General features: G+C 72.1%; 53 protein-coding genes and 5 tRNA genes (1 of these 58 cut by a window edge). 18 read left to right on the forward strand and 40 right to left on the reverse strand.

Annotation, left to right across the window (positions count from 1 at the left end):
- Positions 1–105: 105 nt before the first annotated feature.
- Positions 106–387: an acylphosphatase gene (locus AC07FV_RS29625; protein WP_053137648.1), complete on the reverse strand. Its 282-nt coding sequence runs from the start codon at positions 385–387 to the stop codon at positions 106–108.
- 207 nt (positions 388–594) lie between these two features.
- Here AC07FV_RS29625 and AC07FV_RS29630 point away from each other — a divergent pair, with 207 nt between their 5' ends.
- Positions 595–1,785, forward strand: a complete 1,191-nt coding sequence (locus tag AC07FV_RS29630; RefSeq protein WP_479090484.1) for a CAP domain-containing protein — start codon at positions 595–597, stop codon at positions 1,783–1,785.
- A 46-nt stretch (positions 1,786–1,831) separates the two neighbouring features.
- Here AC07FV_RS29630 and AC07FV_RS29635 read toward each other — a convergent pair whose 3' ends face one another.
- The gene (locus AC07FV_RS29635) at positions 1,832–2,278 is read right to left on the reverse strand and encodes a DUF7144 family membrane protein (protein WP_479090486.1); all 447 of its coding nucleotides are present in this window, start codon (positions 2,276–2,278) and stop codon (positions 1,832–1,834) included.
- Between the two features lie 179 nt (positions 2,279–2,457).
- On the opposite strand from AC07FV_RS29635, the gene AC07FV_RS29640 reads away from it, so the two are divergent.
- The gene (locus AC07FV_RS29640; protein ID WP_479090488.1) at positions 2,458–2,862 is read left to right on the forward strand and encodes a winged helix-turn-helix transcriptional regulator; all 405 of its coding nucleotides are present in this window, start codon (positions 2,458–2,460) and stop codon (positions 2,860–2,862) included.
- Here AC07FV_RS29640 and mutM read toward each other — a convergent pair.
- The 9 genes from mutM to AC07FV_RS29685 all read right to left on the reverse strand — a co-directional run bounded on the left by mutM (position 2,852) and on the right by AC07FV_RS29685 (position 12,262).
- Positions 2,852–3,712, reverse strand: a complete 861-nt coding sequence (gene mutM / locus AC07FV_RS29645; RefSeq protein ID WP_479090490.1) for a bifunctional DNA-formamidopyrimidine glycosylase/DNA-(apurinic or apyrimidinic site) lyase — start codon at positions 3,710–3,712, stop codon at positions 2,852–2,854. The two genes, AC07FV_RS29640 and mutM, sit on opposite strands and share 11 nt — an antisense overlap.
- A 97-nt stretch (positions 3,713–3,809) precedes the next feature.
- The gene (gene rnc / locus AC07FV_RS29650) at positions 3,810–4,658 is read right to left on the reverse strand and encodes a ribonuclease III (RefSeq protein WP_479090492.1); all 849 of its coding nucleotides are present in this window, start codon (positions 4,656–4,658) and stop codon (positions 3,810–3,812) included.
- A 7-nt stretch (positions 4,659–4,665) separates the two neighbouring features.
- Positions 4,666–4,839, reverse strand: a complete 174-nt coding sequence (rpmF, locus tag AC07FV_RS29655) for a 50S ribosomal protein L32 (RefSeq protein ID WP_003951102.1) — start codon at positions 4,837–4,839, stop codon at positions 4,666–4,668.
- Between the two features lie 2 nt (positions 4,840–4,841).
- Positions 4,842–5,495 (reverse strand): YceD family protein, encoded by a 654-nt coding sequence (locus tag AC07FV_RS29660; RefSeq protein ID WP_479090494.1) that lies wholly within the window; start codon positions 5,493–5,495, stop codon positions 4,842–4,844.
- Between the two features lie 144 nt (positions 5,496–5,639).
- Entirely contained in the window at positions 5,640–6,794 is a 1,155-nt protein-coding gene (locus AC07FV_RS29665; protein ID WP_479090495.1) for an ATP synthase F0 subunit B, read from the reverse strand.
- A 143-nt stretch (positions 6,795–6,937) separates the two neighbouring features.
- Positions 6,938–7,417 carry a pantetheine-phosphate adenylyltransferase gene (coaD, locus tag AC07FV_RS29670; RefSeq protein WP_356610547.1) on the reverse strand — a complete coding sequence of 160 codons (480 nt, stop codon included), beginning with the start codon at positions 7,415–7,417 and terminating at the stop codon, positions 6,938–6,940.
- A gap of 23 nt (positions 7,418–7,440) precedes the next feature.
- The gene (gene rsmD / locus AC07FV_RS29675; protein WP_479090497.1) at positions 7,441–8,028 is read right to left on the reverse strand and encodes a 16S rRNA (guanine(966)-N(2))-methyltransferase RsmD; all 588 of its coding nucleotides are present in this window, start codon (positions 8,026–8,028) and stop codon (positions 7,441–7,443) included.
- Between the two features lie 175 nt (positions 8,029–8,203).
- Positions 8,204–10,420 (reverse strand): ATP-dependent DNA helicase RecG, encoded by a 2,217-nt coding sequence (gene recG / locus AC07FV_RS29680; protein WP_479090498.1) that lies wholly within the window; start codon positions 10,418–10,420, stop codon positions 8,204–8,206.
- 60 nt (positions 10,421–10,480) lie between these two features.
- Complete coding sequence (locus AC07FV_RS29685) at positions 10,481–12,262, reverse strand: DAK2 domain-containing protein (protein ID WP_479090499.1); 1,782 nt, start codon at positions 12,260–12,262, stop codon at positions 10,481–10,483.
- 266 nt (positions 12,263–12,528) lie between these two features.
- On the opposite strand from AC07FV_RS29685, the gene rpmB reads away from it, so the two are divergent.
- Positions 12,529–12,714 (forward strand): 50S ribosomal protein L28, encoded by a 186-nt coding sequence (gene rpmB / locus AC07FV_RS29690; protein ID WP_003993230.1) that lies wholly within the window; start codon positions 12,529–12,531, stop codon positions 12,712–12,714.
- Positions 12,715–12,899: 185 nt separating this feature from the next.
- Here the strand turns inward: rpmB and thiD are convergent, their stop codons facing one another.
- Together thiD and AC07FV_RS29700 are read right to left on the reverse strand one after the other, a co-directional pair.
- A complete protein-coding gene (thiD, locus tag AC07FV_RS29695) occupies positions 12,900–13,703 on the reverse strand; it encodes a bifunctional hydroxymethylpyrimidine kinase/phosphomethylpyrimidine kinase (protein ID WP_479090501.1) in 804 nt (267 codons plus the stop codon).
- A complete protein-coding gene (locus AC07FV_RS29700) occupies positions 13,700–14,668 on the reverse strand; it encodes a thiamine-phosphate kinase (RefSeq protein WP_053137607.1) in 969 nt (322 codons plus the stop codon). Before AC07FV_RS29700 ends, thiD begins: the two co-directional genes overlap by 4 nt.
- Before the next feature lie 227 nt (positions 14,669–14,895).
- On the opposite strand from AC07FV_RS29700, the gene AC07FV_RS29705 reads away from it, so the two are divergent.
- Positions 14,896–15,129 (forward strand): Lrp/AsnC family transcriptional regulator, encoded by a 234-nt coding sequence (locus AC07FV_RS29705; RefSeq protein ID WP_053137604.1) that lies wholly within the window; start codon positions 14,896–14,898, stop codon positions 15,127–15,129.
- A gap of 242 nt (positions 15,130–15,371) precedes the next feature.
- Here AC07FV_RS29705 and AC07FV_RS29710 read toward each other — a convergent pair whose 3' ends face one another.
- The 3 genes from AC07FV_RS29710 to AC07FV_RS29720 all read right to left on the reverse strand — a co-directional run bounded on the left by AC07FV_RS29710 (position 15,372) and on the right by AC07FV_RS29720 (position 18,534).
- A complete protein-coding gene (locus tag AC07FV_RS29710) occupies positions 15,372–16,541 on the reverse strand; it encodes a D-alanine--D-alanine ligase family protein (protein WP_479090502.1) in 1,170 nt (389 codons plus the stop codon).
- Between the two features lie 155 nt (positions 16,542–16,696).
- On the reverse strand, positions 16,697–17,707 hold the full coding sequence (locus AC07FV_RS29715) for an NAD(P)H-dependent glycerol-3-phosphate dehydrogenase (protein WP_479090504.1): 1,011 nt from the start codon (positions 17,705–17,707) through the stop codon (positions 16,697–16,699).
- Positions 17,704–18,534: a lysophospholipid acyltransferase family protein gene (locus tag AC07FV_RS29720; RefSeq protein WP_479090506.1), complete on the reverse strand. Its 831-nt coding sequence runs from the start codon at positions 18,532–18,534 to the stop codon at positions 17,704–17,706. The genes AC07FV_RS29715 and AC07FV_RS29720 overlap by 4 nt, the downstream gene beginning before the upstream one ends.
- A 143-nt stretch (positions 18,535–18,677) precedes the next feature.
- Between AC07FV_RS29720 and cofC the strand changes: the two genes are divergently transcribed.
- Complete coding sequence (gene cofC / locus AC07FV_RS29725; protein ID WP_479090508.1) at positions 18,678–19,316, forward strand: 2-phospho-L-lactate guanylyltransferase; 639 nt, start codon at positions 18,678–18,680, stop codon at positions 19,314–19,316.
- Positions 19,317–19,325: 9 nt separating this feature from the next.
- Positions 19,326–19,529, forward strand: a complete 204-nt coding sequence (locus AC07FV_RS29730; RefSeq protein WP_053137586.1) for a hypothetical protein — start codon at positions 19,326–19,328, stop codon at positions 19,527–19,529.
- 157 nt (positions 19,530–19,686) lie between these two features.
- Here AC07FV_RS29730 and AC07FV_RS29735 read toward each other — a convergent pair whose 3' ends face one another.
- From AC07FV_RS29735 to leuC, 4 genes are all read right to left on the reverse strand, one after another.
- Positions 19,687–20,346 carry an HU family DNA-binding protein gene (locus tag AC07FV_RS29735; protein WP_383645826.1) on the reverse strand — a complete coding sequence of 220 codons (660 nt, stop codon included), beginning with the start codon at positions 20,344–20,346 and terminating at the stop codon, positions 19,687–19,689.
- A gap of 137 nt (positions 20,347–20,483) precedes the next feature.
- A complete protein-coding gene (locus AC07FV_RS29740; protein ID WP_479090510.1) occupies positions 20,484–20,714 on the reverse strand; it encodes an SCO5555 family protein in 231 nt (76 codons plus the stop codon).
- Between the two features lie 275 nt (positions 20,715–20,989).
- A complete protein-coding gene (gene leuD, locus AC07FV_RS29745; protein WP_479090511.1) occupies positions 20,990–21,583 on the reverse strand; it encodes a 3-isopropylmalate dehydratase small subunit in 594 nt (197 codons plus the stop codon).
- A gap of 5 nt (positions 21,584–21,588) precedes the next feature.
- On the reverse strand, positions 21,589–23,019 hold the full coding sequence (leuC, locus tag AC07FV_RS29750; RefSeq protein ID WP_479090513.1) for a 3-isopropylmalate dehydratase large subunit: 1,431 nt from the start codon (positions 23,017–23,019) through the stop codon (positions 21,589–21,591).
- 195 nt (positions 23,020–23,214) lie between these two features.
- On the opposite strand from leuC, the gene ndgR reads away from it, so the two are divergent.
- On the forward strand, positions 23,215–23,931 hold the full coding sequence (gene ndgR, locus AC07FV_RS29755; protein ID WP_053137572.1) for an IclR family transcriptional regulator NdgR: 717 nt from the start codon (positions 23,215–23,217) through the stop codon (positions 23,929–23,931).
- A 161-nt stretch (positions 23,932–24,092) separates the two neighbouring features.
- Here the strand turns inward: ndgR and AC07FV_RS29760 are convergent.
- From AC07FV_RS29760 to AC07FV_RS29800, 9 genes are all read right to left on the reverse strand, one after another.
- Positions 24,093–24,165, reverse strand: a tRNA-Glu gene (locus tag AC07FV_RS29760).
- A 43-nt stretch (positions 24,166–24,208) separates the two neighbouring features.
- Positions 24,209–24,280: transfer RNA gene (locus tag AC07FV_RS29765), tRNA-Gln, on the reverse strand.
- 20 nt (positions 24,281–24,300) lie between these two features.
- A tRNA-Glu gene (locus tag AC07FV_RS29770) sits at positions 24,301–24,373 on the reverse strand.
- A 62-nt stretch (positions 24,374–24,435) separates the two neighbouring features.
- Positions 24,436–24,508, reverse strand: a tRNA-Glu gene (locus AC07FV_RS29775).
- A gap of 39 nt (positions 24,509–24,547) precedes the next feature.
- A tRNA-Gln gene (locus AC07FV_RS29780) sits at positions 24,548–24,619 on the reverse strand.
- 91 nt (positions 24,620–24,710) lie between these two features.
- Positions 24,711–25,445, reverse strand: a complete 735-nt coding sequence (locus tag AC07FV_RS29785) for an HAD family hydrolase (protein ID WP_479090515.1) — start codon at positions 25,443–25,445, stop codon at positions 24,711–24,713.
- Positions 25,446–25,543: 98 nt separating this feature from the next.
- Positions 25,544–27,028, reverse strand: a complete 1,485-nt coding sequence (gltX, locus tag AC07FV_RS29790; protein WP_479090516.1) for a glutamate--tRNA ligase — start codon at positions 27,026–27,028, stop codon at positions 25,544–25,546.
- Complete coding sequence (locus tag AC07FV_RS29795) at positions 27,021–27,806, reverse strand: fumarylacetoacetate hydrolase family protein (protein WP_479090518.1); 786 nt, start codon at positions 27,804–27,806, stop codon at positions 27,021–27,023. Before AC07FV_RS29795 ends, gltX begins: the two co-directional genes overlap by 8 nt.
- A 168-nt stretch (positions 27,807–27,974) precedes the next feature.
- On the reverse strand, positions 27,975–28,163 hold the full coding sequence (locus tag AC07FV_RS29800) for a hypothetical protein (RefSeq protein WP_391971926.1): 189 nt from the start codon (positions 28,161–28,163) through the stop codon (positions 27,975–27,977).
- 603 nt (positions 28,164–28,766) lie between these two features.
- On the opposite strand from AC07FV_RS29800, the gene AC07FV_RS29805 reads away from it, so the two are divergent.
- The 8 genes from AC07FV_RS29805 to AC07FV_RS29840 all read left to right on the forward strand — a co-directional run bounded on the left by AC07FV_RS29805 (position 28,767) and on the right by AC07FV_RS29840 (position 39,546).
- The gene (locus AC07FV_RS29805; RefSeq protein ID WP_479090519.1) at positions 28,767–32,729 is read left to right on the forward strand and encodes a sensor histidine kinase; all 3,963 of its coding nucleotides are present in this window, start codon (positions 28,767–28,769) and stop codon (positions 32,727–32,729) included.
- 9 nt (positions 32,730–32,738) lie between these two features.
- Positions 32,739–33,152 carry a roadblock/LC7 domain-containing protein gene (locus tag AC07FV_RS29810; RefSeq protein ID WP_003973453.1) on the forward strand — a complete coding sequence of 138 codons (414 nt, stop codon included), beginning with the start codon at positions 32,739–32,741 and terminating at the stop codon, positions 33,150–33,152.
- 111 nt (positions 33,153–33,263) lie between these two features.
- Positions 33,264–33,662 carry a DUF742 domain-containing protein gene (locus AC07FV_RS29815; protein WP_003973454.1) on the forward strand — a complete coding sequence of 133 codons (399 nt, stop codon included), beginning with the start codon at positions 33,264–33,266 and terminating at the stop codon, positions 33,660–33,662.
- Entirely contained in the window at positions 33,643–34,218 is a 576-nt protein-coding gene (locus AC07FV_RS29820; RefSeq protein ID WP_003973455.1) for a GTP-binding protein, read from the forward strand. Before AC07FV_RS29815 ends, AC07FV_RS29820 begins: the two co-directional genes overlap by 20 nt.
- Positions 34,219–34,620: 402 nt before the next feature.
- On the forward strand, positions 34,621–37,893 hold the full coding sequence (locus tag AC07FV_RS29825) for a nitrate- and nitrite sensing domain-containing protein (RefSeq protein WP_479090521.1): 3,273 nt from the start codon (positions 34,621–34,623) through the stop codon (positions 37,891–37,893).
- Positions 37,894–37,903: 10 nt separating this feature from the next.
- Positions 37,904–38,317 (forward strand): roadblock/LC7 domain-containing protein, encoded by a 414-nt coding sequence (locus tag AC07FV_RS29830; protein ID WP_004983065.1) that lies wholly within the window; start codon positions 37,904–37,906, stop codon positions 38,315–38,317.
- 94 nt (positions 38,318–38,411) lie between these two features.
- Entirely contained in the window at positions 38,412–38,984 is a 573-nt protein-coding gene (locus AC07FV_RS29835) for a DUF742 domain-containing protein (RefSeq protein ID WP_121749353.1), read from the forward strand.
- Complete coding sequence (locus AC07FV_RS29840; RefSeq protein WP_009314218.1) at positions 38,965–39,546, forward strand: GTP-binding protein; 582 nt, start codon at positions 38,965–38,967, stop codon at positions 39,544–39,546. Before AC07FV_RS29835 ends, AC07FV_RS29840 begins: the two co-directional genes overlap by 20 nt.
- A 181-nt stretch (positions 39,547–39,727) precedes the next feature.
- Here AC07FV_RS29840 and AC07FV_RS29845 read toward each other — a convergent pair whose 3' ends face one another.
- The 3 genes from AC07FV_RS29845 to AC07FV_RS29855 form a co-directional block, all read right to left on the reverse strand.
- Positions 39,728–39,925 (reverse strand): acyl-CoA carboxylase epsilon subunit, encoded by a 198-nt coding sequence (locus AC07FV_RS29845; RefSeq protein ID WP_479090522.1) that lies wholly within the window; start codon positions 39,923–39,925, stop codon positions 39,728–39,730.
- Between the two features lie 17 nt (positions 39,926–39,942).
- A complete protein-coding gene (locus AC07FV_RS29850; RefSeq protein WP_479090523.1) occupies positions 39,943–41,550 on the reverse strand; it encodes an acyl-CoA carboxylase subunit beta in 1,608 nt (535 codons plus the stop codon).
- A 154-nt stretch (positions 41,551–41,704) separates the two neighbouring features.
- Entirely contained in the window at positions 41,705–44,074 is a 2,370-nt protein-coding gene (locus AC07FV_RS29855; RefSeq protein WP_479090653.1) for a polysaccharide lyase 8 family protein, read from the reverse strand.
- A gap of 180 nt (positions 44,075–44,254) precedes the next feature.
- Here AC07FV_RS29855 and AC07FV_RS29860 point away from each other — a divergent pair, with 180 nt between their 5' ends.
- Positions 44,255–44,812: a YceI family protein gene (locus tag AC07FV_RS29860; RefSeq protein WP_479090525.1), complete on the forward strand. Its 558-nt coding sequence runs from the start codon at positions 44,255–44,257 to the stop codon at positions 44,810–44,812.
- On the opposite strand, the gene AC07FV_RS29865 is transcribed toward AC07FV_RS29860, so the two are convergent.
- Together AC07FV_RS29865 and AC07FV_RS29870 are read right to left on the reverse strand one after the other, a co-directional pair.
- Positions 44,799–45,350, reverse strand: coding sequence for a cysteine hydrolase family protein (locus AC07FV_RS29865; RefSeq protein WP_479090527.1), 552 nt, complete (start codon positions 45,348–45,350; stop codon positions 44,799–44,801). The genes AC07FV_RS29860 and AC07FV_RS29865 overlap by 14 nt on opposite strands.
- A gap of 4 nt (positions 45,351–45,354) precedes the next feature.
- Positions 45,355–46,011 carry a TetR/AcrR family transcriptional regulator gene (locus tag AC07FV_RS29870; RefSeq protein WP_479090529.1) on the reverse strand — a complete coding sequence of 219 codons (657 nt, stop codon included), beginning with the start codon at positions 46,009–46,011 and terminating at the stop codon, positions 45,355–45,357.
- 77 nt (positions 46,012–46,088) lie between these two features.
- Between AC07FV_RS29870 and AC07FV_RS29875 the strand changes: the two genes are divergently transcribed.
- Together AC07FV_RS29875 and AC07FV_RS29880 are read left to right on the forward strand one after the other, a co-directional pair.
- Positions 46,089–47,084, forward strand: coding sequence for a DMT family transporter (locus tag AC07FV_RS29875; protein WP_479090655.1), 996 nt, complete (start codon positions 46,089–46,091; stop codon positions 47,082–47,084).
- Between the two features lie 185 nt (positions 47,085–47,269).
- Positions 47,270–48,439, forward strand: coding sequence for a Cmx/CmrA family chloramphenicol efflux MFS transporter (locus AC07FV_RS29880; RefSeq protein ID WP_479090530.1), 1,170 nt, complete (start codon positions 47,270–47,272; stop codon positions 48,437–48,439).
- 33 nt (positions 48,440–48,472) lie between these two features.
- On the opposite strand, the gene AC07FV_RS29885 is transcribed toward AC07FV_RS29880, so the two are convergent.
- The 6 genes from AC07FV_RS29885 to ureA all read right to left on the reverse strand — a co-directional run.
- Positions 48,473–49,741: a hypothetical protein gene (locus AC07FV_RS29885; RefSeq protein ID WP_479090531.1), complete on the reverse strand. Its 1,269-nt coding sequence runs from the start codon at positions 49,739–49,741 to the stop codon at positions 48,473–48,475.
- Positions 49,742–49,802: 61 nt separating this feature from the next.
- Complete coding sequence (cimA, locus tag AC07FV_RS29890; RefSeq protein ID WP_479090533.1) at positions 49,803–51,407, reverse strand: citramalate synthase; 1,605 nt, start codon at positions 51,405–51,407, stop codon at positions 49,803–49,805.
- Positions 51,408–51,735: 328 nt separating this feature from the next.
- On the reverse strand, positions 51,736–52,344 hold the full coding sequence (locus tag AC07FV_RS29895) for a TetR/AcrR family transcriptional regulator (RefSeq protein ID WP_479090534.1): 609 nt from the start codon (positions 52,342–52,344) through the stop codon (positions 51,736–51,738).
- Between the two features lie 12 nt (positions 52,345–52,356).
- Entirely contained in the window at positions 52,357–53,376 is a 1,020-nt protein-coding gene (locus AC07FV_RS29900; RefSeq protein ID WP_479090535.1) for an agmatine deiminase family protein, read from the reverse strand.
- Between the two features lie 15 nt (positions 53,377–53,391).
- Positions 53,392–55,107: an urease subunit alpha gene (locus tag AC07FV_RS29905; RefSeq protein ID WP_479090536.1), complete on the reverse strand. Its 1,716-nt coding sequence runs from the start codon at positions 55,105–55,107 to the stop codon at positions 53,392–53,394.
- Positions 55,104–55,714 carry the 3' portion of an urease subunit gamma gene (gene ureA / locus AC07FV_RS29910; protein ID WP_479090538.1) on the reverse strand. 97 nt of this gene lie beyond the right edge of the window, so the window shows 611 of its 708 coding nt (coding positions 98–708); its start codon lies off the right edge, out of view — the gene reads right to left on this strand; it ends in the stop codon at positions 55,104–55,106. Before ureA ends, AC07FV_RS29905 begins: the two co-directional genes overlap by 4 nt.

Below are 55,714 nucleotides of genomic sequence, written 5' to 3' on the forward strand. Positions count from 1 at the left end.
CTGCCATGAGACGCCGTTCTTGGCAACCACCTGCTCCTTTTCGCCTCGGGCACCCCTGAAGAGCAGCCGCCGGGAGACGCTCCGAGGTCCGCACGCGCCACCGCGTCAGCGGATGGCGAAGCCCTCGTAGCCGCCGCGGGGTGTGTCCCAGATCTCGGTGACGCCGTCCACGCGCCCGGGCGTGTCGTCGCCGCGGAGCCAGTCGAGCAGGCCCTCACACCGCTCACGCGGACCCTCCGCCACGACCTGGACGCGCCCGTCGGCCAGATTGAGAGCAAAACCACTCATCCCGCCGAGTTCCAACGCCCTGGCCCGGGTGAACCAGCGGAAACCCACGCCCTGGACCTGTCCGCGCACCCACGCGACCAGTCGTACATCCTCGCTCATGGGGGCAAGCTAACCAGTCAATGTCGCGCTGGACACTTCACCCCCTTGCGCCATGCGGTACCGTCCCCACCCAATGAATCGCACCTGAAACTCACTCGAACGTGTGAGTTGCGTGTTGATCGTGCGGACACGTCGGCCGCGAGGAGTCGACCGCGAGCGACGTCCGGCGCGAGACACGTCCAGCGCGAGGACGAGGAAGGCCAGAACATGGGACGCCACCGACGCTCCGCCGCCGGCCGCGCCGCCACGGGCCGTGCCGCGGAGGACCACCGCACGGACGGCATCACGGGGAGGGCCGGCACCGAGCCGGCCCCGGGCGACCGCCCCACGATGGGGATCGCGCCCTACCTGAACCCGGAGGCGTACGCCGAGGTCCGGGCGCGCAGTGACGCCTACCTGTACGCGTCCGGGGGCCCGGACGGCGACGGAGGCGACGGCTCCCCGCAGGCCGGCCGCACCGTCCCCTTCCCGAGCGACGGCTTCGCCCCCGACGAGGGACCGCAGCGCGCGGGGAACCACCGCCGCCGCAAGAGGAAGGGCGTCACCCCGGTCCGCACGGGCCTGCTCGGCGTCTCCGCCGCGGTCGCCCTCGGCACGGTGGCGGTGGCCACCGGCGCGGTTCCCGGCCTCGACAACTACCGGATCGGCGGCGGGACGAGCAGCGACGGCGGGGGCCGGGTGGAAGCCCAGGACGCGCCGACCAACACCCCGTCCGGGCAGGGCGGCACCTCCGGCAGCGCCGAGGCGGGCCGGGGCGGGGACGCCGCGAGCCGGGGCACCGACCGCTCCTCGGCGCCCGCCTCCTCGCCCTCGGGCTCGGCGTCCCCCTCCGCGCCGTCCGGGTCCTCGTCCTCGCCGTCCTCCCCCTCCGCGTCGGCGACCGAGCCCGCCGCTCCGACCGCCCCACCGTCGAAGACGGAGAGGCAGCGGTCCACGCCGGACACCGGGGCGAAGCCCACGCCGTCGCGCCCGGCGGGGGTGAAGCCGGCGCGGCCCAGCACGCCGGCCACCGCGTCGGACGAGGCCGTCGCCCAGGCCCAGGTGCTCAAGCTCGTCAACGACGAGCGGGCCAAGGTGGGCTGCTCCCCGGTGGCCGCGAACAGCGCGCTGCGCGAACTGGCCGAGGACTTCAGCGCGGCCATGGCCGCCGAGGGCTTCTTCGACCACACCGACCCCAGCGGAGCGACCCCCTGGGACCGCGCCGAGGCGGCCGGGATAACCGACCTCGGCGGCGAGAACATAGCCCGCGGCCAGGCCGACGCCCAGGCCGTGATGGACGCCTGGATGGACAGCCCCGGCCACAAGGCCAACATCCTCAACTGCGACTTCCGCACCCTGGGCGTCGGAGTCCACTTCGGCTCCGGCGGCCCGTGGTGGACGCAGAACTTCGGCTACTGAGACAACCGCGGGTCGGACGTCCGGGGCCGGGCGGCTTCCGGGCCCGTCATGCCCGTCGTTCGCCGTGGGCCTCCCTGTGCATGCCCGTGCACAGGGCCCAGACGACGAAGAGGTTGACGGCGACCAGGGTCAGGGCCCAGAGCGGGTAGTACGGGACCCAGAGGAAGTTGGCGATCGCGCCGAGTCCCGCGACGAACACGCCGAAGAAGCGGGCCCACAGCGCGCCCCCGAGCACGGCGCACCCGGCGACGACGAGGACGATGCCGAGGATCAGGTGCACCCAGCCCCAGCCCGCGAGACTGAACTCGAACACGTAGTGGCGCGTCGCGACGAACAGGTCGTCCTCCGCGACGGCGGCGATGCCTTCGAAGATCGCCATCGCGCCACCGAAGATCATCAATGCTGCCGCGAGGACGGTCGTGCCCGACACGGGGGCGTGCCCCGGCCGTGGGCCGGCTCCGGCCGTTCGGGGTGGGGCGGCGTCACGGGACATGGCGGACTCCTCGGGTGGCGGGGCGGTCCGGCCGGCTGAACGCTCGCAGCGGGCGGCCTCTCCCAGCGTGGCACGACCGCACCCCACCGGCATTCCGAGCGGCGACCGTGCGTCGGGGCACCCTGTCCCCGCTCAGCGCAACCTGCGGCACAGCGCTGCGCTCACGTACGCTTTGTCGTATGTCGACCACGCAGGAGCGCACGGAGGAGCAGGATCTGCCGTTCGACGTGTTCTCCAGGGCCTGTCCCTCGCGCGGCACCCTGGAGCACGTCACGGGGCGCTGGGGCGCGTTGACGCTCGGCGCCCTGTTCGAGGGCACCCTGCGTTTCAACGAGTTGCGGCGCCGCGTCGACGGCGTCAGCGAGAAGATGCTGGCCCAGACGCTGCACGCCCTGGAGCGCGACGGCCTGGTGCACCGCGAGGCCCAGCCGACCAACCCGCCCCGCGTGGACTACGAGCTGACGGACCTGGGGCGTGCGGTGGCCGAGCGGCTGATCGCGCTCATCCAGTGCCTGGAGGGGCGGATGGACGAGGTGCTGGCCTCGCGGGAGCGGTACGACGCCCGGCGAGCCCCTACAGGATGATCCTCGGCGGGCGCTGGCACTTCGGGCAGAAGTAGCTGGAGCGGTTCATCCACGGCCGGCGGCGCATCGGTGTCGCGCAGCGGCGGCACGGCAGCCCCTCCCGGCCGTACGCGTCGAGCGACCGGTCGAAGTAGCCGGACTCGCCGTTCACGTTGACGTAGAGGCTGTCGAAGCTGGTGCCGCCGACGGCGAGCGCCGCGTTCATCACGTCCCGCACGTGGCCGAGGAGTTCGGTGGTGCGGGGGCGGGTGAAGGTCGCCGTGGGGCGTTCGTAGTGCAGGCGGGAGCGCCACAGGGCCTCGTCCGCGTAGATGTTGCCGACGCCGCTGATCAGCGACTGGTCGAGCAGAGCCCGTTTGATGGTGGTCCGCTTGCGGCGCAGCGCCAGGTGGAAGGCCTCGTCGTCGAAGAGCGGGTCGAGGGGGTCGCGGGCGATGTGCGCGATGACGTCGGGCAGTCCGTCGGGCGTGGTGTCGTGCAGGGAGAGGCCGCCGAAGGTGCGCTGGTCGACGAAGCGGAGTTCGGTGCCGAGGGTGTCGGTGAAGCGGACGCGGACGCGCAGGTGCTTCTCGGCGGGGGTCTCGTGCGGCTGGACCAGCAACTGGCCGCTCATCCCGAGGTGTGCGAGGACCGCCTGACCGGTGTCCTCCAAGGGCAGCCACAGGTACTTGCCGCGGCGGCTCGGCGTGCCGATGCGGTGGCCCTCCAGGCGGTGGGCGAAGTCGGCGGGGCCGGCGATGTGCCGGCGTACCGCGCGCGGGTGCAGTACCTCGGCGTCGGCGACGGTGCGGTGGGCGATCCAGCGCTCCAGGCCGCGCCGTACGACCTCGACCTCGGGCAACTCGGGCATGGCATCCCCTCGGACGGTCCGGCGGACGAGCCGAACGCCCGCCCCGGGTGAGGGGCGGGCGTTCGGGACGTGCCGTGCGACAGGTGGAACTGACGGGTCAGGCGGAGGCGGACGGGGCGTCTGCGCTGGGCAGGTCCGTCGCTTCGGCGACCGACTGGGCCGCCGTCGCCTTGGCGCGCTCGTCCGCAGCGGCCCGGATGGCCCGCCATGCGGATTCCGCGGCCTGCTGCTCCGCCTCCTTCTTGCTGCGGCCGGTGCCGGTGCCGTACGAGACGCCTCCGACGCGGGCGGCAGCAGTGAAGGTCTTCTCGTGGTCCGGGCCGGTCTCCGTGACCAGGTACTCGGGGACACCGAGCCCTTCGGTCGCGGTGAGTTCCTGGAGGCTGGTCTTCCAGTCCAGGCCGGCGCCGAGGTTCGAGGACTTCTCGATCAGCGGGTCGAACAGGCGGTGCACCAGTTCGGAGGCCGCGTCGAGGCCCTGATCGAGATAGACCGCGCCGATCACGGCTTCGAGGGTGTCGGCGAGGATCGATGCCTTGTCCCGGCCGCCCGTGCCCTCTTCACCCCGGCCGAGCCGGATGAAGGAGCCCAGGTCGAGCCCGCGGCCCACCTCCGCCAGCGCACGCGAGTTGACCACCGCGGCCCGCAACTTGGCCAGCTGGCCTTCGGGCAGGTCGGGGTGGGTGCGGTACAGCGTGTCCGTGACGACGAGACCGAGGACGGAGTCACCGAGGAACTCCAGCCGCTCGTTCGTCGGCAGACCGCCGTTCTCGTACGCGTAGGAACGGTGGGTCAGCGCACGCACCAGAAGGGCGGACTCGAGCTGGTAGCCGAGCCGCCCTTCCAGAAGCGTGTGGGACGAGGCCTGGGTGTCCGCCTTCTTCTTGGCGGGTGGGTCCGCCTTGGCGTCTTCCGCCTTCTTGGGGACTGACACAGTGCCTCTCACCAGCCGCTCAGACCTCGAGGACCTGGCGCTTGTTGTAAGTGCCGCAAGACGGGCACGCGATGTGCTGCTGCTTGGGCTCGTGGCAGCGCTCGCACGCAACCAGGGTGGGGACCGCAGCCTTCCACTGCGACCGGCGGTGGCGCGTGTTGCTGCGCGACATCTTCCGCTTCGGAACAGCCACGGCTACTTCTCCTGCTTCTCGGCGGCGTCCGCGGAATCCGACCCGTCGCCGCTCATCTCGTCCTTCTCGCCGTCTTCGAGTGAACCGGCGAGTCCCTGCAATGCCGCCCAACGGATGTCGACGGCGTCATGGTGGTGGTCCGGGTCGTCCGACAGGCGTACTCCGCACTCGGAGCACAGACCCTGGCAGTCTTCCTGGCACACCGGCTGCATCGGCAGTGCGAGCACCACCGCGTCACGCAGCACGGGTTCGAGGCCGATCAGTCCGTCCTCGATGAAGAGCCGGTCCTCGTCGTCCTCGGCGTCGTCGCCCGGTTCCGCCGCAGGGCGGCCCCGGTCGTCGGCGTCAGGGTACGAGAACAGCTCCTGGAAGTCCGCTTCGAGCTGCTGCTCCAGCGGCTCCAGACACCTTACGCACTCCCCCTCGGCCTTGGCACGGGCGGTGCCTGTGACGAGCACCCCTTCCATGACCGACTCGAGCCGGAGATCGAGTTCCACCGGAGCGCCTTCCGGCACTCCGATGACTCCCTGGAGGCCGAGGTCCCGGGGAGCGTCGACCGTGCGGGTCAGGCGCTGCAGCGCACCGGGCCGCCGTCCCAGCTCGTGCGTGTCGAACACGAGGGGGTCGCGGTGGTCGAGGCGCGCGTTCAGAACCATTCCTGCTTTCGGTCTTTCCTTGCTGGGGGGTGTCGCCCTGAGGTGTTCCCGGGCAGCGTCGATCGCGGACGTACACGCGACCGAAGAGCCAGGATACTGGACCATGCGCTGTCGGCCCAATCCGGACCCCCGCGGCCGACGGCCCTAGAGACCGCGTCCTTGCTCGTAGGCCCGCAGCTGCTCGGCGCTGATCATGCTGGTGTCGAAGAGGCTGGTCTCGTCGAGGGCCTGCGGCTGAGCCTGCGGGGGCTGCTGCGGCTGCTGCGGCTGCGGGGGCTGCGCGTAGCCCTGCTGTCCGTCGTACGCCTGCTGGTGGGCGTCGTAACCCTGGAAGGGGTCGGCTCCCGCCGCGGCGTAGCCGGAGGCGGGGGCATAGGCGTCGGTCTGCTGCTGGTAGCCGTACGGGTCCTGCTGGCCGCCGTAGGCCTGCTGGTAGTCCGCGTACGGGTCGGGCTGCTGCTGCGCGTAACCGTACGCGGGCTGCTGCGCCGGCATCTCCGGCACGGCCTGGGCCGGCACCTGGGCCGCCGCCTGCTGCTGCTCGCCGTACTCGCGCTGCCGGGGCTGCTCGGCGGGGGCGTCCGAGAGGGCCGCGAGGCCGGCGAGGTAGTCGGCGTCGCTGGAGTGCTGGACGGTGGTGGCGTCGTCGGCGAGGGCCCCGAGGTCGTCGCTCGCGATCCGGCCGTGCAGTTTCTGGCGGCCGCGGCCGACGGCGTCCAGGGTCTTGGCCAGCACCGCCTCGAAGGCGCCGAGCTTGGTGTCCACGTAGGTGTCGGCGTCGCGGCGCAGGGTCTCCGGGTCGTGGCTGCGCTCGGGGGCGTCCTCGTCCTCGTAGCCGTTCTCGTCGAGGCCGGGTCCGGTGCCGAGCAGCTTCTCGCGGCCCCGGCCGACGGAGCCGAGGGTCTTGGTGAGGACGACCTCGAAGTTGGCGAGCTTGGAGTCGACGTAGTCGTCGGCCTCGGCGCGGACCTCCTCGGCCTCCTGGCGGGCCTCGGTGAGGATCCGGTCGGCCTCGGCCTGGGAGCGGCGGGCGACCTCGGTGTCGGAGATCAGCGAACCGCGCTCGGCGTGCGCGCTCTCGATGATCCGGTCGGCCTCCTGGCGGGCCTGGGCGACCATGTGCTCGCGGTCGCCGATCAGCTCCTGGGCCTGGGCGAGGGAGCCGGGCAGCTCGGCGCGCAGGTCCTCCAGCAGGGAGAGCAGTTCGGCGCGGTTGACCACGCACGAGGCCGACATGGGCATGGCGCGGGCGCCGGAGACCATCGCGGTGATCTCGTCGAGCTTCTTCTGCACGTCCACCGTGTGCTCGCCACTCTCTACAGCTGTGTTGGAGACGGACGGGACGACTGTACGACCCTGGGGTGTCCGGGGGACACCGGGTGACGGGTTGTCAGCCCCCGGGGTCCCGCGAGAGGTGCGCCCGGGTTCCGTGCGGGGCTCTGTCAGTCCTTCTTCAGGCGCTCGGTGAGGACGTCGAGGACCAGCGGCGGGACCAGGTGGGAGACGTCGCCGCCCCAGGTGGCGACCTCCTTGACCAGGGAGGACGACAGGAAGCTGTAGGTGGGGTTGGTCGGTATGAAGAGGGTCTCCACGCCCGAGAGGCCGTTGTTCATCTGGGCCATCTGCAACTCGTAGTCGAAGTCGCTGACCGCGCGCAGGCCCTTGACGATGGCGGGGATCTCGCGCTGCTTGCAGAAGTCGACGAGGAGGCCGTGGAAGGACTCCACGCGCACGTTCCCGTACTCGGCGGTGACCTGGCGGATGAGGTCGATCCGCTCCTCGATCTCGAACAGGCCCTTCTTGGCCTGGTTGATCATCACCGCGACGTAGACCTCGTCGTAGAGGCTGGAGGCACGGGCGATGATGTCGAGATGTCCGTTGGTGATCGGGTCGAACGACCCGGGACAGACGGCGCGGCGCACTTGAGTTCCCTCGCTCTCCGGTGTCATCGTGCGTCTTCGCACGTAGAGGCGGCGCGACCGTACCAAAACGTTCCCTCGCCGTAGCGACGGGCCCGGATCGCTTCGAAGCCGTCCGGCCACCGGAAATCGCCGCCCCTGGTGCTGCGCTCCACGGTGACGAGCGCGTCCCCGGTGAGCCACCCCTCGGTACGGAGTGTGAGGAGGATCTCCCGAAGATCGTCGTCGGAGACGGCGTACGGCGGGTCCAGGAAGACGATGTCGTACGGCTCGGCGGGGGCCGGGGTGCGGATGATCTGCTCCGCTCTGCCCGCCCTGACCTCGGCGCCGGGCAGGCCGATCGCCTGCACGTTCTCCCGGACGGTGCGGGCGGCGCGGGCGTCGGCCTCGACGAGCAGGACGTGCCCCGCGCCCCGGGAGAGCGCCTCCAGGCCGACGGCGCCGGACCCGGCGTACAGGTCGATGACCCGCTCGCCGTCCAGCGGGCCGCCGAGCAGGGACTGCCAGGTGGAGAAGAGGCCCTCGCGCGCGCGGTCGGAGGTGGGCCGGGTGCCGGTCCCCGGCGGGACGGCCAGGCGACGTCCGCCGGCCGTGCCGGCGATCACGCGGGTCATCTTGGGTCCTTGGTCGTGGGGTGGGTGTTCCCGGGTGGGGGTTCCTGGGTGGGGATTCCTGGTGTGTTCCGTTCAGTCTGGCAGGCGAGGGGGGTGGGTGGCTCGTGCTGCGCGGCGGGCAGGGGTCCGCCGCGGCCGGTCGTGGGGTGCCCGCGCCCTCTCGGGGCGGGTGCCGTCAGCCCTTTTCCAGGTACTGCTCCCGCTCCTCGTCCAGCAGGGCGTCCAGAGCCGTCCGGAGGGCGGGCAGGCCGGTCAGCTCCGGGTCGGCGGCCACCACCGCCGCCGCCTCCTCCCTCGCCTCGGCGATGATCTCCTCGTCCTCGATGACGGCGAGGACCCGCAGCGAGGTGCGGGCGCCGGACTGGGCCTGGCCGAGGACGTCGCCCTCGCGGCGCTGTTCGAGGTCGATGCGGGAGAGCTCGAAGCCGTCGAGGGTGCCGGCAACGGCGGCCAGGCGCTGGCGTGCCGGGCTCGCCTCGGGCATCTCGGTGACCAGCAGACACAGCCCGGGGGCCGAGCCCCGGCCGACGCGGCCGCGCAACTGGTGCAGCTGGGAGACGCCGAAGCGGTCGGCGTCCATGATCACCATCGCGGTGGCGTTGGGGACGTTGACGCCGACCTCGATCACGGTGGTGGCGACCAGGACGTCGGTCTCCCCGGCGCTGAAGCGGCGCATGACCGCGTCCTTGTCGTCGGGCTGCATGCGGCCGTGCAGGACCTCGACGCGCAGGCCCTGGAGCGGTCCCTTCGCCAGGTGCTCGGCGACGTCGAGGACGGCCAGCGGGGGCCGCTTCTCCGCGTCGCCGTCGGCGGGCCGCTCGGAGCCCTTCTTCGGCGCCTCGTCCTCGTCTCCGATACGGGGGCAGACGACGTACCCCTGGTGGCCGCCCGAGACCTCCTCGCGGACGCGTTCCCAGGCGCGGGCCAGGAAGTGCGGCTTGTCGGCGGCCGGGACGACGTGGCTGGCGATCGGCGAGCGTCCGGCCGGGAGCTGGTCCAGGACGGAGGTCTCCAGGTCGCCGAAGACCGTCATCGCGACGGTGCGCGGGATCGGCGTGGCGGTCATGACGAGCAGGTGCGGGGGCTGCTTGCCCTTGCCGCGCAGGGCGTCGCGCTGCTCCACCCCGAAGCGGTGCTGCTCGTCGACGACGACCAGCCCCAGGTCGTGGAACTGCACCTTGTCCTCGATCAGCGCGTGCGTGCCGATGACGATGCCGGCCTCGCCGGTGGCCAGGTCGAGCAGGGCGTGGCGGCGGGCGGCGGCGCCCATCGAGCCGGTGAGCAGCACCACCTTGGTGGCGTGCTCCGCGCCGCCGAGCATGCCTCCCTCGGCCAGCTCGCCCATCATCTCGACGACCGACCGGTGGTGCTGCTGGGCGAGCACCTCGGTGGGCGCCAGCATCACGGCCTGTCCGCCCGCGTCGACGACGGCGAGCATGGCGCGCAGGGCCACCATCGTCTTCCCGGAGCCGACCTCTCCCTGGAGCAGCCGGTGCATCGGGTGGTCGGTGGCCAGGTCGTCGAAGATCTCCCGGGAGACCTTCTGCTGGCCGTCGGTCAGGGTGAAGGGGAGGCGGTCGTCGAAGGCGGTGAGCAGGCCGTCCGGACGGGGTCTGCGGGGGACGGCGGGGAGCTGGGTCTCGGCGTGGCGGCGGCGGGCGAGGGCGACCTGGAGGACGAAGGCCTCGTCCCACTTCAGGCGGGCGCGGGCGTCGTCGATGTCCGCCTTGGTGTGCGGGCGGTGGATCTTCAGGAGCGCCTCGGGGAGGGAGACCAGCGCCCGGCCCTCGCGCAGGGAGTCGGGGAGGGGGTCGAGGGCCTCCTGCGCGCTGGGCAGCACCGTCTGGACCGCCTTGCCGATCTTCCAGGACTCCAGCTTGGCGGTGGCCGGGTAGAGGGGGATGAGGGCGCCCGCCCAGGACTCGACGCTCTCGGCCGGGTCGTCGTCGTCACCGCCGCGCAGCAACTCGTATGCCGGGTGGGCCAGTTGGAGTTTGCGGTTGAAGACGGAGACCTTGCCCGCGAACATCGCCCGGGTGCCCGGCAGGAGCTCCTTGTGCGGCTTGTGCACGCCGTTGCCGAAGAAGACCAACTGGAGGCGGCCGTGGCCGTCCGTGATGGTCACTTCCAGGCGCTGTCCCTTGCCTCGCGGGGCCTTCGACGAGGCGAAGGTGTGCAGGCGGGCGTCGGCGACCTGGGCGACGACCGTGACGTGCTCGTCCATCGGCAGGTCGGCGAGGTGGGTGAGCTGGCCGCGCTCCTCGTATCTGCGGGGGTAGTGGTGGAGGAGGTCGCCGACGGTGTGCAGGCCGAGGTGCTCGGCCATCACCTTCGCGGTGGCGGGGCCGAGCACCTTCTTCAGGGGTTCTCGCAGTGCGGGCACGAGATCCATTGCACACCACGCCACTGACAATGACCTCGCACCTCCCCGCGAACGCCGGGGACGGGCGTGCTACTCCACGCCGATGAGCAGCGGCGCGCCCTGCCGGCCGCCCCGGTAGACCACGGTGTCGACGGCGAGGTACGCCTCGCGGACGCGGGCCTCCAGGTGGGCGGCGACGGTCTCGGGGGCCTCGTCGCCGAGGACGAGGGTGACCAGCTCGCCGCCGGCCGCGAGCATGCGGTCCAGGACGGTCGCGGCGACCGCCGTGACGTCCGCGCCGATCACGGCCACGTCGCCGTCGACGAGGCCGAGCACGTCACCGGCCTGGCAGATGCCGGCCGTGGTCCAGGACTGCCGTTCGGCGACGGCGACCTCGGCGTAGCGGGTGGCGCCGGCCGCCGAGGTCATCGCCACCACGTCCTCGTCGAAGCGTCGCCCGGGCTCGTGCACGGCGAGCGCGGCGATGCCCTGGACGGCGGAGCGGGTCGGGATCAGGGCCACCCGGACGCCCTCGGTGCGGGCCTGTTCGGCCGCCGCGGCGGCGGTGTGGCGCAGCTCGACGTCGTTGGGGAGCAGCACGACCTCGCGCGCGTGCGCCCGCCGTACGGCCTGGACCAGCTCCCCGCTGGCGGGCGGCTCCCCCGGGCGCGCGAGCACGGTGGTCGCGCCGGCCTCGGCGTACAGCCCGGCGAGCCCCTCCCCCGGCACGACGGCCACCACCGCGCGCTGGGTGCGCTCCTGCGGCGGACGCCCGCCCCCGGTGGTGTGCACGTCCCCGAGCCCGAAGTGGGTGATCCGGATGCGGTACGGCCGCCCGGCCTCCACGCCCGCCTCCACGGCGGCGCCCGCGTCGTCGACGTGCACGTGGACGTTCCACAGGCCGTCGCCGCCGACGACGACGAGGGAGTCCCCGAGGGCGTCGAGCCGCTGCCGCAGCCGCGCCACGGCCGCGTCCTCCGCCTCCAGCAGGTAGATCACCTCGAAGGCGGGCCCGTCCCCGGCGTCCTCCTCGGCGGCGCACTCGCCCCCGGTCGTTCCCGCGGTGTGCTCGCTCGCGGGCGCTTCCCCGGCGCGCCCGACCGCGGGGGCCCCGGCGTCGTGCGTCACGCGCGCGAGCGGGGCGACGGCCGCTCCGGGCTCGGGAGTGCGGCGCGGGGCGACGGCCGCCCTGGGCTCGGGAGCGCTGCCCGTGAACGTCTCCACCAGGGCCGCGAGGAGCGTCACGAGGCCGCGCCCGCCGGCGTCGACGACTCCGGCCCGCCGCAGGACGGGCAGCCGGCCCGGGGTCTCGGCGAGCGCCCGGCCGGCGCCCTCGTAGGCGGCGCGGGCCACCTCCGCGCAGTCGCCCTTCGCCCCGTCGGCCGCGTCGGCGGCGGCCGAGGCGACGGTCAGGACGGTGCCCTCGACCGGGTGGGCCACGGCCTGCCGGGCGGATTCGGCCGCGTGCCGCAGGGCCAGGCGCAGGCCCTGGCCGTCGGTGTGAGCGGCCTCACCCCGGGCGGTGAGCACCTGGGCCATGCCGCGCAGCAGCTGCGCGAGGATCGTCCCGGAGTTGCCCCGGGCGCCGATGAGCGCGCCGTGCGCCATCGCACCCACGGTCTCCGGCAACGAGGGCCCGTCGCCCGCCTCCCGCGCCCCGGCGTCCACCGCGTGCGCGGCGAAGACCGCCTCCACGGCGGCCACGGCCGACTCCAGGGTCAGGTACAGGTTGGTGCCGGTGTCCCCGTCGGCGACCGGGTAGACGTTGATCGCGTCGATCTCCTCGCGCGCCCGCCCGAGTGCCTCCAGCGAGAGACCGCACCAGGTGCGTACCGCCAGAGCGTCGAAGAACCTCTGCGGCACCTGCGCCACCTGCGCCTCCCTGAGCTGCTGGACGTGGTCGGCAGCGTAGACCTTCGCGGGGGTCCGGCCGGTGGAGGGCCGGGACCGGCCCCTGAGCTGCCGTGGTAGTTTCGTTGTACGGGAGCAGCCGTTGTATGCTGCTCCGGTTGCCCGATCCCGATCGGGCCATCCCCCTGGCACCGCCACTCAGCTCCCGGATCGTTCGCGACTCCGAGTTCTTGTTCCCGGCATGCCGGGATCAACCGTAAGTGCATCTGAAGTCTTTGGAGTGACCCGTGGCTGCCAACTGCGACGTCTGTGGCAAGGGGCCGGGCTTCGGCAACAACATCTCGCACTCGCACCGCCGTACGTCCCGTCGCTGGAACCCGAACATCCAGCGTGTGCGTACCGTGGTCGGCGGGACGCCGAAGCGCGTGAACGCTTGCACCTCGTGCATCAAGGCCGGCAAGGTCTCGCGCTGACGCGTCTCAGCTGAGCGCGCGGCCACTGCCTGGTCCGCTGCACAAAGCCGGTCCACCTCGTGTGGGCCGGCTTTTTGCCGTCCCCGCACGGGCCGGGACCTGCCGGAGCGGCTGAGCCGCGGGCCCGTGGCGGTCGACCGGCGGCGGCCTCCCCGGTCGGGTCGTGGAGGAGGCCGCCCGGGGCGTCAGGCCGAGGAGGCGTCCCGCCCGAGTGCCCACCCGTGGTCGACCGGTCCGATGCCGCCGCCGAGTGCGAAGCCCGCTCCGATGGCCCCGGTGACGTAGGTCTTCGCCGCCTCGACCGCCTCCGGTACCGGCTGCCCCTTGGCCAGCCCGCAGGCGACGGCCGACGCGAGGGTGCAGCCGGTGCCGTGCGTGTGCCGGTTGTCCAGGCGCGAGGCGCGCAGCCAGTACTCCTCGGAACCGTCGGTGAGCAGGTCCACGGCGTCCCCGCGCAGGTGGCCGCCCTTGATCAGCACCCAGCGCGGCCCGTACTCCAGGACGGCCGCCGCGGCCCGGCGCAGGTCGGTGTCCGACTCGACGCGCACGCCGGTGAGTTGGGCGACCTCGTCGAGGTTGGGCGTGGCGACGGTGGCGACCGGCAGCAGCTTGGTGCGTACGGAGTCCAGGGCGGAGGCGGCGAGCAGCGCGTCCCCGTGCTTGGAGACGCCGACCGGGTCGACGACCGCCGGGGCGTCCGTGCCGCCGATCAATTCGGCGACCGTCTCGACCAGTTCCGCGGAGGAGAGCATGCCGGTCTTGACCGCCTGGACGCCGATGTCGTCCACGACGCTGCGGTACTGGGCCCGCACGGCCGCCACGGACAGCTCCCAGGCGCCCTGCACACCGAGCGAGTTCTGCGCGGTCACCGCGGTGAGCACGCTCATGCCGTGGGTGCCGAGGGCGAGCATCGTCTTGAGGTCGGCCTGGATGCCGGCGCCGCCGCCCGAGTCGGAGCCGGCCACGGTCAGGACCAGGGGCGGCCTCATGCCTCGACCTCGTCCCCGAAATGGTCCCAGCCGCCCTTGCTGGTCCAGGGCGCCCCGTCGACGGTCACCTGGGGCAGCGCGGAGGGGTTGAGGACCTCACCGATGACCTTCCAGCGGGCGGGCAGCTTCACGTCCGGCGGGAAGGTGGCCACGATCGCGTGGTCCTCTCCCCCGGTGAGCACCCACTGCATCGGGTCGACGCCGACGGCCTGGCCGATGTCGTTCATCTGGGACGGGATGTCGATCTGGCCGGAGCGGACGTCGATCCTGACCTTGCTGGCCTCCGCGATGTGACCCAGGTCGGCGATCAGTCCGTCGCTCACGTCGCACATCGCGGTGGCGCCGAGCCCCGCGGCGGCCGGGCCCGCGTGGTACGGCGGCTCGGGACGCCGGTGGGCCTCGACGAAGGCGCGCGGCGAGCGGAAGCCGCGGGACAGCACCGCGAACCCGGCCGCGGACCAGCCGAGCCAGCCGGTCACCGCGACGAGGTCGCCGGGCTGGGCGCCGCCCCGGGTGACGGGTTCCTGGTTGCGCAGGTCGCCGAGGGCGGTGATGGAGACGGTGATCGTGTCGCCGCGCACCACGTCGCCGCCGACCACGGAGGCGCCCGCGACCTGGCACTCGTCGCGCAGTCCGTCCATCAGCTCGGTCGGCCAGGTCACCGGCAGTTCGGCGGGCACGACCAGGCCGAGCAGCAGCGCGGTCGGCACGGCACCCATGGCGGCGATGTCGGCGAGGTTCTGCGCCGCCGCCTTGCGGCCCACGTCGTAGGCGGTGGACCAGTCCCGGCGGAAGTGCCGCCCCTCGACGAGGATGTCGGTACTGGCCACCACCCTGCGGTCGGGCGCGGCCACCACCGCGGCGTCGTCGCCGGGGCCCACCCGGACCGCCGGCGTGGTGGTGAGACGGGAGGTGAGCTCCCTGATGAGCCCGAACTCCCCGAGCTCACCAACAGTGCCCTTCATTGCCTTGGCTCCCCTTCTGTCCCTGTCCGTGCCCGGTCGCGCGTCATCTCTGTCCTCGTTACGGTCGAAATGACCGGCTCCGCGGTCGGGGTGATCGTCCACTCGTGTCGTTGCGGCAGCACGGCTCGTGAGGCCGCCACCCCGCGGGTCTCCCCGCGGAGAGCGGCGACGCGATACCGTGGCGTTCCTTTTCCCCACATGATCCTCGTGGCCGCTCTGGAGGTTCCGTGGTACAGGCGTACATCCTGATCCAGACGGAGGTCGGCAAGGCGTCGACCGTCGCCGAGACGATCAGCAAGATCCCTGGAGTGATCCAGGCCGAGGACGTGACAGGACCCTACGACGTCATCGTGCGCGCGCAGTCCGACACCGTCGACGACCTGGGTCGCATGGTGGTCGCCAAGGTCCAGCAGGTGGACGGCATCACGCGTACGCTGACCTGTCCGGTCGTTCATCTCTAGCCCCCTTCCGCCCGCTCGCTCCCGCACCGCTGATCGCCGCCGTCGGCTGCTCCTCAGCAGACGACAGCGAGTCGGCGGCGGTTCCCGTCCAGGGTGCGTCGGTCACCAGCTGTGGCGGAACGCGGACAAGCCACCGCCACCTGCGGACAGCGGGCGGCCGGCTGGGGAAACCCGCTGATCATACTGCGAGAAGGCGACCCCCGAGGGGGTCGCCTTCTTCGTCGTGCACGGCGCGGAAGCGGTCAGCGCAGGCCCGTGGGCCGCCGCAGCGCCGCCTGGACCAGCCGGTCCACCAGCTCCGGGTAGCTCACGCCGCTCGCCTGCCACATCTGCGGGTACATGGAGATCGGCGTGAAGCCGGGCATCGTGTTGATCTCGTTGATCACGAACTCGTCGTCCTCCGTGAGGAAGAAGTCCGCGCGCACCAGACCCTCGCAGGAGGCCGCGTCGAACGCCACCACGGCGAGCCGCTGGACCTCGGCGGTCTCCTCGGGCGTGAGCGGCGCGGGCACGACGCCGGGCGTGGAGTCGATGTACTTGGCCTCGAAGTCGTAGTACGCGTGCTCCGAGGGCGGCGGGATCTCCGCGGGGGCGGACGCCCGGGGGCCGTCCTCGAACTCCAGCACCCCGCACTCGATCTCGCGGCCGCGCAGCGTCGCCTCGACCAGGATCTTCGGGTCGTGGCGCCGGGCCTCCTCGATCGCCTCGTCGAGTCCGGAGGGGTCCTCGACCTTGGTGATGCCGATGGAGGAACCGGCCCGCGCGGGCTTCACGAAGAGCGGCCAGCCGTGCTGTCCGGCGAAGTCCACGAGCTTGCGGCGGGCGGCGGAACGGTCCTGCTCCCACTCCCGCGGCCGGATCACCACGTACGGGCCGACCTTCAGCCCGTAGGCGGCGAACACCGCCTTCATGTACTCCTTGTCCTGGCCGACGGCCGAGGCGAGCACACCCGAGCCGACGTAGGGCACACCGGACAGCTCCAGCAGTCCCTGGAGGGTGCCGTCCTCGCCGTACGGGCCGTGCAGCACCGGGAAGACGACGTCGACCTCGCCCAGCGCCTTGGGCACCGAGCCGGGTTCGCTGTAGACGACCTCGCGGTTCGCGGGGTCGACGGGCAGCAGCACGCCGCCCTCGGTCGACTCGGCCAGCTCCTCGACGTCCGGCGTGCGGCGGTCGGTGATCGCCATGCGCTCCGGTTCGTCGGCGGTCAGGGCCCACCGCCCGTCGCGGGTGATGCCGATCGGCAGGACGTCGTACTTCGTGCGGTCGATGGCCGCGAGGACGGCGCCGGCGGTGACCACGGAGATCCCGTGTTCGGAGCTGCGCCCGCCGAACACGACGGCCACACGCGGCTTGCGAGGCGGCTGCTCCGGGCTCTGCTCGGGGCTCTGGGGGAGGTTCTCGGTGCTCATATCGCGTTGAGAGTACCCGCCCGCGGTGCCGCGAGACAGCGTCGGCGGGGCCGCGTGGCGCGGGCGTCGCCCGGGTGCCCCGGCGGGGTCGCTCAGCGTCGTTCCGGAATCGCTCAGCGTCGCCGGGGCCCGGGGTCGCCGCCTTCCGGCACCGCTCAGCGCCGCTCCGGCTTGGCGCTGCGCGACATCAGCTCCTTGACCGCCACGACCGGGGCCTTCCCCTCGTGGACGATCGCCACGACCGTCTCGGTGATGGGCATGTCGACGCCGTACCCGCGGGCCAGATCCAGCACCGACTGGCAGGACTTGACGCCCTCCGCGGTCTGCCGGGTGACCGCGATGGTCTCCTGGAGGGTCATGCCCTTGCCGAGGTTGGTGCCGAAGGTGTGGTTGCGGGACAGCGGCGAGGAGCAGGTCGCCACCAGGTCGCCGAGCCCGGCCAGTCCGGAGAAGGTCAGCGGGTCGGCGCCGAGGGCGACCCCGAGGCGGGTGGTCTCGGCGAGACCGCGCGTGATGAGCGAACCCTTCGCGTTGTCGCCGAGGCCCATGCCGTCCGCGATGCCGACGGCCAGCCCGATCACGTTCTTCACGGCGCCGCCCAGCTCGCAGCCGACGACGTCGGTGTTGGTGTACGGGCGGAAGTACGGGGTGTGGCAGGCGGCCTGGAGGCGCCGGGCGACGGAGTCGTCGGGGCAGGCGACCACGGCGGCGGCCGGCATCCGGGCGGCGATCTCCCGCGCCAGGTTGGGTCCGGTGACCACGGCGATACGCTCGGCGCCGACCTTCGCGACGTCGTCGATCACCTCGCTCATCCGCATCGCTGAGCCGAGTTCGACGCCCTTCATGAGGGACACCAGGACGGTGCCGGGCGCCAGCAGGGGCGTCCAGTCGGCGAGGTTGGCGCGCAGGGTCTGGGACGGGACCGCCAGGACCGTGAAGTCGGCGTTCCGCGCGGCCTCGGCGGCGTCGGTGGTGGCCCGCAGGTTGGCGGGGAGTTCCACCCCGGGCAGGTAGTCCGGGTTGGTCCGGGTGGAGTTGACGGCCTCGGCGAGTTCGGCGCGGCGACCCCACAGGGTGACGTCGCATCCCGCGTCGGCGAGCACCATGCCGAAGGCCGTGCCCCACGATCCGGTGCCGAAGACGGCCGCCTTGACGGGGTTGCTCACGTGCTCTGCCCTTCTGCCTGCTGCCCGTGCGTCGGTGCCTGTGCCGCCCGCGTCCGGGCCGCCGGGGCGGCCCCCATCTCGGCCGTCCCCGACTGCGCCTGCGTGCGGCGGCGCTGCTCGATCCGTTCGCGGCGCGGGTCGTAGGGCGTGTCGGGCGCCTTCTCGCCGCGGATCTCCTCCAGCTGGCGGGTCACGGCGGCCATGATGACCTCGGTGGCCTCCTTCAGCACGTCCGCGGTCATCTCCTGGTCGTAGAACCGCGACAGGTCGACCGGCGGGCCCGCGAGCACGCGGTGGGTCTTGCGCGGGAGGAGGTTCGGCTTCCTGGCGTACGGCGGCAGCAGTTCGTTGCAGCCCCACTGGGCGACCGGGATCACGGGGCACTTGGTCTGGAGGGCGACGCGCGCGGCACCGGTCTTGGCGGTCATCGGCCAGCCGTCCGGGTCGCGGGTCAGCGTGCCCTCGGGGTAGAAGGCGACGCACTCGCCGCGCTCCACCGCGTCGATCGCGGCCCGGAAGGCGCTGAGCGCGTCCGTGCTCTCGCGGTAGACGGGGATCTGTCCGGTGCCCCGCATCGCGGCGCCGACGAAGCCCTTCCGGAAGAGCCCGCTCTTCGCCAGGAATCGCGGGACGCGACCGGTGTTGTACTGGTAGTGCGCGTACGCGAAGGGGTCGACGTGCGAATTGTGGTTCACGGCGGTGATAAATCCACCGTCGGCCGGAATGTTCTCCATTCCCCGCCAGTCCCGCTTGATCAGAACCACCAGCGGAGGTTTGCAGATCACCGCGGCGAAGCGGTACCAGAAGCCGATTCTGCGGCGGGGCACGCTGACACCTCTCCTCCAGGGCCTGGGGCCGGACAAGTGTCGCCCCGGGCCGCCCGTCTGTCGAGAACACCGTACGCCCCGGCGAGTGAACCGCCAGGTCTCCCGGGTGACAATGGCGGCGACGAGAGAAGGACGGAACGCTCGTGCAGTGGACCTTGGTCGTACCCGTGAAGCCCCTCGCCCGGGCCAAGAGCAGGCTGTCCGACACCGCGCACGACGGGGTTCGGCCCGGCCTCGCGCTCGCCTTCGCACAGGACACGGTGGCGGCCGCGCTGGCCTGCCCGGCGGTGGCGGATGTGGCAGTAGTCACGGACGACGCGCGGGCGGGGCGGGCCCTGGCGAAACTGGGCGCCGGGGTCGTTCCGGACGAGCCGGGCGGCGGTCTCAACGCCGCGCTGGCGCACGGGGCGGCGTTCGTCCGGTCCGCACACCCCACAAGCCCGGTGGCCGCGCTCAACGCCGATCTCCCCGCACTTCGCCCGGCGGAATTGACGCGGGTTCTGGCGGCCGCCGCGCAATTCCCGCGCGCTTTTCTCCCGGACGCGGCGGGAATCGGCACCACCTTGCTGGCCGCCGCGCCGGGCCGTGAATTGGCCCCCGCTTTCGGTACGGATTCCCGGGCCCGCCACCGCGCGTCCGGCGCCGCGGAACTGCGCCTCGACTCGGTGGACTCCGTGCGGCAGGACGTCGACACCGGCGACGATCTGCGCACCGCGCTGGTGCTGGGCGTGGGGCCCCGGACGGCCGCGGTGGCGGCGCGGCTGCTGATCGCCGGGCAGTAGGCTGCGGGCATGCAGGCGACCGCGTACACGTACGACCCCGAGAGCCGCAGCGGGCAGGTGCTGCTGGACGACGGCACGCCGGTGCCCTTCGACGCGGCGGCGTTCGACGCGGGGGGCCTGAGGCTGCTGCGACCCGGTCAGCGGGTCCGCGTCGAGAGCGAGGGCGCGGGCGCCGACCGCCGGATCACCCTGGTGACGCTCCAGACCTTCTGACCGCCCGGCCGCGCCGGGGCGCGGTACCGCGGGTCCGCTCCCCCGCCCGCCGCGGCCGATCCCGAACACGCCGCGGGCCGGACTCCGTGAGGAGTCCGGCCCGGCGCGTATGTGCCCTGTGCCCGTTCGCCTGCCGGACGCCGCCGGCCGCGTGCCGCTACTTCTTGCGGGCGGTGGCCTTCTTGGCGGTGGTCTTGCGCGCGGTCGACTTCTTGGCGGGAGCCTTCGTGGCCGTCGCCTTCTTCGCGGGGGCCTTCTTCGCCGTGGTCTTCTTGGCCGCCGCGGTGGTGGTCTTTGCGGGGGACTTCTTGGCGGGAGCCTTCTTCGCCGTCGCCGTCTTCGCCGCGCCCGTGGTCTTCTTCGCGGTGGTCTTCTTCGCCGCCGCGGTGGTCTTCTTGACCGCGCCCGTGGCCTTCTTCGCGGCGCCCGTGGCCTTCTTGGCGGCGGCCTTCTTGCCCGCGGCCTTGGAGATGGTGGGCGGCGGGCCGGACAGGCTGCCCTTGGGAGCCTTCTTGACCGCGATGTCGTTCTTCGGGAGCTTCTTCGAGCCGCTCACCAGGTCCTTGAAGCCCTGACCAGCACGGAAGCGGGGTACGGAGGTCTTCTTGACCCGAACCCGCTCGCCCGTCTGCGGGTTGCGGGCGTAGCGGGCCGGACGGTCGACCTTCTCGAAGGAACCGAAGCCGGTGACCGAGACCCGGTCACCCGCGACCACTGCACGGACGAGGGCGTCCAGGACCGCGTCGACAGCGTCGGCGGCCTGCTGCCGGCCGCCCAGCTTGTCGGCAATCGCTTCTACGAGCTGCGCCTTGTTCACGTCTTCCCCTTCGGAGACATCGCCAGAACGAATGTGTTCAAGCTTTTTCGCACGTTAGGCAGATATATACCGCAAATCAAACACGAAACGGGCTAATCACCCTTGTGCCGCAACGGACTCGGGCGGTCCCGGCTCGTTCAGCCTTCCTCTTCGGGGAATCGCCCCTCGTCGAGGTCCGCGATGAACCGGTCCAGGCGCCCTGCCGCACCGGCGAGATCGTGTTTGGCCGCGGCCGTAATGACCAGCAGCTTCCGGGTCAGCGCCATCCGTACGCCCTCCGGGACTTGCAGTGCGCGCACTCTTGTGTGCGCTTCCTTGAGCCGGACCGCGACCGCCGCATAGAGCTCGAGTTGGCCGTCGTGGTCCATGCACAGATTGTGCCATCTGGGGCGAGTTGTCGCCTGCGCAGGGGGCAACTGCCGCCTCGAACGGCCTCTCGCGCGCCCGCGGAAGCCGCGCCTCCATTACCTGCCTACCCCTGCAACCACGCCTCTAACGTGGGACGTTGACGGACCTGGCCGCCTCACCCGACCGAGACGGGCGCCGAAAACAGCCGTACCCCCGATCGGTCCGATCGGGGGTACGGCGGGGGTGTCGGGTGGCCGAAACTCGACCTTGCGGGGCCTCCGTGGAGGCCTCGGGCTCACACCTGGAGCGTCTGCGGTTTGAACGACGGCCGCTTGGCCTCGTACGCGGCGATCTCCGGCTCGTTCTGGAGGGTGATCGAGATGTCGTCCAGCCCGTTAAGCAGCCGCCAGCGGGAGTTCTCGTCCAGCTCGAAGGAGGCGGTGACGCCCTCCGCGCGCACCTCGCGGGACTCGAGGTCGACGGTGATCTCGGCCTGCGGGTCCCGCTCGGTCAGCTCCCACAGCGCGTCGACGGTCTTCTGGTCGAGGACCACCGTGAGCAGGCCGTTCTTCAGCGAGTTGCCACGGAAGATGTCGGCGAAGCGGGAGGAGATCACGGTCTTGAAACCGTAGTTCTGCAGCGCCCAGACGGCGTGCTCACGGGAGGAGCCGGTGCCGAAGTCGGGGCCGGCGACCAGCACGGTCGCACCCTGCCGCTCGGGCTGGTTGAGGACGAAGGACGCGTCCTTGCGCCAGGCCTCGAACAGCCCGTCCTCGAATCCGTCCCGCGTCACCTTCTTGAGCCAGTGGGCGGGGATGATCTGGTCGGTGTCGACGTTGCTGCGGCGCAGCGGGACGGCCCGGCCGGTGTGCTTGGTGAATGCTTCCATGACTCTCAGACTCCAGCGGGCGTGGGGACGTCGGCGGCGGACAGGTCGGCCGGGGAGGCCAGGTGGCCCAGGACCGCCGTCGCGGCCGCGACCTGCGGCGACACCAGGTGGGTGCGGCCGCCCTTGCCCTGCCGTCCCTCGAAGTTGCGGTTGGAGGTGGATGCCGAGCGCTCACCGGGGGCGAGCTGGTCCGGGTTCATGCCCAGGCACATCGAGCAGCCCGCGTGCCGCCATTCGGCCCCGGCCTCCTTGAAGACCACGTCCAGCCCCTCCGAGACGGCCTGCAGGCCCACCCGCGCGGAGCCGGGGACGACCAGCATCCGTACGCCGTCGGCGACTTTGCGGTCCCGCACGATCTCGGCGGCGGCCCGCAGGTCCTCGATGCGGCCGTTGGTGCAGGAACCTACGAAGACGGTGTCCACCTTGATGGACCGCAGCGGCTGTCCGGCCTCCAACCCCATGTACTCCAGCGCCTTTTCGGCGGCGAAGCGCTCCGAGGCGTCGTCGTACGAGGCCGGGTCGGGGACGGCGGCGGAAAGCGGTGCGCCCTGCCCCGGGTTGGTGCCCCAGGTGACGAACGGCGACAGCTCGGCGGCCTCGATGACGACCTCGGCGTCGAACTCGGCGTCGTCGTCCGTGCGCAGCGTCCGCCAGTAGGCGACGGCCGCGTCCCAGTCGGCGCCCTCGGGGGCGTGCGGGCGGCCCTGGAGGTAGGCGAAGGTGGTCTCGTCGGGGGCGATCATGCCCGCGCGGGCGCCGGCCTCGATCGACATGTTGCAGATGGTCATGCGGGCCTCCATCGAGAGCTTCTCGATGGCCTCGCCGCGGTACTCCAGGACGTAGCCCTGGCCGCCGCCCGTGCCGATCCTCGCGATGATCGCCAGGATGAGGTCCTTCGCCGTGACCCCGTCCGGCAGCGCGCCGTTGACGGTGATCGCCATGGTCTTCGGGCGGACCATGGGCAGCGTCTGGGTGGCCAGCACGTGCTCGACCTGGGAGGTGCCGATGCCGAAGGCCAGCGCGCCGAACGCGCCGTGCGTGGAGGTGTGCGAGTCACCGCAGACCACGGTGGTGCCGGGCTGGGTCAGACCCAGCTGCGGGCCCACGACGTGCACGACACCCTGCTCGACGTCGCCCAGCGGGTGCAGCCGGACGCCGAAGTCGGCGCAGTTCTTGCGCAGCGTCTCCAGCTGGACCCGGGAGACCGGGTCCGCGATGGGCTTGTCGATGTCGAGCGTCGGGGTGTTGTGGTCCTCGGTGGCGATGGTCAGGTCGAGCCGGCGCACCGGGCGACCGCTCTTGCGGAGGCCGTCGAAGGCCTGCGGGCTGGTCACCTCGTGCAGCAGGTGCAGATCGATGAAGAGGAGGTCGGGCTCGCCCTCGGCGCGCCGGACGACGTGGTCGTCCCAGACCTTCTCCGCGAGTGTCCTACCCATCGCTTTCCCTCCGGCCGGCGACAAGGCGCCGACCCAACTAGAGATCTTGAGGAGACGGCGCCCGCACCCCTGTAACCGGGCAACCGCCGCCAGGCCCTTTCGTCACGGGCCGTTGTGACTTCTTGCCATCAAGAGTGGCGGGTTCCACGGAAAATTGAACTTGCGTTTCACAGAGTGAGACGGGAGTATCGTTGCATGGACAACAGTAGCGGCGTCGGCGTTCTGGACAAGGCGGCCCTCGTCCTGAGCGCTCTGGAGTCCGGTCCGGCCACCCTCGCGGGGTTGGTCGCGGCGACCGGACTGGCACGACCCACGGCCCACCGCCTGGCCGTGGCGCTGGAACACCACCGTATGGTGGCGCGCGACATGCAGGGCCGGTTCATCCTCGGCCCGCGCCTGGCCGAACTGGCCGCGGCGGCCGGCGAGGACCGTCTGCTCGCCACCGCGGGCCCGGTGCTCACCCACCTCCGGGACGTCACGGGCGAGAGCGCCCAGCTCTACCGCCGCCAGGGCGACATGCGCATCTGCGTGGCCGCGGCCGAGCGTCTGTCGGGCCTCAGGGACACGGTCCCGGTCGGCTCCACGCTCACCATGAAGGCCGGCTCCTCGGCGCAGATCCTGATGGCCTGGGAGGAGCCCGAGCGCCTCCACCGCGGGTTGCAGGGCGCCCGCTTCACGGCGACGGCGCTCTCCGGGGTGCGGCGGCGCGGCTGGGCCCAGTCCATCGGCGAGCGGGAGCCGGGCGTCGCGTCCGTCTCCGCACCCGTGCGCGGCCCCTCCAACCGCGTGGTGGCCGCCGTGTCCGTCTCCGGTCCCATCGAGCGCCTCACGCGCCACCCGGGCCGGATGCACGCCCAGGCGATCATCGACGCCGCCGGCCGGCTCTCCGAGGCCCTGCGCCGCACCGGCTGACCTCTTCCCGTACGCGACCGGAGCGGGCCCGCCCCAACGCCGCGGCCGACCCGCTCCGCGCATACCGAAGCCCCCGTCGCCACGGGGCCCGTCGACGTACGGCGCAGGTCCGGGAACGCCGGAGGGGGCTCCCGTGTGAACGGGAGCCCCCTCGGGACTCGTACCCCCGACCGGATTCGAACCGGCGCTACCGCCTTGAGAGGGCGGCGTGCTAGGCCGCTACACAACGGGGGCGAGGATCTTGCAGGCGCCGCATGCCGCGCGCCGCAGATCCGAGCTGGTCTACCAGGACTCGAACCTAGACTAACTGAACCAGAATCAGTCGTGCTGCCAATTACACCATAGACCAATGTGGCTTAGACCAGTTTGTACCCCCGACCGGATTCGAACCGGCGCTACCGCCTTGAGAGGGCGGCGTGCTAGGCCGCTACACAACGGGGGCCCTAGCGATCCTGCATTGAGGTCGGCGGGAGCTACCCTGACCGTCCCCGCGGGAAGGATCTGTACCCCCGACCGGATTCGAACCGGCGCTACTGCCTTGAGAGGGCAGCGTGCTAGGCCGCTACACAACGGGGGCTTTGCGGATGATCTCCGCGGCGCAGATGAGCTCTGCGAGCTGGCCTACCTGGACTCGAACCAAGACTAACTGAACCAGAATCAGTCGTGCTGCCAATTACACCATAGGCCACTGGAACGCAAGCCCTTGCGGGGCTCTGTTCTAGCTTTGCGCTTCCGGTGACCGGCCTTTCGGCCCGCTCTCCGGCGGCGCAGGAAGAACATTACCCGAAGGTGGACGGGGCTCCAAAACGAGTATCGGCACCGAGGAGGGCGGGGAGTTCGGAGAGGGAGGCGATGCGGCGCGGGCCGGTCGGCGGGTCGACGGTCGCGTACACGCCGCCGCGGTCGATCCACACCGAGAGCAGCCCGGCGTCCGCGGCGCCGCGTCCGTCGATCTCCGGGTGGTCTCCGACGTAGGCCACCTCGTGCGGCGGGAGGCCGAGGGCGTCGCACGCCGCCAGGAAGGCGTCGGGCTCGGGCTTGGAGACGCCCAGCTCAGCGGCGCACAGGATGGCCTCGAACCGGTCGTGGACGCCGAGCACGCGCAGCTTGCGGTCCTGCACGACGAGGCTGGAATTGGAGAGCACGGCGTGCCGGTGGCTCTCGGCGAGGGCGTCCAGGACGGGCAGGACGTCCGGGAAGAGGGACCAGGCGGCCTCGTAGTGCGTGACGTAGCGCTCGAACCAGTGGTCGGCCTCGGCGTCCGTCAGCTCCGGCCGGCCCAGGAAGACACGGGTGCGGTTGCGCCGCTGTGTGACGAAGTCGACCTCTCCGGCCGCGAACCGGCCCCACTGCTGCTCGGTGATCTCCCGCCAGCGCACGAGGGCCTCCTCGGCTCCGCCGTACCCGGCGAGCAGTCCCTCCGCCACCAGGTGGGCGCGCATGCCCTCGCGGTCGGCGGTGGTGTAGTCGAAGAGGGTGTCGTCGACGTCCCAGACCACGGCGCGGATGCTCATGATCCGACGGTAACGCGCGGGCCGGGTGCCTGTCCGGTCGTACGCCGAAGGGGCGGCACCCGGGACTCCGGGTGCCGCCCCTCGGGGGCGTGCGGGTGTCAGGCCGCCAGCTTGGCGAGCGCCGCGTCGATCCGCGTCAGCGTCTTCTCCTTGCCCAGGACCTCCAGGGACTCGAAGAGCGGCAGGCCGACGGTGCGGCCGGTGACGGCGACGCGGACGGGGGCCTGGGCCTTGCCGAGCTTGAGGCCGTGGGCCTCGCCGGCGGCCAGGACGGCCTCCTTGAGGGACTCGGGGGACGTCCAGTCGGCGGCGTCGAGCTTCTCGCGGGCGGTGCGCAGCAGGGTGTCCGAGCCCTCCTTCATGGCCTTCGCCCAGCTCGCCTCGTCGGTGACCGGCTCCGGCAGGAAGAGGAAGTCGACGTTGTCCGTGATCTCGGAGAGGACCTTCAGGCGGGTCTGCGCGTGCGGGGCGACCGCCTGCCACTTGGCCTCGTCGAAGTCCTCCGGCGCCCAGGGGGCCACCGGGGCCTTCAGCCACGGGCGGCAGCGCTCGGTGAAGTCCTTCACCTCGAGCATGCGGATGTGGTCGGCGTTGATCGCCTCGCACTTCTTGAGGTCGAAGCGGGCCGGGTTGGGGTTGACGTCGCTGACGTCGAAGGCCGCGACCATCTCCTCGATCGAGAAGATGTCCTGGTCGGCGGAGAGCGACCAGCCGAGCAGGGAGAGGTAGTTGAGCAGGCCCTCGGGGAGGAAGCCGCGCTCCCGGTAGAGGTTCAGGCTCGACTGCGGGTCACGCTTGGACAGCTTCTTGTTGCCCTCGCCCATGACGTACGGCAGGTGCCCGAAGGCGGGGGTCTCCTTGGCGATCCCCAGCTCGGTCAGCGCCTTGTACAGGGCGATCTGGCGCGGGGTGGAGGAGAGCAGGTCCTCGCCGCGCAGGACGTGGGTGATCTCCATCAGCGCGTCGTCGACCGGGTTGACGAGCGTGTAGAGGGGGGCGCCGTTGGCGCGGACGATGCCGTAGTCCGGGACGTTCTCCGGGGTGAAGGTCAGTTCGCCGCGGACGAGGTCCGTGAAGGTGATGGTCTCGTCGGGCATCCGGAAGCGGACGATCGGCTCGCGGCCCTGTGCCGTGTACTCCTCGACCTGGGCGTCGCTCAGGTCGCGGCAGTGGCCGTCGTAGCCGGAGGGCCTGCCCGCGGCACGGGCGGCCTCGCGGCGGGTGTCCAGCTCCTCCTGGGAGCAGTAGCAGCGGTAGGCGTGGCCGGCGTCGAGCAGCTTGGCGGCGACGTCCTGGTAGATGTCCATGCGCTGCGACTGGCGGTACGGCGCGTGCGGGCCGCCGACCTCGGGGCCCTCGTCCCAGTCGAAGCCCAGCCAGCGCATCGAGTCCAGGAGCTGCTGGTACGACTCCTCGGAGTCGCGGGCCGCGTCGGTGTCCTCGATGCGGAAGACCAGGGTGCCCTGGTGGTGCCGCGCGAAGGCCCAGTTGAACAGGGCGGTGCGGACCAGGCCCACGTGGGGGTTGCCGGTGGGCGAGGGGCAGAAACGGACACGGACTGCTGGGGTGGGTGCGCTAGCCACGCTTGACAACCTTGTTGGTGAGAGTGCCGATGCCTTCGATGGTGACGGCGACCTCGTCGCCGACGTGCAGGGGTCCGACTCCGGCCGGGGTGCCCGTGAGGATCACGTCGCCGGGCAGCAGCGTCATGGCCTCGGAGATGTTGACGATCAGGTCCTCGATGGAGTGGATCATCTCGCTGGTGCGGCCGAGCTGGCGCTGGGTGCCGTTGACCGTGAGCTGGATGGTCAGGTCGGCCGCGGCGGCGAGGTCGAGGTCCGTCTCCACCCAGGGGCCCAGCGGGCAGGAGGAGTCGAAGCCCTTGGCCCTGGCCCACTGCTTCTCGCGCCGCTGCACGTCGCGGGCGGTGACGTCGTTGGCGCAGGTGTAGCCGAAGACCACGTCCTTGACGCGGTCGCGCGGGACCTCGCGGCACATGCGGCCGATGACGACGGCGAGCTCGGCCTCGTGGTGCAGCTCCTCGGAGAAGGAGGGGTACTGGATGGCGTCGCCGTGCCCGATGACCGAGGTGGACGGCTTGAAGAAGGCGAACGGGGCGTCGGGCACCTCGTTGCCGAGTTCGCGGGCGTGCTCGGCGTAGTTGCGGCCGAAGGCGACGACCTTGTTGGGGAGGACGGGCGGCAGGAGCCGCACCTTGCTCAGGGGCACCTTGGTGCCGGAGAGCTCGAAGTCCGCGAACGGGATGCCCTTGATGATGTCGAGGACGAGCTGGTCCGGCTGGTCGCCCTCGACCGCGCCGAAGGCGACGTTCCCGTCGATGGAGAACCTGGCGATGCGCACGGGTTGCTTGGCCCCTTGCTGAGCTGGCTGGAGTCTGACGCTCCAGGCTAACGCGGCACAGGGCGGGCGCCTCGCGCATCGCCTGCCGTGGCCCTACGGGGTGTGGCGGTCCGGCGCGCGGGCGCCCGGGTGCTCGTGGGGCCGGCCGAAGGCCGGACGGCCGGCGTACTACTGTGCGGCGGAGGCCGCGACGGGGATCTCCATCAGGACCGTGCGCCGGGGGTTGGCGGTCTGGGTGGGGAGCTCGACGGCGTGCTCCGGCTGCTGGGGCGTCTGCAGCTCGTCGGCGCCGGCGAGGTGCGCCAGCGTCGTGCGTCGCGGGTTGGCGATCTTGTGGAACATCATCGTCGTCTTCACGGTTGAACGAGACCCTGTCGTGTCCGGGCGCCCCGGGGGCCGCAAGAAGCCCTCCGAAGGCGCGGGTTGTCGGTTTTGCCTTCTCTGTAAAGCGTCAGGCTAAACATGCGATTCCCCGCCGACCCGAGCAGGGTGCGTGATCTGCGTGTGAGTTTGCTCACTTATCAAGGGTCAAACCGGTCAATTCCGGCTTGCGTAACACCCCGACGAAACAGACATTGCCCACCTGAACCCATCATTCCGCTCCTGATCATGTCGACTGGGACACCTTTCGGCCCTCGACGACTCGCGGGCATACGCCCCTTTTGCGGGTGATCATTTTCTACGACCGGTGACCCGTCCCTCACGTGCTGTCACCTAGGTCACGGCCTGGCTCACGGGCCTTGTTGGAGATCCGGCACTGTGCTGGAATTCCACGGACCGCTGCGGGATCGAGCCGGTGCACAGGGGGCGCACACCAGCGCCGAGCGGCGGCGAGAAGGGGGAACCAGCGCCGGTCACTCACGACCACCACGGGGGCGTAATTCAGGGCGCCCCTATGACGCCGACACCGTGCCCAGCCGTTCACGCGGCCGGGCGCCTGGTCCAGAGGTTGCGACGCTAGTGCAGGGACGTTTCAAGAGGGATGGCAGCGCTTCGGCGGAGCCGGAGCCGCACGGCGGGACTGGCCCCAAGGCCGTCAGCTCCTCGCCCCAGCACGCCCAGAGCCCGGGCCAGGCCCCGTCCGGCGACGGCGGGGACGGCACCGGACGCCCCGGCCGGCCGGCCTCGTCCGCGTCCGGTCAGCAGGCGTCCGCGAAGCCGGCCAAGGCATCGACCGGCCCCGGCCCGCGAATAGCCCTGCGCAACTGGCGGATCTCGACCCGTCTGGTGTCGCTGCTCGCGCTCCCGGTGGTCGCGGCCACCTCGCTGGGCGCGATGCGTATCAGCCAGTCGATGGACGACATCCAGCAGCTCGACAACATGAAGCTGCTGACGGAGATGACCAAGCAGGCCACCGAGCTGGCCGCCGCTCTCCAGGAGGAGCGCGACCAGTCCGCCGGTCCGCTGGCGCACGGCTCGACCTCCAGCGCGATCGCCGTCAAGGGCGACCGGGAGAAGACCGACCGGGCCCTGAAGAACTTCCTCGACAACTCCGAGGAGATCGACGCCGCCAGCAAGGACGGCAACCTCGTCGGTGTCCGCGACAGCCTCGTCGGCCTCGCGAGCGACCTCAACGGCCTGAACAAGATCCGGAGCACCGCCTATCAGGCGAAGGACAACTCGACCCAGACCGTCGAGGCCTACCACCGCCTGATCACCCACCTGCTCGACCTCTCGCAGGACATGGCGGAGGCGACCAGCAACCCCGACATGATCCAGCGCACGCGCGCCCTGTCGGCCTTCTCCTCGGCCAAGGAGTACGCCTCGATCCAGCGCGCCGTCCTCGCGGCCGCGCTCCCGGCGAACAACACGAGCAAGGGCAAGCTCACCGAGAACGACCGGCTCTACGCCCAGTCGGCCCTCCAGAGCCAGACCTCCGAGGTCCGCAGCTTCACCAGCATCTACGGCGACGGCGCCGAGGAACTCCTCAAGCCGATCTCCGAGGGCAACCCGGTGATCGAGTCCTCCGACCAGTACGCCGGCCGCGCGCTCGGCCAGGCCAACGGTCTGGACGACCTGAAGGTCCGCTCGTACCAGGACTGGCTGGACGACAGCTCCACCAAGATCCAGCAGATGAAGAACATCGAGCTCAAGCTGCTGGAGGACATGGAGCAGCAGGCTCGCGAGCTGCGCAGCGAGTCCGAGCGCGAAGCCATCATCTCCGGTGTGATCATCCTGCTGGTGCTCGGCGTCTCGCTGGTCGGCGCCTTCGTCGTGGCGCGGTCCATGATCCGCTCGCTGCGCCGCCTGGAGGACACCGCGACGAGGGTCGCCCAGGACCGCCTGCCCGAGCTGGTCAAGCAGCTCTCCGAGACCGACCCGCAGGACGTCGACACCTCGGTGGAGTCGGTCGGCGTGCACTCCCGGGACGAGATCGGCCGGGTGGCCGCGGCCTTCGACGACGTGCACCGCGAGGCGGTCCGCCTCGCCGCCGAGCAGGCCCTGCTGCGGGGCAACGTCAACGCGATGTTCACCAACCTCTCGCGCCGCTCCCAGGGCCTCATCCAGCGTCAGCTCTCGCTCATCTCCGAACTGGAGTCCCGCGAGGCCGACCCGGACCAGCTGTCCTCGCTGTTCAAGCTCGACCACCTCGCGACGCGCATGCGCCGTAACGGTGAGAACCTCCTCGTCCTCGCCGGTGAGGAGCCCGGCCGGCGCTGGACCCGGCCGGTGCCGCTGGTCGACGTGCTCCGTGCCGCCGCCTCCGAGGTGGAGCAGTACGAGCGCATCGAACTGGCCTCCGTGCCGACCACCGAGGTCGCCGGCCGCGTGGTCAACGACCTCGTGCACCTGCTCGCCGAGCTGCTGGAGAACGCGACCTCGTTCTCCTCCCCGCAGACCAAGGTCAAGGTCACCGGTCACGCGCTGCCCGACGGCCGGGTGCTGATCGAGATCCACGACACCGGCATCGGCCTCTCCCCCGAGGATCTCGCCGCGATCAACGAGCGGCTGGCCTCGCCGCCGACCGTGGACGTCTCGGTCTCCCGGCGCATGGGTCTGTTCGTGGTCGGCCGGCTCTCGCAGCGCCACGGCATCCGCATCCAGCTGCGTCCGTCCGACTCCGGTGGCACGACCGCGCTGGTCATGCTGCCCGTCGACGTCGCCCAGGGCGGCCGCAAGCCGCAGCCCAAGCCCGGTCAGGGCCCCTCGGGCGGCGGCCCGGCCGCGGCCCAGGCGGCGGCCGGTGTCGCGGCGGCCCGGCGCGGTGGTGGCCAGGGCGGTGGCGGTCAGGGCGGTGGCGCCCTCGGGGGCGGTGCCTTCGGTGGCGGCGGTGCCCTCGGTGCCGGTGCGCCGGGCGGCGGCCGGCTCGGTGCCGCACAGGGACCGCGGGCCGCGCTGCCCGGACGCGACGCGGGCTCCCAGTCGCGCGGGCCGCAGGCCCCGGCGGGCCCCCACCAGCAGAACCGCCCGGCTCCGGCCGGCGCCGGACAGGCGCCCGGTGCGCCGCAGGGTTTGCAGGCCGCCGGCACCAACGCGCCGCAGGGCTCCGCTCCGCAGGGCAACGCGCAGGGCCAGGACGCCTTCGGCGGCGGACGCGGTCCGTCGGCGCCCGCGCAGCGCGGCAAGCGCCGCGGCAACGGGAAGGGCGACGCCGAGCAGGGCCGCCGTCCGCAGCTGCCGCCGCGCGGCGGTCCGCGGGCCGAGCTGCCCGGCGGCACTCCGCAGCCCCGCACGCCGAGCTGGAGCGACGAGAACGCGCAGCCGTCCGTGCCCCGTGCCTCGCTGGACGCCCCGCGCGGCCACGAGGAGCCGGACAGCTCCCGTACGGACCGGACTCCGCGCTTCGACGACCGTCAGGGTCCCGGCGCCACCACCGAGATGCCCGCGGTCCCCGCGCTCGGCGAGGCGCAGGGCCCCGCGGCCACGGCCGAGTTCGCCCGCCCGGACTTCGACGCCCCGGCCCCGCGCCGGGCCGAGCCGCCGCAGCAGCAGCAGCAGCAGCAGCACGACAACAGCCTGTTCTCGCGGCCCGCACAGGGCCAGCACGGTCAGGGCCAGTACGGCCAGGAGCAGTACGGCCAGTACCCGCAGGAGCAGTACGGCGGGGACCAGTACGGGCAGGGCGGCGGGAACGCCTCCCGCGACGACCAGTTCGCGCGGCCCGAGCCGGCCGCTCCGCAGCACAACGGCGGGGCGTTCGTCCGCTCGGACGTCTTCGGCACCCAGTCCGGTCAGGCGGGTCCGAACGATCCGGCCTCGACCGGCCGGTTCCCCGGCGCCCAGAACCCGAACCCGAACGACGGGATCGACGGCTCGACCGGGCAGCACCGGCTGCCGGAGCGGCAGAACCCGGCCCCCACCGGCCAGTTCGACCGCCCGCAGGTCAACGGCGCGCGCGGCGGCAACGACTTCGGCGCCCCGCGTCCGCCGGCCCCGCAGCGCCCCGCCCACCAGGAGCCCGCGGGCGGCAACGCCAACGGGAGTGCCGCCCAGCGGCCCGGTGACGGTTGGGCCCTGCCCCCGGCCTCCGGTCCCGGCGACGGCCGTACCCCGCTGTACGACACGCTGGAGACCAACTGGTTCCACGGGGACCGCGAGGCGAGGGCGCAGCAGAGTGCCCCGGCCGCGGCCCCGGAGCCGCAGGCGGCCCAGCCCCAGACCCCGGCGGCCCCCCAGCGGCCCGCCACCTCCGCCTGGCGCAGCTCGCCGAACGACGACCTCGTCCGGCAGGCCGAGCGCGTGCGGCAGCCCGCCGCGGGCGGTATCACCACCTCCGGCCTGCCGCGCCGGGTGCCCCGGGCCAACCTGGTCCCGGGCACGGCTCAGCAGCAGTCGCACCAGAACGGTCCGCAGGTATCGCGTGCGCCCGACGAGGTGCGCGGCCGGCTGACCAATCTCCGTCGGGGAATCGCACAGGGCCGTCAGGCCGGTACCAACCAGACCGGCAGCTACCCGCGGCCCACTCACCAGCAGGAGCGTTAGTTGAGCCCGATGAGCCAGGCGGCACAGAACCTCAACTGGTTGATCACGAATTTCGTGGACAACACCCCGGGGGTGTCCCACACCGTCGTCGTGTCCGCCGACGGACTCCTCCTGGCGATGTCGGAGGGCTTCCCGCGCGACCGCGCCGACCAGCTCGCGGCCGTCGCCTCCGGGCTGACCTCGCTGACCGCCGGGGCGTCCCGGATCTTCGAGGGCGGCAACGTGGCACAGACGGTCGTGGAGATGGAACGAGGGTTCCTCTTCCTCATGTCCGTCTCGGACGGCTCGTCCCTGGCCGTTCTCGCTCACCCGGAGTGCGACATCGGCCTCGTCGGCTACGAGATGGCGCTCCTGGTCGACCGCGCGGGGGCGGTGCTCACGCCCGATCTGCGCGCTGAACTACAAGGCAGTCTGCTCCACTGATCGGCCCCGGCACCACCCGTGTTACCAAATCACCGTCCGGCCGCCACAATCCCCCCACCGGCCTCTTCAGACGGCACGACTGACCGACCTGCTGTCCCGCCCGGAGGATTCATGACCCCGCCCACCGCCTCTCATGATCCGTACGCGGAGCCGTACGAGGACGAGGGCGACCAGCCGCTGGTACGTCCGTACGCGATGACCGGTGGCCGGACACGGCCGCGCTATCAGCTCGCCATCGAGGCGCTGATCAGCACCACGGCCGACCCGGCAGCGCTCATGGGGCTCCTTCCCGAGCACCAGCGCATCTGCCACCTGTGCCGCGAGGTGAAGTCGGTGGCGGAGGTGTCGGCCCTGCTGGCGATGCCGCTGGGCGTGGCCCGGATCCTGGTCGCGGACCTCGCGGAGGCAGGGCTCGTCGCCATCCACCAGCCGGGCGGCGACGAGAACAACGGCGGTGCACCGGACGTGACACTGCTCGAAAGGGTGCTCAGTGGACTTCGAAAGCTCTGACGGAGGTCGGGCGACCACCTCCGCGAAGATCGTGGTGGCCGGCGGCTTCGGTGTCGGCAAGACCACGTTCGTGGGCGCCGTCTCCGAGATCAACCCGCTGCGCACCGAGGCCGTGATGACCTCGGCCAGCGCGGGGATCGACGACCTCACGCACGCCGGGGACAAGACGACCACGACGGTCGCCATGGACTTCGGCCGCATCACGCTCGACCAGGACCTGATCCTGTACCTGTTCGGCACGCCCGGCCAGGACCGTTTCTGGTTCATGTGGGACGACCTGGTGCGCGGCGCCATCGGCGCGGTCGTGCTGTGCGACACCCGCCGGCTCGCCGACTGCTTCCCGGCGGTGGACTACTTCGAGAACTCCGGTCTGCCGTTCGTCGTCGCCCTCAACGGCTTCGACGGCCAGCAGCCGTACTCCCCGGACGAGGTCCGCGAGGCGCTCCAGATCGGGCCGGACACCCCGATCATCACGACGGACGCGCGGCACCGGGCGGACGCGAAGAGCGCGCTGATCACGCTGGTCGAGCACGCGCTCATGGCACGACTGCGGTAGGCCCGGCGACGGTCGCAACCAAGTCGGCAATGATCTACGGCAGTTGTCGTAGGCGGTCCGGAGCCGACTGTGTCCTTTGACACGGTCGGCTCCGGCGTTCATAACGTTTCGGCAGAGGAATCGGGTGGTACGGCCACGCGTAGCGCACATCCCGTCTCGCTGTGCTCACGAACGCCCCGCCTTTTGACGTCGCTCGCTCTTTTTGACCGTTTTATCTGGGGCTTACATCACGTGTAACCCCCGCGTTCCAGTGTTTGGAAGAGCGCAGGTCCGCGTGCTGGAATGCCAGAACTGCCCAATGGTCAAAGACGTACTCAGCAGTAGTGCGTACTCGATGACGGACTGGGCTCTGAGACACAGCGGCACGACGTAGGTGCCGACCGCCGAGAGGTTGTTGGTCGAGTGAGGCGAAGCAAGAACAGTCCCGAGCCATCGGCCCGGGGCAACTTCACCCCGCCGTCGCGCGCAGCGGCGTCCGCCCCCGTGCCCGCTGCGGAAGCCAAGGCCGAGCCCGCCCCGAGCGGTGGCCGTTTCTCGCCGCGCAACTGGCGTGTGACCACCCGGCTGAACGCGATCCTGCTCATACCCGTGCTGGTCGGCCTCGTCATGGGCGGCTTCCAGGTGAAGAGCTCGATCGACACCTGGTCGGACGCCGAGGACGCCGAGAGCACCGCGCGCCTGGTCCGGGCCTCGCTGAGCTATGCCAACGCCCTCTACAACGAGCGTGACCTGACCGCGGCCCCCCTGCTCCAGGGCAAGGGCGAGAAGGACGCCGGTGTCACCCAGGCCCGCCGCGCGACCGACCAGGCGGCCGACGCCTTCGACGAGGCCGCCCAGGCCATGCCCGGCAAGGCGGGTCTGGAGCGCCGGCTGAAGGTGTTCCGCGAGCAGGAGCCCAAGCTCCAGACGCTCCGCGTGGCCGCCTACACCTCCAAGCTCAAGGGCGTGGAGACCGAGGAGGGCTACACCGGGATCGCCCACCCCCTGATGGAGTTCGCCAACGAACTCGGTCTGGGCACCGGCAACATCACCTCCTACGGCCGTACCGTCTACGCGATCTCCCTGACCAAGGCCGCGCTCTCGCTGCAGCGCTCCATCGGCATGCACATGCTGGTCAAGCCGGGTCCGGACCCGAGCCACCTCGCCAGCCAGCGCGTCGCCCTCTCCTCGTACGCCTACCTCGAGCGCATCGCCATCGAGGAGTACATCGGCGGCGGTACCGAGGCGGACGCGCAGAAGCTCGAGGACGCCGAGGCGCAGCTGAAGGAGGACGGGGCGGCCCTGGCCAAGGAGGCCAAGGCCAAGGACCCGGACTACGTGCCGCCGCCGACCAATCCGACGACGATGATCTCGGAAGTGGCCCAGCTCGACACCACGGACACCGGCGCGCGGGCCGAGCTGGCCCAGCAGGGCATCACGCCGGAAAACTGGTGGGCGGTCAACACCCTCAAGTTCGACGCCTACGGCAAGATCGAGTCCGACCTCGCCGACAAGGCGGTGTCCGAGGCCTCCGCCATCGCCGACGACGCCGAGCAGGACGCCTACATCACGGGTGCCGCCGTCGTCGTCGCGCTGCTCGCCGCCTTCATCCTGGCCGGCATGGTGGCCCGCCAGATGAGCCGCTCCATGCGCCAGCTGCGCAACGCCGCCTTCGGCATCGCCGAGCAGCGCCTGCCGATGCTGGTCGACCAGCTCTCCCGCACCGACCCCGGCCGGGTGGACACCCGGGTGGCGCCGATCCCGATCACCTCCACCGACGAGATCGGCGAAGTGGCCCGGGCCTTCGACCAGGTGCACCGCGAGGCCGTCCGGCTCGCCTCCGAGCAGGCCCTGCTGCGGGGCAACATCAACGCGATCTTCACCAACCTCTCGCGCCGCAACCAGTCGCTGATCGAGGGCCAGCTGACCCTGATCACCGACCTGGAGAACAACGAGGCCGACCCCGACCAGCTGGAGAACCTCTTCCGGCTGGACCACCTCGCCACCCGCATGCGCCGCAACGGCGAGAACCTCCTGGTCCTCGCCGGCGAGGAGCCCGGCCGCCGCTGGGACCAGCCGGTCCCGCTGGTCGACGTGTTGCGTGCCGCCTCCTCCGAGGTGGAGCAGTACGAGCGCATCGAGCTGTCCGGCGTCCCCGAGGCCGAGATCCACGGCCGCGCGGTGACCGACCTCGTGCACCTGCTCGCCGAGCTGCTGGAGAACGCCACCACGTTCTCCTCCCCGCAGACCAAGGTCCGCGTCACCGCGACCCGGCTGCCCGACGGCCGCGTGATGGTCGAGATCCACGACAAGGGCATCGGCCTGACCGCCGAGGACTTCGCGGACATCAACCACAAGCTGGCCAACCCGCCGACCGTGGACGCCGCGATCTCGCAGCGCATGGGCCTGTTCGTGGTCGGCCGGCTGTCCGACCGGCACGGCATCCGCGTCCAGCTGCGCCCCTCCGGGGAGCAGGCGGGCACCACCTCGCTGGTCATGCTCCCGGACGCCATCACCCACGGTGGCGGTGGCGAGACGCAGCCGCGTGACGAGTTCACCGTCTCCCAGATCATCCCGGAGCAGAACTTCCAGGGCGAGAACTTCGGCCAGGTCGGTCAGCCCATGCGGACCGCCGCCGAGCTGGGCTTCGACGACAGCCGGTACACCGAGGTCCCCGACGACATCCGCGAGCTGGACCCGGTCGGCCGCTCCCTGATGCGCGAGGAGCGCCGCGCGGCCCTGGAGGCCCAGTCGCACCCCGAGCTGCCCGGTCCGGCGGACCATGGCGGCCGCGACGGGAACGGGACCGGCGGCTACCAGGACCAGTTCACCGGTCAGCAGCCCGGCTACGGCCAGGGCGAGTACCGGGAGCAGCAGACCGGCGCGTACGAGCAGCCGTCCGGCTACGCCGACCCGCAGCAGGCGGCGTACCAGGAGCCGCAGCAGCAGGCGTACGACGAGCAGTACTACGCGCCGAACGGCCAGGCGCCGCAGGGCGAGGGCTACCCGTCCGACGGCGGCTACACCGGCGCCTCCTACGCGGAGCCGGTCCCGGGCGGCGGGCAGCCGGCCGGCCCCGGCGCCCCGGAGACCTACTCGGCCTTCGAACAGCGGCGTCACAGCGACGACTGGCCCCAGCAGGACGGTTACCGGAACGGGTATCCGGACCAGTACCCCACGGGTGCCCCGGAGGCGGAATCCGCGCAGGCCGCTGACGTGAACGAGGCGGACCGCGTAGGCTTCGACCGTCCGGGCCCGGCTCCCTCGGCCGCTCACGACATGACCGACGCCGGTCTCCCCCGCCGCGGATCCACCGCGAGCGGCGCGGGCAAGGCGGGGCACGTGGACCACGAGGCGCCGGCCACCGCGCCGCAGGCCGGCGGCGACGACTCCTGGCGGTCGGCCAACGACGACCGCTGGCAGCAGGCCTCGGCGCTGCGCAGGCCCAAGGCGGGCGGGGTGACCTCCTCGGGTCTGCCACGGCGGGTACCCAAGGCCAACCTGGTCGAGGGCGCCGCCGAAACCACTCCCCAGGGAGGCCCGCAGGTCTCCCGAGCCCCGGAGGACGTCCGGGGCAGGCTGAGCAACCTGCGGCGCGGCGTCGAACGGGGCCGCAGCGCAGGCAGTGAAACGAACGGCCAGGACACAAGGAATGAACACCGTGGTCCTGACAGCACCTACAACCAGGAGCGTTAGTGTGAGCCCGATGAGCCAGGCGGCACAGAACCTGAACTGGTTGATCACCAACTTCGTGGACAACACCCCGGGGGTGTCCCACACGGTGGTGGTCTCCGCCGACGGACTCCTTCTGGCGATGTCCGAGGGATTCCCGCGCGATCGCGCCGACCAGCTCGCGGCCGTCGCCTCCGGTCTGACCTCGCTGACCGCCGGTGCCTCGCGCATCTTCGAGGGCGGCAGCGTGAACCAGACGGTTGTGGAGATGGAGCGGGGATTCCTGTTCATCATGTCCATCTCCGACGGTTCGTCCCTTGCGGTTCTCGCACACCCGGAGGCGGACATCGGTCTCATTGGGTACGAGATGGCCCTTCTGGTGGACCGTGCCGGCACGGTTCTGACGCCCGATCTCCGGGCGGAGCTCCAAGGGAGCCTTCTCAACTAAAGGACAGACGGTGCGTTTTGGCGTCCCGTGGCCGTAAAGTTTCGGGACGCGGCTCCACAGTGATGGATGCCAGGCACAGTCGGAGGAGGAAAAAGTGGCAACACCCCCAGGCGGTCCGTCTTCGGGCAACTGGTCGTACGGCCCTGGCCAGGGCCAGAACGACGGCTCGGCGAACGGATACGGCTACCCCTCCGTGCCGAGCCACCGGCAGCCGTACGCACCGCAGGGCCCCGGCCCTTCGCCGTACGACCAGCCGCACGCTCCGCGCATCCAGCCCGTGCAGCCCCAGCGCCGCACCCCTGAGCCGGCGCCCGCCGGGGCGTCGAACAACCCCCTGGTGCGCCCGTACGCCATGACGGGCGGCCGCACCAGGCCCCGGTACCAGCTCGCCATCGAGGCGCTGGTGCACACCACCGCGCAGCCGCACCAGATGCAGGGCCAACTGCCCGAGCATCAGCGGATCTGCAACCTCTGCCGGGAGATCAAGTCGGTGGCCGAGGTCTCGGCCCTCCTGACGATCCCTCTCGGCGTGGCCAGGATCCTCGTCGCCGACTTGGCGGAGGCGGGACTGGTCGCCATCCATCAGCCCGGCGGCGACGAGAGCGCCGGCGGCCAGCCAGACGTGACACTGCTCGAAAGGGTGCTCAGTGGACTTCGCAAGCTCTAGCGGCGGTCCTTCCCGCTCCACCACATCCGCGAAGATCGTGGTGGCGGGCGGCTTCGGCGTGGGCAAGACCACGTTCGTCGGCGCTGTCTCGGAGATCAACCCGCTGCGCACCGAGGCCGTGATGACATCCGCGTCCGCGGGCATCGACGACCTCACCCACACGGGGGACAAGACGACCACGACGGTCGCCATGGACTTCGGCCGCATCACGCTCGACCAGGACCTGATCCTGTACCTCTTCGGTACACCCGGCCAGGACCGTTTCTGGTTCATGTGGGACGACCTGGTGCGCGGCGCCATCGGTGCGATCGTGCTGGTCGACACGAGGCGGCTCGCCGACTGCTTCCCCGCCGTCGACTACTTCGAGAACTCCGGTCTGCCGTTCGTCATCGCCCTCAACGGCTTCGACGGCCAGCAGCCGTACAACCCGGACGAGGTCCGCGAGGCGCTCCAGATCGGGCCGGACACCCCGATCATCACGACGGACGCGCGGCACCGGGCGGACGCGAAGAGCGCGCTGATCACGCTGGTCGAGCACGCGCTGATGGCGCGGCTGCGCTAGCGCCGGGTGGCGACACGCCCCCTGCGGCCACTGGGCTGCCGGGGGCTGTTCCGTTGCCGGGTGCGGGTGGTTCGCGGCTTGGTCGCGTAGTTCCTCGCGCCCCTGGGTGCGCTGCCCGGCCCTCGGTTCACATGCAGAGGCCCCCTCCTGAGTGGAGGGGGCCTCTGTGTGTGTCTCGGGTTCAGCGCCAGCTGTGCGGGGCGCGGAAGCCCGGCTCGCGTTCCAGGCGGCGCCAGCCGGCGCGGACGCGGCCGCCGCCGTGGGCCGGGGCGATCTCGACGGGGCGGGCGGCGGCGCGGGCCAGGAGGAGGGCCGTGATGGCGGCGACTTCCTCGGGCTCGGCGTGGCCCTTCTCGACGCGGATGTCGGCAGGGGACATGGACGTGGCTCCTCGGGTCACTGCGGCGGGTTGCCGTGCTTGCGGGAAGGCAGGTCGGCGTGCTTGGTCTGGAGCATCGCCAGGGACCTGATGAGCACCTCGCGGGTCTCGGCGGGGTCGATGACGTCGTCGACCAGGCCGCGTTCGGCCGCGTAGTAGGGGTGCATCAGCTCGGCCTTGTACTCCTTGACCATGCGGGCCCGCATGGCCTCGGGGTCCTCGGCCTCGGCGATCTGGCGGCGGAAGATGACGTTGGCCGCGCCCTCGGCACCCATCACCGCGATCTCGTTGGTCGGCCAGGCGAAGGTCAGGTCGGCGCCGATCGACTGGCTGTCCATGACGATGTAAGCACCCCCGTACGCCTTGCGCAGGATGAGGGAGATGCGGGGCACGGTGGCGTTGCAGTACGCGTACAGCAGCTTGGCGCCGTGGCGGATGATGCCGCCGTGCTCCTGGTCGACGCCGGGCAGGAAGCCGGGTACGTCCAGAAGGGTGACGATCGGGATGTTGAAGGCGTCGCACATCTGCACGAAGCGGGCGGCCTTCTCGGACGCCTCGATGTCCAGGACGCCCGCCAGGGCCTGCGGCTGGTTGGCGACGATTCCGACGACCTGCCCGTCGAGGCGGGCCAGGGCGCAGATGATGTTGCGGGCCCAGCGCTCGTGGACCTCCAGGTACTCGCCGTCGTCGACGATCTCCTCGATGACCTTGGCCATGTCGTACGGGCGGTTGCCGTCCGCGGGGACCAGGTCGAGGAGGGTGTCGCCGCGACGGTCGGCGGGGTCGGAGGCCTCGTTGCGGGGCGGGTTCTCCCGGTTGTTCTGCGGGAGCAGCGACAGGAGGTAGCGGACCTCGGCGAGGCAGGTCTCCTCGTCGTCGTAGGCGAAGTGCGCCACGCCGCTGGTCTCGGCGTGCACGTCGGCGCCGCCCAGGCCGTTCTGCGTGATCTCCTCGCCGGTGACGGCCTTGACCACGTCGGGGCCGGTGATGAACATCTGCGAGGTCTCGCGGACCATGAACACGAAGTCCGTCAGCGCCGGGCTGTAGGCGGCGCCGCCCGCGCACGGGCCCAGCATCACGCTGATCTGCGGGATGACACCCGAGGCCCTGGTGTTGCGCTGGAAGATGCCGCCGTAGCCGGCCAGCGCCGAGACGCCCTCCTGGATGCGTGCGCCCGCGCCGTCGTTGAGGGAGACCAGCGGTGCACCGGCCGCGATGGCCATGTCCATGATCTTGTGGATCTTCGTGGCGTGGGCCTCGCCCAGCGCGCCGCCGAAGATCCGGAAGTCGTGCGCGTAGACGAAGACCGTGCGGCCCTCCACCGTGCCCCAGCCGGTGATCACACCGTCGGTGTACGGCTTCTTCGCCTCCAGCCCGAACCCGGTCGCCCGGTGCCGGCGCAGCTGCTCGACCTCCCGGAAGGAGCCCGCGTCCAGGAGGAGCTCGATCCGCTCCCGCGCGGTCAGCTTGCCCTTGGCGTGCTGCGCCGCCGTCGCCTTCTCGCTCGGTCCGGCCAGGGCCCGCGCCCGGATCTCGTGCAGTTCGGCCACTCGCCCGCGCGCGTCCGTCGGCTCGTCCGCCGGCACGCGCGTCGACTCACCCGGCGCCTCATCCAAAACGGTCATGTAGCGACTCTACGAAGCCGACCAAGGAATGCCAGCCGTCGACTCCGTACAGTCTCCGACGCGTTTTCCTGGTAGCACCGAACAGAACCCCTATGGCGTGCAGCCGTTTCGACTGCTCAGAGGGGTTCGGGCTTGTAGGGGTCGCACAAAGCCGTCAGCTGAGAGTCACCTCACATTCATGGGTGTCGCATACCACCCCTGGAGTGACGCGGAGGTGCAGTCGGCGGCCGGTCGCCAGGATCTCGACCGTACTGTCCGCCCGTACCACCGCTCCCGCCGGATGGTCCCACACGATCTCCAGGGGCTGGCCGGTGCGCGGCGGTTCGCTCACGCAGAGGGTGGCGGTGCGGCCCCGGCGCCGGACGAGGACGCTCGCGCCCGCCGTCGCGGTGAGCGGGCCGGCCGTGCCGGCCTCCCAGAAGATGGCGGCCGTCAGGCCGAGCGGGGGAACGGCGACCGCCTGGCGGCGCCCGTCGTTGGCGAGGACCCGGAGCCGGTGGCGGTCGGCGGCCCGCCGGGCGACGGTCCGGCGGGAGGCGCCCGGCATGACGACGTAGACGTAGCCGGCGTCGGCCGGGTCGGTGCCGTGGTCCAGCCAGAGGGTCTGCCAGCGGCGGGTGCGGCGCTCGGTGGTGCTGGTGCTGTTGATGTCGGACCAGGCCCCGGTGCGGTCCTCGCGCAGGGTCCGTAGCTCGCCCTCGGGCACGATCCAGCCGCCGTGGCCCTCCAGGTGCGCCCAGTGCCGGCCGCGGACGAGGGCCTGCGTACCGCCCTCCCCCAGGTTGCGGTTGTCGACGATCGTCTCGACCGGGACGCCGTCCGCGCAGGTGATGCCGGCGCCGAGGCAGACCACCTCGTCGTCGAGGAAGAACCAGGACTTGCGCGCTTCGAGGGTCGAGCCGAGGCCCTTGAGGTGCTGGCCGACGGCCGCGTACGTGCCGTCGGTGGTGCCGCCCACCCAGCGCACGTCGGGCTTGGGCGCGCCCCATTCGCCACCCGCGCGGTCGGGCAGCCGCCGGGTGGAGACGGTGGTCCCGGGCAGGCGGTACCAGTCGACGGTCGGCCAGAACCAGTCCGTGTACTGGTCCGACCGGGTGCCGTTCGCCCACCAGGTGAGCTGGCCCGCGCCGGTGTGCCAGCCGCGGGGGTTCTCGCCGTTGCCGCATTCGTAGTGGGCGATGCGGTCGCTCGCCATGGCGAGGCTCGCGGTGAAGCCGGGGCTGCGGTGGACGGCGCGGTCCATCGCCGCGAAGAGGTGGTGCCCGGTGGGCTCGGGCGCGGCCTCGACGGGCGCGTCGGCGATCGCGTGCAGGCGGGCCAGGTCGGCCACGGGGAACTGGGGCGCCGTGAGGACGGGGGTGACGGTGTCCCGTGCGATCCAGCCCTTGATCCGCGCGTGCCAGCGCTCGCGTTCGGCCTCGCTCGCGCCGCCCGCGAGCAGGGCCACGGCCGCGATGAGCTGCTGGCCGTGGAAGTGGTCGCTGCGCAGGACGTGCAGGTCGTCGCTCTGGAGGTGACCCCGGCTGATCGCACGTCCGTTGACGCTGTCCATGACCAGCCCGTCGTGGATCAGGGGGGCGTAGGCGCGTTCGACGCTGTCGAGGATGATCTGCCTGCCGGGGTCCGTCACCTCCCATTGCGACCCGGCGAGCAGGGTGAACAGCCGGCCGAGTCCGTCCAGCATGACCTGGCCGTACGTCCCCGAGTAGGCGACCCAGGTGTGCTGGACGAACGACCCGTCGGCGTAGAGGCCGTCGCCCTCGGTCACGTGGGGGAAGACCGGCGAGAGGGCGTCGCGGGCCAGGGCGATCTTCGCGGGGGCCCGGCCCAGGATGCCGCGCAGGGCGACGGAGCGGCAGAGGTCGACCCGGTTGGCGCCGGTGGAGGTGCCGGAGTAGTCGCCGAGCATCGCGTCGGGGACGAAGTGGTCGACGGCGGCGCAGGCGGCTTCGACGCGGTCGGTGCCGAGGTGGTCGTGGAGGGCGGCCGTGATGTCCATCAGGAGACGGGGACTGCCGATCTGCCACTCCCACCAGTTGCCGTAGCGGGTGGTGCCCGGGTGGTAGACGGTGCTGGAGAGGTGGTCGAGTCCGCGCAGGACGTCGGCGAGGAGGCCCGCGTCACCGGTGGAGCCGGTGCCCGGCTGGAGGTACGCCTGGGCCATGGTCCACAGGCGGCCGTAGGCGAAGGTGATCCCGGCGGGCGGGTCGAAGGGGTGGCCGGGCCACAGGGAGGTGGGGGTGGGTGCCATGGCGGCACGGTGGGCGCGGGCGTGTGCGCCCGTCCCGGCCAGCCGGGAGGCGTACGGTGCGGCGCCCGGGTCGTAGCCGGTGCCGAGGGCGATGCCGAGCCAGCGCAGGCGGAGGGCCTCATAGGGGTCGGCGGCAGTGGGGGCGGGGGCGCCGAGCGCGGGAGCACCGAGCGCCGGGGTGAGGGCGGCGGCCGCGGCGGTCGCGAGCAGGAAGGTGCGGCGGGACGGTCCGGCGGCGCCGGTGCGGTGGGCGTGCGGCCAGAGGGAGGTCATGCTCATGACCTTTCCCCACGGCAGGGTGCGTCAGGCGACCTCCAGGCGGCCGTTCGGGTGCCGTCCGCGCGTAACCGTTGATGGCCGGGCGGAATAGGTCTAGAGTCGACACCGTTGGAGTGGTTGAACATTCAACATACAGAGTCGGTCCCCCCGACCGGCCGTTCCCAGGAGGACACCATGACCACGACCCCGGACCTCGCGACCCTGACCGGCGAGTACACGATCGACCCCGCCCACACGACGATCGGCTTCACGGCGCGCCACGCCATGGTCACCAACGTCAAGGGCAAGTTCCTGGACTTCAGCGGCACGCTGCACCTCGACGGTTCCGACCCGTCCCGGTCCACGGCGTCCCTCGACATCACGATGGACAGCATCGACACCGGGTCCCCCGACCGCGACGGCCACCTCAGGAGCGCGGACTTCTTCAAGACCGACGAGTTCCCGAAGATGACCTTCCGCTCCACCGCGGCCCAGGCCCTCGGCGGCGACGACTACCGGATCACCGGCGACCTCACGATCCTCGGCACCACCAGGCCCCTCACCATCGACCTGGAGTTCAACGGCGCCGCGAAGGACCCGTTCGGCAACGAGCGCGTCGGCTTCGAGGGCAAGGCGGAGATCAAGCGCTCCGAGTGGGGCCTGACCTGGAACGCGGCGCTGGAGACGGGCGGCGTCCTGGTCTCCGACAAGATCAAGCTGACCTTCGACATCTCGGCGATCAAGCAGGCGTGAGCTCCACGTCGACGGCGGCCCGGACCCGGACACGCCGGCCGGGCCAGCCCATCGCCCGGTAGACGGCGTTGCACTGGGCGATCGACCGGTCGGCCGGCACCAGGTCGGGGTCGTCCGCCGCGCCCCGGCGCGAGGTGGTGTGCCCGTCGGCCACGAGGACCAGGTCGTAGCCCCGGCTCAGCGCCTGTCGCGCCGTGGTGTCCACGCAGACCTCCGTGGCGAACCCGGTCACGATCACCTCGGTGACGCCCAGCGCGCGCAGGGTCTCGTCGAGACCGGTGTCCAGGAAGCCGTCCGGAGTCGTCTTGTCCACGACCGGCTCCCCCTCCCGCGGCGCCAGCTCGGGCACGATCCGCCACGGCTCGGTGCCGGGCACCAGCTCCGCGCCGCGGTGCAGGACGGTGACCACCGGCACCCCCGCGGCCCGGGCCCGCTCGCTCAGTCCCGCGATCGCGGCGACCGTCTCGGCGCCGCGGTGCGCCAGGGCGACCATGGCGTGCTGCATGTCGATGACCACGAGGGCGCGGCGCGAAGGCATGGGCTCACCGTAGCGGCGCGCTCCGCCCCGCCGCCCCCCGATTCCCCAGCAGTTCCCTTGCCCGGTCGCGGGCGTGCCCGAAGGGGTCGGAGAAGACCCCCAGCCCGTGTACGACCAGGGCGCCCTCGTGCAGCAGCATCAACGTGCGCGCCAGCCGGTCGGCTCCGGCCGCGTCGGCGACCGCCCCGTCGGCGGCGTCGGCCGCGGCGGCGTCGGCGTCCCGGACGAGACGGGTGAACAGGTCCAGCATCCACCTCTTCTGACCGGCGATGACCAGGTTCGCCGGATGGGCGGGGTCGCTGATCTCCGCCTGGGCGTTGATCATGCTGCACCCCCTCTTCCCGTACTGGTCCGCCCAGGCGCGGGAGGCGTCGAAGACGGCCAGGACCCGGGCGGCCGGCTCCTCTCCCGCCGCCTCCAGGCGCCCGGCGAGGAGCCCGCGCCAGCGCTCGTCCCGCCCGGCCAGGTACTCCACGACGAGCTGCTCCTTGGAGCCGAACCGGTCGTACAGCGTCTTCTTGGTGACCCCCGCCTCGGCGGCGATGAGATCCACGCCCACGGCGTGGATGCCGCGCTCGTAGAACAGCCGCTCGGCGGCTTCGAGGACTCGGCGCGCGCCGGGCGTCATCCGGATGCGGTGCGGCTTCTCCAAGGGCTCCATGCTCCCGAGTATACCGATCTGTATAGTGGGCACCCGAGGCCAGTAAACCGATCTGTCTACTACGGGATGTGGTCGACGTGAACGTCCTGCTCTCGCTCGCCTTCGTACTGTGCTGGAGCTCGGGTTTCATCGGCGCCAAGCTCGGCGCGGGGACGGCGGACGCGTCCACGCTTCTGATGTGGCGCTTCGTCCCGCTGGCCCTGGTCCTCGTGGCCGTCGCGGCCCTGTCGCGAGGAGCGTGGCGCGGGCTGACCCGCAGGGAGGCCGGCCGGCAGGTCGTCATCGGCGCGCTGTCGCAGAGCGGCTACCTCCTCAGCGTCTACTACGCCATCCAGCTCGGCGTCTCCAGCGGCACCACCGCCCTGATCGACGGGGTCCAGCCGCTCGTCGCCGGTGCGCTCGCCGGTCCCCTGCTGCGGCAGTACGTCTCGCGCCGGCAGTGGCTCGGGCTGTGGCTGGGGCTGGCCGGGGTCGCCACGGTGACGGTGGCCGACGCCGCGGCGGCGGGCGCGGACGTGGCCTGGTGGGCGTACGGCGTGCCCTTCCTCGGCATGCTGTCCCTGGTGGCGGCCACCTTCCTGGAGGGCCGCTCCCCCGCGCCGGCCGAGCCCCGGGTGGCGCTGACGATCCACTGCGTGACCAGCGCCGTCCTCTTCTCCGGCCTGGCGGCCGGCCTGGGTGCGGCCGCCCCGCCCGCCGACTCCTCGTTCTGGGTCGCGACCGCCTGGCTCGTGGTGCTGCCCACCTTCGGCGGCTACGGGCTGTACTGGCTGATCCTGCGCCGGTCCGGCATCACCGAGGTCAACACCCTCATGTTCCTCATGGCTCCGGTCACGGCCGTGTGGGGTGCCCTGATGTTCGGCGAGCCCTTCGGCGTGCAGACCGCCCTGGGCCTGGCCGCCGGCCTCGCGGCGGTCGTCGTCGTGCGCCGCGGGCGCGCCCCGTCCGGGACCCGGGCCACCCCGTCCGAGACCCGGGCCACCCGGTCCGGGACCCGGGCTACCCCGTCCGGGACCCGGGCCACCCCGTCCGCGGCCGATAATCCGGTCGTGGCCCGCGCCGGGAAGCGCTAACCTGCCCGGTGTGAACAGCCCCGAAGCCGACAGACTCCGGCCACCGGTCCTCCGGTGGCCGCTCGTGATGCCGGACTGAGGGACGCGCCGCGCGCGTACCCGGGTCCTCTTCGTCGCACCGCCACCGGACGGCCGTCCGCCGTGTCGTGATCGATGTCGACTACTTCCGGGTGCGGAGTTTCCTCATGCCGTTCGCTCTTCTTCTGCTGGGCCTTGCCGTGTTCGCCCAGGGAACGTCCGAGTTCATGCTGTCCGGGCTGGTGCCGGACATCGCAAGGGATCTTCAGGTCACCGTGCCTGCGGCCGGGGCGCTGACCTCGGCCTTCGCGGTGGGGATGGTCGTCGGGGCGCCGCTGATGGCGGCCCTCGGCAGCCGGTGGTCGCGGCGGGGCGCCCTGCTGGGCTTCCTCTGCGTCTTCCTCGCCGTCCATGTCGTCGGTGCCCTCACCGGCAGCTTCGAGGTGCTGCTCGCCACCCGGGTGGTCGGAGCCCTGGCCAATGCCGGGTTCCTGGCCGTCGCCCTGGTGACCGCCGCCGACCTGGCCGAGCCCGGGGCCAAGGGCCGGGCCACGTCCACGCTGCTGGGCGGGGTCACCCTGGCCTGCGTGATCGGGGTGCCCGCCGGGGCGCTGCTCGGCCAGGTGTGGGGCTGGCGCTCCGCGTTCTGGGCGGTGGCGCTGCTGGCGGTGCCCGCGGTGGTGGCGGTGGCCCGTTCGGTGCCGGGCGGCGCCGCCGAGGCCACGCCTCCCCCGCTGCGGGGCGAGCTGAGGGCGCTGCGGGCGCCCCGGCTCCGGCTCACGCTGCTGCTGGCCGCGCTGGTCAACGGGGCGACCTTCTGCACGTTCACCTACCTCGCGCCGCTGGCCACCGAGGTCGGCGGGCTGGACGGCGGGTGGGTGCCGGGGGTGCTGGCGCTGTTCGGCGCGGGGTCCTTCGTGGGGGTGACCGTCGGCGGACGGTTCGCCGACCGGCATCCGGTGCGGGTCCTGACGGCGGGCGGCGCCGCACTGTGCGCCGGGTGGTGCGCGCTCGCGCTCGGCGCGGGGAGCCCCGCTCTGGCGCTCGGGCTCGTGTTCCTGCTGGGCGCCCTGTCCTTCGGGGTCGGTTCCACGCTGATCTCCCAGGCGCTGTACGCGGCGCCGGACGCCCCCACGCTGGCCGGGGGCTTCGCGACGGCCGCGTTCAACGTGGGCGCGGCGCTGGGTCCCTGGGTCGGGGGCGCGGCGATCGGCGCGGGGTTCGGGTACCGGTCGCCGGTGTGGGTCAGCGCGGGGCTGGTCACCGGCGCCCTCGTCCTCGCCCTCGCGGTGTCGGTCGCCCCGGCCGCCCGCGCGTGGCGGACGGTGCGGGGCTGACCCCGGGCGGGCGGTGACCGCGCCGCCCGCCGCTCAGAAGCCGCCGCCGAAGTCCCCTCCGCCGAAGCCGCCGCCCCCGCCGAAGTCGCCGTAGCCGCCGCCGTAACCGGCTCCGTAGGCGGGGCCCGCCATCAGGCCGCCCAGCATGGTGCCGACCAGCAGGCCGGGCAGGACGCCGGCGCCGAAGTAGCCGCCCGCCCAGGGGCCGTAGGCCGGACCGGCGTCCCAGTAGGGCCGGCGGCCGTACTCGGTGTCCACCTCGCGGATCATCGGGTCCCGGCCGTCGGACAGCCGGGCCCGGTCGGCCGCGCAGACCGGCACCTCGCGGGTGGCGCCGCCCGGCGGGGTCCAGGTGACGTCGGTGACCGAGGGGCCGTGGCGCGGGTCGAAGAAGCACGGCGGGCGGCGCTCGGGCAGCGGCTTCCCCTCCCGGCGGGCGGCGAGCCGGGCGAGGGAGAAGCGCCCGTCCTCCAGGGTCTGGGTGACCCCGCGCACGTCCTCCGGCCGCCGGGCGTCCGCCATGAAGGCCTTGGCCTTCTCGTAGGCGTCCAGGCTCTGTTCGTAGTCGGCGCGCATCGCGTCGTCGGCGCCCGGCTCGCCGGGGTGGAAGTCCAGGCGGTCGAGTTCCTCACCGAAGGCGGTGATGTCCTCGTCCACCACGACCCGCAGCCGCTCCAGGGCCTCGCGCTGCTCCTCCTCGCGGCGGCGCCGGTTGCGCCGGGCGATCGCGTAGGCGCCCGCGCCGCCGGCCGCCACGACCGCGCCCGCGGTGATCAGGGCCCCGGTCGGGGCGGCCCCGCCGCCGGAGTCCCAGGACGCCGGGGCCGAGCCGCGCACGCTGCGCAGCGCGTCGTCGACGAAGTCGTTCAGCTGGGCCTTGGTGTCGCCCGCGCCCTGCGCGGCCGTGACGAGGTTGTTCACGCCCTGGCGGCTCAGCACGCTGCTGTCGGCGCGCGCGTCGAACTCCTCGCCGAGCCGGACGCCGTACAGCCCGGTGATGCCCGTCTCGGTGCGGAGGTTCTGGAAGAGGTTCGCGGTCGGGTAGTCGGCCGGGAGGACCGCGACGAAGACGGGTTCGTCCGCGTCCTCGATCTTGTCGGCGAGCGCCTCCGCGTCCGACCGGGACAGCAGGTCGGACGCGGCCGGGTCCACGTAGACGGGACTCTCGCGCAGGGCCGCGCCGATCTCGGAGACGTCGGTGGCCGCCTGGGCGCCGGGCGCACCGGCCAGCAGCACCGCCAGCGCGGCGATGACCGGCGCGACCAGGAGGCGTATGAGGACACGAATGCGGAGGCCCTTCATACGTTCGAAAGTACCCGAAACGACCTCAATAAGACATCAGTACGGGTGAGAGATGCCGTCCTCACTCGGCGGGCGTGACCCCCGCCCGCAGCAGCCCGTAGGTGTACGCGTCCTCCAGCGCCTGCCAGGAGGCGGCGATGACGTTCTCCGCGACGCCCACCGTGGACCACTCCCCCGTCCCGTCGCCCGTGGAGATGAGGACCCTGGTCGTGGACTGGGTGCCGTGCACGCCCTCCAGGATGCGGACCTTGTAGTCCACCAGGTCGAGCTTGGCCAGCTCCGGGTAGATCCGCTCCAGGGCGACGCGCAGGGCGCGGTCCAGCGCGTTGACCGGTCCGTTGCCCTCCGCCGTGGCGACGATCCGCTCGCCCTTGGACCAGAGCTTCACCGTGGCCTCGTTGGCGTGGGTGCCGTCGGGGCGGTCCTCGGTGATCGCGCGCCAGGACTCGACTGCGAAGTACTTGAGCGGGCCGCCCTCGACCTCCGCGCGCAGCAGCAGCTCGAAGCTCGCGTCCGCCGCCTCGTACGTGTAGCCGGCCAGCTCGCGCTCCTTGACCCGCTCGACGACCCGGCCGACCAGTTCGCGGTCCCCGCCGAGGTCGATGCCGAGTTCCTTGCCCTTCAGCTCGATGGAGGCGCGGCCGGCCATGTCGGAGACCAGCATCCGCATGGTGTTGCCGACCAGCTCGGGGTCGATGTGCTGGTACAGGTCCGGGTCGACCTTGATCGCGGAGGCGTGCAGGCCCGCCTTGTGCGCGAAGGCGGACACCCCGACGTAGGGCTGGTGCGTGGAGGGGGTGAGGTTGACGACCTCGGCGATGGCGTGCGAGATCCTCGTCATCTCGCGCAGCCGGCCCTCGGGCAGCACCTTCTTGCCGTACTTCAGCTCCAGGGCGGCCACGACCGGGAAGAGGTTGGCGTTGCCGACGCGCTCGCCGTAGCCGTTGGCCGTGCACTGGACGTGGGTGGCGCCCGCGTCGACCGCGGCGAGGGTGTTGGCGACGGCGCAGCCGGTGTCGTCCTGGGCGTGGATGCCGAGCCGGGCTCCGGTGTCGGCCAGCACCGTCGCGACCACGGCCTGGATCTGCGCCGGGAGCATGCCGCCGTTGGTGTCGCACAGGATGACGACGTCGGCGCCCGCCCCGGCGGCGGCGCGGACGACGGCCTTGGCGTACTCGGGGTTGGCGCGGTAGCCGTCGAAGAAGTGCTCGCAGTCCACGAAGACGCGCCGGCCCTGCTCCTTCAGGTGGGAGACGGTGTCGGAGACCATCGCCAGGTTCTCGTCGAGCGTGGTGCGCAGCGCCAGCTCGACGTGCCGGTCGTGGGACTTGGCGACCAGGGTGATCACCTGGGCACCCGACTCCAGGAGCGCCTTGACCTGGTGGTCCTGGGCGGCGGTCGCACCGGCGCGACGGGTGGCGCCGAAGGCCACCAGCTGGGCGTGCTTGAAGTCGATCTCCTGCTGGGCCCGGGCGAAGAACTCGGTGTCCCGGGGGTTGGCGCCGGGCCAGCCGCCCTCGATGAAGCCCACGCCGAAGTCGTCCAGGTGCCGTGCGATGGCCAGCTTGTCCGCGACCGTGAGGTTGATGCCCTCGCGCTGCGCGCCGTCGCGCAGGGTGGTGTCGAAGACGTGGAACGAATCGTCGAGTTCGCTGGTTGCGGTCATGATCTGAAGACTCCTGTTGGGGATCTCGGTCTACCGGAATGACCGGTTCCACCGTCCGTCTATGATCCCTCGCGCTCTCTTCCCGGCTGGAGGTGGGCCAGGAAAACGAAAAACCTCTCGCGGGTGCGAGAGGTCTGCGCGCGGGTCGAGGACGACGGTGTCCACCCGTACCTGGTCGTACGCGGTGGTCACTGCGGACCGGCGCGCCTGCTGCCAATAATCATGGCGAACGAGAGCACGGGGGGAGTCTGGCACAGTCCGTCCCGCGGTTCACCGCCCGTCTCAGGATGCGGGCGGCATCCGTCCGGGGAACGGGCCGGACCCGGATTCAGGCGTCCGCGAGGAGGCCGTCCGCCAGGAACTCCCGCACGTGACGGAGGACCTGCGTCCGGTCCGTCCCCCGCAGCCCGATCGCCACGTGGATGGCGAGACCGTCGAGGAGGGCGCGCAGCCGGGACGCGAAGCGGTCGGCGTCGACGGGGCGGAACTCGCCGCGTGAGACGCCCTCGGCCAGCAGCGCGACCAGGTCGCGGTGCCAGGCTCCCTCGATGGCGGCCTGCCGGTCGCGGGCGTCGTCGTCCGCGTTCTGCGAGCGGTTCCACACCTCCAGCCACAGCGTCCAGTGCGGGTCGCGGTGGCCTGCGGGGACGTACAGGTCGACGTAGGCGTCGAGGCGTTCGCGGGCCGTCCCGGGCCGGGTGAGCAGCCGGCCGCGGGCGACGCCGAGGCGGCCCTCGCTCCACTCCAGGGTGCGCAGCAGCAGTTCGTCCTTGGAGTGGAAGTAGTAGAGGAGGTGCCCGCTGCTCATGCCGACCTCGCGGCCGAGCGCCGCCATGGTGAGCTTCTCCAGGCCGCGCTCGGCGATCATCTCCATGGCGGCGGCGAGGACGTCCTCGCGCGGCGGGGCGTTCTTCCGCGCACGCGCCGCACCGGCCATGGCTGACTCCTTCTAGATCCTCGGCTGCTGTTGCGTGATGCAGTGGATGCCGCCACCGCCCGCGAAGATCGTACGGGCGTCCACCAGGGTCACCGTGCGCCCGGGGAACAGACGGCGGAAGATGCCCGCCGCGAGTTCGTCGTTCGGGTCGTCGAAGCCGCACAGGACGACGCCGTCGTTGCACAGGTAGTGGTTGATGTACGAGTAGTCGACCCAGTCGCCCTCCTCGTCCCTCAGGACCGTCGGGGCGGGGATCTCGACGACCTCCAGCCGACGGCCCCTGGCGTCGGTCTGCCCCCGCAGGAGGTCCACGTACGTCCGGGAGCGGGCGTGGTCGGGGTGGGCGGGGTCGCGCTGGCTGTGCACGACGACGGTGCCCGGCCGCGCGAAGGCCGCGACGATGTCGACGTGGCCCTGGGTGCCGTACCGGCCGTAGTCGCCGGCCAGGCCGTGCGGGAGCCAGATCGCCTTGGTGGTGCCGAGCCTGGCGTGGATCTCCGCCTCGACCTCCTCGCGGGTCCAGCCGGGGTTGCGGCCGGAGCCGAGCTGGACGGTGTCGGTCAGCAGGACCGTCCCCTCGCCGTCGACGTGGATCGCGCCGCCCTCGTTGACCAGGGTGCTGCTCAGGACCGGGGCGCCGGCGAGGTCGGCGACATGGCGGGCGATCTTGGAGTCGTGCTCCCAGCGGGCCCAGTCCTGGGCGCCCCAGCCGTTGAACACCCAGTCCACGGCGGCCAGCCCGCCCTGCCCGTCCGTCACGAAGGTCGGGCCGATGTCCCGCATCCAGGCGTCGTCCAGTTCGCGCTCGACCAGGTCGACGTCCGGTCCGAGCAGTTCGCGCGCGGCGGCGCCCTGGCCGGGCCCGTGCACCACGGTCACCGGCTCGAAGCGGCGCACCGCACGGGCGACGGACGCCCAGGCCGACCGGGCCTCGGCCAGCTCCTCGTCGTTCGTGAACGTCGGGTTGGGGCCGGGCCAGGCCATCCAGGTGCGTTCGTGCGGGGCCCACTCGGGGGGCATGCGGAAGGTCATGGAGGTGTCCTGGGGTCAGAGGAAGTACAGGCGGTTCAGGGAGACCGACTCGGCCGGTTCGGAGCGCAGCGGGTCGCCGTCCAGGGTGACCAGGCCGGTGCGCTGGTCGACGTCGACCTGTCCGGTACGCGAGTTGAGACGCAGGTCGGCCGGTCCGATGCCGCGGGTGCCGCGCACGGCGACCCGGCGGCGCCGGGTGGGCATCGTGTCGTGCCCCCGGTCCACGGCGGCCTGGGCGACGAAGGCGACGGAGATCTCGGCCGGGGTGGCGCCGTGCGCGCCGAACTGGGGGCCGAGGACCAGCGGTTCGCAGGTGTCGGTGGCCGCGTTCGGGTCGCCGACCACGCCGTAGGCGGGGAAGCCCGACTTGAGGACGAGCTGCGGCTTGGCGCCGAAGTACTCGGGACGCCACAGGACGATGTCGGCGAGCTTGCCGACCTCCAGGGAGCCGACCTCGTGGGCCAGGCCGTGGGCGATGGCCGGGTTCAGGGTGAGCTTGGCGATGTAGCGCAGGACGCGCTCGTTGTCGTGGTCGGCGTCGGGGGCGCCGAACTCGGCCTTCATCTTGCCGGCCATGGCGAAGGTGCGGCGGACCGTCTCGCCGGCCCGGCCCATGCCCTGCGCGTCGGAGGAGGTGATGCCGATGGCCCCCAGGTCGTGCAGCACGTCCTCGGCGCCCATGGTCCCGGCGCGGATGCGGTCGCGGGCCATGGCGGCGTCGCCCGGCAGCTCGGTCTTGAGGTCGTGGACGGAGACGATCATGCCGTAGTGCTCCGCGACCGCGTCCCGGCCGAAGGGCAGGGTGGGGTTGGTGGAGGAGCCGATGACGTTCGGGACGCCGGCCATCTTCAGCACGTTGGGGACGTGTCCGCCGCCGCAGCCCTCGATGTGGAAGGCGTGGATGGTGCGGCCCTCCAGGACGCGGAGGGTGTCCTCCACGGAGAGGCACTCGTTCAGCCCGTCGCTGTGCAGGGCGACCTGGACGTCGTGCTCCTCGGCGACGCGCAGCGCGGTGTCCAGGGCGCGGGTGTGGGCGCCCATGTCCTCGTGCACCTTGAAGCCGCTCGCGCCGCCCTCGGCCAGCGCCTCGATCAGCGGCGCCTCGTGCGAGGAGGAGCCGCGGCCCAGGAAGCCGATGTTGACCGGCCAGGCGTCGAAGGCCCCGAAGGCGTGCTTCAGCGCCCAGGGCGAGTTGACGCCGACGCCCCAGACCGGGCCGAACTCCTGCCCGATGATCGTCGTCACGCCGGACGCGAGCGAGGCCTCCATGATGCGCGGGGAGAGCAGGTGCACATGGGTGTCGACGGCACCGGCGGTGGCGATCAGGCCCTCGCCGGACACGATGGACGTGCCCGTGCCGACGACGACGTCGACCCCGTCCAGGGTGTCCGGGTTGCCGGCCCGTCCGATGGCGTGGATGCGCCCCTCTCGGATGCCGATCGACACCTTCCGGATGCCCTGGGCCGCGTCGATCACCACGACGTTGCTGATCACGACGTCACAGGTGTCCCGGACGGCGGCGGCCTTGAGGTGCAGTCCGTCGCGGGCGGTCTTGCCGAAGCCGGCGAGGAACTCGTCGCCGTGGCGCTGGGCGTCGGACTCGACGCGGATCACCAGGCCCGAGTCGCCGAGGCGGAGGCGGTCGCCCGCCCGGGGGCCGTGGGTTGCGGCGTAGGCGTGGGGGTCGATGTGGATCGACTCGCTGACCTCGCGCCCCTTCGAGCGGCTCATCGCCCGTCTCCTTCCGGTGCCCCCCGGGTGATTCCCAGATATCCGCAGGCCGCCGCCCGGCGCAGGGCCTCCGTCTTGGCCCCCGGCGCGTCCAGCGGCCCGTCGACCAGTCCGGCGAAGCCGATCGCGACGCGCCGCCCGCCGATGGGCACGAGACCGACCTCGGCGCTCTCCCCGGGCCCGAACCGCACCGACGAGCCGGCGGGGACGGCCAGGCGCATGCCGTAGGCCCGCTCACGGTCGAAGTCCAGGCGGGGGTTGGCCTCGAAGAAGTGGAAGTGGGAGGTGACGGAGACGGGCACGCTCGCCGTGTTGGTGACCGACAGGCGCAGCGCCGCCTCGGGCTCCGTGTGGTCCGGGCCCGGCAGCAGGGCGCCCGGGCCCTCGGGGCCGAGCGCGCCGCCCCCGATCGGGTCGGAGACCACCGCGAGCCGGGACCCGTCGTCGAAGACGGCCTCCACGTGCACCTCGGTGACCACGTCCGCGACCCCGGGCAGCACGTCGTCGGCGCCGAGCACGGACCGGGCGCGCTCGACGGCCTCGGCGAGGCGCGCACCGTCCCGCGCGGCCTCGCACACCGTGTCCGCGATCAGCGCCGTCGCCTCCG

Source organism: Streptomyces sp. NPDC045956 (assembly GCF_056430705.1).

Bases quoted from the DNA above. Each gene is read 5' to 3' on its own strand.
- AC07FV_RS29625 (WP_053137648.1), bottom strand. From the start codon at position 387: ATGAGCGAGGATGTACGACTGGTCGCGTGGGTGCGCGGACAGGTCCAG.
- AC07FV_RS29630 (WP_479090484.1), top strand. From the start codon at position 595: ATGGGACGCCACCGACGCTCCGCCGCCGGCCGCGCCGCCACGGGCCGT.
- AC07FV_RS29635 (WP_479090486.1), bottom strand. From the start codon at position 2,278: ATGTCCCGTGACGCCGCCCCACCCCGAACGGCCGGAGCCGGCCCACGG.
- AC07FV_RS29640 (WP_479090488.1), top strand. From the start codon at position 2,458: ATGTCGACCACGCAGGAGCGCACGGAGGAGCAGGATCTGCCGTTCGAC.
- mutM (WP_479090490.1), bottom strand. From the start codon at position 3,712: ATGCCCGAGTTGCCCGAGGTCGAGGTCGTACGGCGCGGCCTGGAGCGC.
- AC07FV_RS29660 (WP_479090494.1), bottom strand. From the start codon at position 5,495: ATGGTTCTGAACGCGCGCCTCGACCACCGCGACCCCCTCGTGTTCGAC.
- rsmD (WP_479090497.1), bottom strand. From the start codon at position 8,028: ATGACCCGCGTGATCGCCGGCACGGCCGGCGGACGTCGCCTGGCCGTC.
- recG (WP_479090498.1), bottom strand. From the start codon at position 10,420: ATGGATCTCGTGCCCGCACTGCGAGAACCCCTGAAGAAGGTGCTCGGC.
- thiD (WP_479090501.1), bottom strand. From the start codon at position 13,703: ATGAGGCCGCCCCTGGTCCTGACCGTGGCCGGCTCCGACTCGGGCGGC.
- AC07FV_RS29700 (WP_053137607.1), bottom strand. From the start codon at position 14,668: ATGAAGGGCACTGTTGGTGAGCTCGGGGAGTTCGGGCTCATCAGGGAG.
- AC07FV_RS29710 (WP_479090502.1), bottom strand. From the start codon at position 16,541: ATGAGCACCGAGAACCTCCCCCAGAGCCCCGAGCAGAGCCCGGAGCAG.
- AC07FV_RS29730 (WP_053137586.1), top strand. From the start codon at position 19,326: ATGCAGGCGACCGCGTACACGTACGACCCCGAGAGCCGCAGCGGGCAG.
- AC07FV_RS29740 (WP_479090510.1), bottom strand. From the start codon at position 20,714: ATGGACCACGACGGCCAACTCGAGCTCTATGCGGCGGTCGCGGTCCGG.
- leuD (WP_479090511.1), bottom strand. From the start codon at position 21,583: ATGGAAGCATTCACCAAGCACACCGGCCGGGCCGTCCCGCTGCGCCGC.
- leuC (WP_479090513.1), bottom strand. From the start codon at position 23,019: ATGGGTAGGACACTCGCGGAGAAGGTCTGGGACGACCACGTCGTCCGG.
- ndgR (WP_053137572.1), top strand. From the start codon at position 23,215: ATGGACAACAGTAGCGGCGTCGGCGTTCTGGACAAGGCGGCCCTCGTC.
- AC07FV_RS29785 (WP_479090515.1), bottom strand. From the start codon at position 25,445: ATGAGCATCCGCGCCGTGGTCTGGGACGTCGACGACACCCTCTTCGAC.
- AC07FV_RS29810 (WP_003973453.1), top strand. From the start codon at position 32,739: ATGAGCCAGGCGGCACAGAACCTCAACTGGTTGATCACGAATTTCGTG.
- AC07FV_RS29815 (WP_003973454.1), top strand. From the start codon at position 33,264: ATGACCCCGCCCACCGCCTCTCATGATCCGTACGCGGAGCCGTACGAG.
- AC07FV_RS29830 (WP_004983065.1), top strand. From the start codon at position 37,904: ATGAGCCAGGCGGCACAGAACCTGAACTGGTTGATCACCAACTTCGTG.
- AC07FV_RS29845 (WP_479090522.1), bottom strand. From the start codon at position 39,925: ATGTCCCCTGCCGACATCCGCGTCGAGAAGGGCCACGCCGAGCCCGAG.
- AC07FV_RS29850 (WP_479090523.1), bottom strand. From the start codon at position 41,550: ATGACCGTTTTGGATGAGGCGCCGGGTGAGTCGACGCGCGTGCCGGCG.
- AC07FV_RS29855 (WP_479090653.1), bottom strand. From the start codon at position 44,074: ATGACCTCCCTCTGGCCGCACGCCCACCGCACCGGCGCCGCCGGACCG.
- AC07FV_RS29860 (WP_479090525.1), top strand. From the start codon at position 44,255: ATGACCACGACCCCGGACCTCGCGACCCTGACCGGCGAGTACACGATC.
- AC07FV_RS29865 (WP_479090527.1), bottom strand. From the start codon at position 45,350: ATGCCTTCGCGCCGCGCCCTCGTGGTCATCGACATGCAGCACGCCATG.
- AC07FV_RS29870 (WP_479090529.1), bottom strand. From the start codon at position 46,011: ATGGAGCCCTTGGAGAAGCCGCACCGCATCCGGATGACGCCCGGCGCG.
- AC07FV_RS29880 (WP_479090530.1), top strand. From the start codon at position 47,270: ATGCCGTTCGCTCTTCTTCTGCTGGGCCTTGCCGTGTTCGCCCAGGGA.
- AC07FV_RS29885 (WP_479090531.1), bottom strand. From the start codon at position 49,741: ATGAAGGGCCTCCGCATTCGTGTCCTCATACGCCTCCTGGTCGCGCCG.
- cimA (WP_479090533.1), bottom strand. From the start codon at position 51,407: ATGACCGCAACCAGCGAACTCGACGATTCGTTCCACGTCTTCGACACC.
- AC07FV_RS29895 (WP_479090534.1), bottom strand. From the start codon at position 52,344: ATGGCCGGTGCGGCGCGTGCGCGGAAGAACGCCCCGCCGCGCGAGGAC.
- AC07FV_RS29900 (WP_479090535.1), bottom strand. From the start codon at position 53,376: ATGACCTTCCGCATGCCCCCCGAGTGGGCCCCGCACGAACGCACCTGG.
- AC07FV_RS29905 (WP_479090536.1), bottom strand. From the start codon at position 55,107: ATGAGCCGCTCGAAGGGGCGCGAGGTCAGCGAGTCGATCCACATCGAC.